General features: G+C 64.7%; 51 protein-coding genes and 1 pseudogene (2 of these 52 cut by a window edge). 28 read left to right on the plus strand and 24 right to left on the minus strand.

The genetic code is table 11. The features are described 5' to 3' along the window. The 4 genes and pseudogenes from ACVWWJ_RS19680 to xth form a co-directional block, all read right to left on the minus strand. On the minus strand, positions 1 to 1686 hold the 5' portion of the coding sequence (locus tag ACVWWJ_RS19680; protein ID WP_456969170.1) for a sensor histidine kinase. It extends 1356 nt beyond the left edge of the window; only the first 1686 of its 3042 coding nucleotides appear in the window; its start codon is at positions 1684 to 1686; the stop codon falls past the left edge of the window. A 40-nt stretch (positions 1687 to 1726) separates the two neighbouring features. Further along, positions 1727 to 2584 carry an alpha/beta fold hydrolase gene (locus tag ACVWWJ_RS19685; RefSeq protein WP_159891680.1) on the minus strand — a complete coding sequence of 286 codons (858 nt, stop codon included), beginning with the start codon at positions 2582 to 2584 and terminating at the stop codon, positions 1727 to 1729. Next, positions 2581 to 4755 (minus strand): ATP-binding response regulator, encoded by a 2175-nt coding sequence (locus tag ACVWWJ_RS19690; RefSeq protein WP_456969171.1) that lies wholly within the window; start codon positions 4753 to 4755, stop codon positions 2581 to 2583. The genes ACVWWJ_RS19685 and ACVWWJ_RS19690 overlap by 4 nt, the downstream gene beginning before the upstream one ends. Before the next feature lie 133 nt (positions 4756 to 4888). Then, a pseudogene (xth, locus tag ACVWWJ_RS19695) lies at positions 4889 to 5719 on the minus strand (exodeoxyribonuclease III); the annotation flags it as partial. Positions 5720 to 6798: 1079 nt separating this feature from the next. Between xth and ACVWWJ_RS19700 the strand changes: the two are divergent. Continuing rightward, positions 6799 to 7896, plus strand: coding sequence for a TonB-dependent receptor plug domain-containing protein (locus ACVWWJ_RS19700; protein ID WP_456969172.1), 1098 nt, complete (start codon positions 6799 to 6801; stop codon positions 7894 to 7896). Between the two features lie 91 nt (positions 7897 to 7987). Continuing rightward, a complete protein-coding gene (locus tag ACVWWJ_RS19705) occupies positions 7988 to 9844 on the plus strand; it encodes a hypothetical protein (RefSeq protein WP_456969173.1) in 1857 nt (618 codons plus the stop codon). 220 nt (positions 9845 to 10064) lie between these two features. Here ACVWWJ_RS19705 and ACVWWJ_RS19710 read toward each other — a convergent pair whose 3' ends face one another. Continuing rightward, positions 10065 to 10457 (minus strand): hypothetical protein, encoded by a 393-nt coding sequence (locus ACVWWJ_RS19710; RefSeq protein ID WP_159891686.1) that lies wholly within the window; start codon positions 10455 to 10457, stop codon positions 10065 to 10067. A 186-nt stretch (positions 10458 to 10643) separates the two neighbouring features. Between ACVWWJ_RS19710 and ACVWWJ_RS19715 the strand changes: the two genes are divergently transcribed. Then, positions 10644 to 11420, plus strand: a complete 777-nt coding sequence (locus tag ACVWWJ_RS19715; protein ID WP_159891688.1) for a ferredoxin--NADP reductase — start codon at positions 10644 to 10646, stop codon at positions 11418 to 11420. 17 nt (positions 11421 to 11437) lie between these two features. Here the strand turns inward: ACVWWJ_RS19715 and ACVWWJ_RS19720 are convergent, their stop codons facing one another. Beyond that, positions 11438 to 12088 carry an RIO1 family regulatory kinase/ATPase domain-containing protein gene (locus ACVWWJ_RS19720; protein ID WP_456969743.1) on the minus strand — a complete coding sequence of 217 codons (651 nt, stop codon included), beginning with the start codon at positions 12086 to 12088 and terminating at the stop codon, positions 11438 to 11440. 95 nt (positions 12089 to 12183) lie between these two features. Between ACVWWJ_RS19720 and ACVWWJ_RS19725 the strand changes: the two genes are divergently transcribed. The 3 genes from ACVWWJ_RS19725 (at position 12184) to ACVWWJ_RS19735 (ending at position 15281) form a co-directional block, all read left to right on the plus strand. Continuing rightward, positions 12184 to 12954, plus strand: coding sequence for a DUF3298 domain-containing protein (locus ACVWWJ_RS19725; protein ID WP_456969174.1), 771 nt, complete (start codon positions 12184 to 12186; stop codon positions 12952 to 12954). Continuing rightward, positions 12954 to 13436 (plus strand): DUF456 domain-containing protein, encoded by a 483-nt coding sequence (locus ACVWWJ_RS19730; protein ID WP_159891692.1) that lies wholly within the window; start codon positions 12954 to 12956, stop codon positions 13434 to 13436. Before ACVWWJ_RS19725 ends, ACVWWJ_RS19730 begins: the two co-directional genes overlap by 1 nt. Before the next feature lie 72 nt (positions 13437 to 13508). Next, complete coding sequence (locus tag ACVWWJ_RS19735; RefSeq protein WP_456969175.1) at positions 13509 to 15281, plus strand: DUF885 domain-containing protein; 1773 nt, start codon at positions 13509 to 13511, stop codon at positions 15279 to 15281. A gap of 217 nt (positions 15282 to 15498) precedes the next feature. Here the strand turns inward: ACVWWJ_RS19735 and trhA are convergent, their stop codons facing one another. Then, a complete protein-coding gene (gene trhA / locus ACVWWJ_RS19740) occupies positions 15499 to 16170 on the minus strand; it encodes a PAQR family membrane homeostasis protein TrhA (RefSeq protein WP_159891696.1) in 672 nt (223 codons plus the stop codon). Positions 16171 to 16290: 120 nt separating this feature from the next. Between trhA and ACVWWJ_RS19745 the strand changes: the two genes are divergently transcribed. Together ACVWWJ_RS19745 and ACVWWJ_RS19750 are read left to right on the plus strand one after the other, a co-directional pair. Continuing rightward, positions 16291 to 17118 carry a universal stress protein gene (locus ACVWWJ_RS19745; protein ID WP_159891698.1) on the plus strand — a complete coding sequence of 276 codons (828 nt, stop codon included), beginning with the start codon at positions 16291 to 16293 and terminating at the stop codon, positions 17116 to 17118. 629 nt (positions 17119 to 17747) lie between these two features. Further along, entirely contained in the window at positions 17748 to 18413 is a 666-nt protein-coding gene (locus tag ACVWWJ_RS19750) for a TonB family protein (RefSeq protein WP_456969176.1), read from the plus strand. 42 nt (positions 18414 to 18455) lie between these two features. Here the strand turns inward: ACVWWJ_RS19750 and ACVWWJ_RS19755 are convergent, their stop codons facing one another. Continuing rightward, a complete protein-coding gene (locus ACVWWJ_RS19755; RefSeq protein WP_159891700.1) occupies positions 18456 to 18749 on the minus strand; it encodes a hypothetical protein in 294 nt (97 codons plus the stop codon). 166 nt (positions 18750 to 18915) lie between these two features. On the opposite strand from ACVWWJ_RS19755, the gene ACVWWJ_RS19760 reads away from it, so the two are divergent. Together ACVWWJ_RS19760 and ACVWWJ_RS19765 are read left to right on the plus strand one after the other, a co-directional pair. Next, a complete protein-coding gene (locus ACVWWJ_RS19760; protein WP_159891702.1) occupies positions 18916 to 19494 on the plus strand; it encodes a cysteine dioxygenase in 579 nt (192 codons plus the stop codon). A gap of 47 nt (positions 19495 to 19541) precedes the next feature. Continuing rightward, positions 19542 to 20936 carry an FAD/NAD(P)-binding protein gene (locus ACVWWJ_RS19765; protein ID WP_456969177.1) on the plus strand — a complete coding sequence of 465 codons (1395 nt, stop codon included), beginning with the start codon at positions 19542 to 19544 and terminating at the stop codon, positions 20934 to 20936. Positions 20937 to 20961: 25 nt separating this feature from the next. Here the strand turns inward: ACVWWJ_RS19765 and ACVWWJ_RS19770 are convergent, their stop codons facing one another. Next, positions 20962 to 21978 (minus strand): zinc-binding alcohol dehydrogenase family protein, encoded by a 1017-nt coding sequence (locus ACVWWJ_RS19770; protein ID WP_456969178.1) that lies wholly within the window; start codon positions 21976 to 21978, stop codon positions 20962 to 20964. A gap of 17 nt (positions 21979 to 21995) precedes the next feature. Next, on the minus strand, positions 21996 to 23183 hold the full coding sequence (locus ACVWWJ_RS19775) for an MFS transporter (RefSeq protein ID WP_456969179.1): 1188 nt from the start codon (positions 23181 to 23183) through the stop codon (positions 21996 to 21998). Between the two features lie 128 nt (positions 23184 to 23311). On the opposite strand from ACVWWJ_RS19775, the gene cls reads away from it, so the two are divergent. Beyond that, the gene (gene cls, locus ACVWWJ_RS19780; protein WP_456969180.1) at positions 23312 to 24721 is read left to right on the plus strand and encodes a cardiolipin synthase; all 1410 of its coding nucleotides are present in this window, start codon (positions 23312 to 23314) and stop codon (positions 24719 to 24721) included. Positions 24722 to 24772: 51 nt separating this feature from the next. Further along, complete coding sequence (locus tag ACVWWJ_RS19785) at positions 24773 to 25540, plus strand: carboxylesterase family protein (protein ID WP_456969181.1); 768 nt, start codon at positions 24773 to 24775, stop codon at positions 25538 to 25540. Between the two features lie 190 nt (positions 25541 to 25730). On the opposite strand, the gene ACVWWJ_RS19790 is transcribed toward ACVWWJ_RS19785, so the two are convergent. The 5 genes from ACVWWJ_RS19790 to ACVWWJ_RS19810 form a co-directional block, all read right to left on the minus strand. Next, positions 25731 to 26126 (minus strand): hypothetical protein, encoded by a 396-nt coding sequence (locus tag ACVWWJ_RS19790; RefSeq protein WP_159891714.1) that lies wholly within the window; start codon positions 26124 to 26126, stop codon positions 25731 to 25733. 30 nt (positions 26127 to 26156) lie between these two features. Then, entirely contained in the window at positions 26157 to 27344 is a 1188-nt protein-coding gene (locus ACVWWJ_RS19795) for an MFS transporter (RefSeq protein WP_456969182.1), read from the minus strand. A gap of 106 nt (positions 27345 to 27450) precedes the next feature. Continuing rightward, positions 27451 to 28470, minus strand: a complete 1020-nt coding sequence (locus ACVWWJ_RS19800) for a Gfo/Idh/MocA family oxidoreductase (protein ID WP_159891718.1) — start codon at positions 28468 to 28470, stop codon at positions 27451 to 27453. Positions 28471 to 28485: 15 nt separating this feature from the next. Beyond that, complete coding sequence (gene iolG, locus ACVWWJ_RS19805) at positions 28486 to 29478, minus strand: inositol 2-dehydrogenase (protein ID WP_456969183.1); 993 nt, start codon at positions 29476 to 29478, stop codon at positions 28486 to 28488. Continuing rightward, positions 29471 to 30337 (minus strand): MurR/RpiR family transcriptional regulator, encoded by an 867-nt coding sequence (locus ACVWWJ_RS19810; protein WP_159891721.1) that lies wholly within the window; start codon positions 30335 to 30337, stop codon positions 29471 to 29473. Before ACVWWJ_RS19810 ends, iolG begins: the two co-directional genes overlap by 8 nt. 199 nt (positions 30338 to 30536) lie before the next feature. Here ACVWWJ_RS19810 and ACVWWJ_RS19815 point away from each other — a divergent pair, with 199 nt between their 5' ends. From ACVWWJ_RS19815 to ACVWWJ_RS19860, 10 genes are all read left to right on the plus strand, one after another. Continuing rightward, positions 30537 to 31580: a sugar ABC transporter substrate-binding protein gene (locus tag ACVWWJ_RS19815; protein WP_159891723.1), complete on the plus strand. Its 1044-nt coding sequence runs from the start codon at positions 30537 to 30539 to the stop codon at positions 31578 to 31580. A gap of 22 nt (positions 31581 to 31602) precedes the next feature. Further along, positions 31603 to 32736, plus strand: coding sequence for an ABC transporter permease (locus ACVWWJ_RS19820; RefSeq protein WP_456969184.1), 1134 nt, complete (start codon positions 31603 to 31605; stop codon positions 32734 to 32736). Positions 32737 to 32746: 10 nt separating this feature from the next. Continuing rightward, on the plus strand, positions 32747 to 33538 hold the full coding sequence (locus ACVWWJ_RS19825) for an ATP-binding cassette domain-containing protein (RefSeq protein WP_159891727.1): 792 nt from the start codon (positions 32747 to 32749) through the stop codon (positions 33536 to 33538). Positions 33539 to 33551: 13 nt separating this feature from the next. Next, positions 33552 to 33950 carry a PfkB family carbohydrate kinase gene (locus tag ACVWWJ_RS19830; protein WP_456969185.1) on the plus strand — a complete coding sequence of 133 codons (399 nt, stop codon included), beginning with the start codon at positions 33552 to 33554 and terminating at the stop codon, positions 33948 to 33950. Beyond that, a complete protein-coding gene (locus ACVWWJ_RS19835; RefSeq protein ID WP_456969744.1) occupies positions 33859 to 35523 on the plus strand; it encodes a bifunctional 5-dehydro-2-deoxygluconokinase/5-dehydro-2-deoxyphosphogluconate aldolase in 1665 nt (554 codons plus the stop codon). Before ACVWWJ_RS19830 ends, ACVWWJ_RS19835 begins: the two co-directional genes overlap by 92 nt. Continuing rightward, positions 35520 to 37403 carry a 3D-(3,5/4)-trihydroxycyclohexane-1,2-dione acylhydrolase (decyclizing) gene (gene iolD, locus ACVWWJ_RS19840; RefSeq protein WP_456969187.1) on the plus strand — a complete coding sequence of 628 codons (1884 nt, stop codon included), beginning with the start codon at positions 35520 to 35522 and terminating at the stop codon, positions 37401 to 37403. Before ACVWWJ_RS19835 ends, iolD begins: the two co-directional genes overlap by 4 nt. Further along, positions 37400 to 38308, plus strand: a complete 909-nt coding sequence (gene iolE, locus ACVWWJ_RS19845; protein ID WP_456969188.1) for a myo-inosose-2 dehydratase — start codon at positions 37400 to 37402, stop codon at positions 38306 to 38308. The genes iolD and iolE overlap by 4 nt, the downstream gene beginning before the upstream one ends. Then, positions 38305 to 39102 carry a 5-deoxy-glucuronate isomerase gene (iolB, locus tag ACVWWJ_RS19850; protein ID WP_159891735.1) on the plus strand — a complete coding sequence of 266 codons (798 nt, stop codon included), beginning with the start codon at positions 38305 to 38307 and terminating at the stop codon, positions 39100 to 39102. The genes iolE and iolB overlap by 4 nt, the downstream gene beginning before the upstream one ends. Before the next feature lie 23 nt (positions 39103 to 39125). After that, the gene (locus ACVWWJ_RS19855; protein WP_159891737.1) at positions 39126 to 40649 is read left to right on the plus strand and encodes a CoA-acylating methylmalonate-semialdehyde dehydrogenase; all 1524 of its coding nucleotides are present in this window, start codon (positions 39126 to 39128) and stop codon (positions 40647 to 40649) included. Between the two features lie 116 nt (positions 40650 to 40765). After that, the gene (locus ACVWWJ_RS19860) at positions 40766 to 42100 is read left to right on the plus strand and encodes a carbohydrate porin (protein ID WP_159891739.1); all 1335 of its coding nucleotides are present in this window, start codon (positions 40766 to 40768) and stop codon (positions 42098 to 42100) included. 191 nt (positions 42101 to 42291) lie between these two features. Here the strand turns inward: ACVWWJ_RS19860 and ACVWWJ_RS19865 are convergent, their stop codons facing one another. Then, on the minus strand, positions 42292 to 42489 hold the full coding sequence (locus tag ACVWWJ_RS19865) for a CPXCG motif-containing cysteine-rich protein (RefSeq protein WP_456969189.1): 198 nt from the start codon (positions 42487 to 42489) through the stop codon (positions 42292 to 42294). Positions 42490 to 42585: 96 nt separating this feature from the next. On the opposite strand from ACVWWJ_RS19865, the gene ACVWWJ_RS19870 reads away from it, so the two are divergent. The 4 genes from ACVWWJ_RS19870 (at position 42586) to msrB (ending at position 45504) form a co-directional block, all read left to right on the plus strand. Next, positions 42586 to 43290, plus strand: a complete 705-nt coding sequence (locus ACVWWJ_RS19870) for an HAD family hydrolase (RefSeq protein ID WP_456969190.1) — start codon at positions 42586 to 42588, stop codon at positions 43288 to 43290. 244 nt (positions 43291 to 43534) lie between these two features. Further along, on the plus strand, positions 43535 to 44482 hold the full coding sequence (locus tag ACVWWJ_RS19875) for a YihY/virulence factor BrkB family protein (protein WP_456969191.1): 948 nt from the start codon (positions 43535 to 43537) through the stop codon (positions 44480 to 44482). Continuing rightward, entirely contained in the window at positions 44479 to 44826 is a 348-nt protein-coding gene (locus ACVWWJ_RS19880) for a glycine zipper 2TM domain-containing protein (RefSeq protein ID WP_159891747.1), read from the plus strand. The genes ACVWWJ_RS19875 and ACVWWJ_RS19880 overlap by 4 nt, the downstream gene beginning before the upstream one ends. An 81-nt stretch (positions 44827 to 44907) precedes the next feature. Beyond that, positions 44908 to 45504 (plus strand): peptide-methionine (R)-S-oxide reductase MsrB, encoded by a 597-nt coding sequence (msrB, locus tag ACVWWJ_RS19885; RefSeq protein WP_456969192.1) that lies wholly within the window; start codon positions 44908 to 44910, stop codon positions 45502 to 45504. Between the two features lie 122 nt (positions 45505 to 45626). Here the strand turns inward: msrB and ACVWWJ_RS19890 are convergent, their stop codons facing one another. Next, entirely contained in the window at positions 45627 to 47966 is a 2340-nt protein-coding gene (locus ACVWWJ_RS19890) for a DPP IV N-terminal domain-containing protein (protein WP_456969193.1), read from the minus strand. A 305-nt stretch (positions 47967 to 48271) separates the two neighbouring features. Continuing rightward, positions 48272 to 49087 carry an SDR family NAD(P)-dependent oxidoreductase gene (locus tag ACVWWJ_RS19895; RefSeq protein ID WP_456969194.1) on the minus strand — a complete coding sequence of 272 codons (816 nt, stop codon included), beginning with the start codon at positions 49085 to 49087 and terminating at the stop codon, positions 48272 to 48274. A 172-nt stretch (positions 49088 to 49259) separates the two neighbouring features. On the opposite strand from ACVWWJ_RS19895, the gene ACVWWJ_RS19900 reads away from it, so the two are divergent. Further along, a complete protein-coding gene (locus ACVWWJ_RS19900) occupies positions 49260 to 49718 on the plus strand; it encodes a PA2169 family four-helix-bundle protein (protein ID WP_159891753.1) in 459 nt (152 codons plus the stop codon). A gap of 126 nt (positions 49719 to 49844) precedes the next feature. On the opposite strand, the gene ACVWWJ_RS19905 is transcribed toward ACVWWJ_RS19900, so the two are convergent. The 5 genes from ACVWWJ_RS19905 to ACVWWJ_RS19925 all read right to left on the minus strand — a co-directional run bounded on the left by ACVWWJ_RS19905 (position 49845) and on the right by ACVWWJ_RS19925 (position 54388). After that, positions 49845 to 50372: a hypothetical protein gene (locus ACVWWJ_RS19905; RefSeq protein ID WP_456969195.1), complete on the minus strand. Its 528-nt coding sequence runs from the start codon at positions 50370 to 50372 to the stop codon at positions 49845 to 49847. Positions 50373 to 50432: 60 nt separating this feature from the next. Next, positions 50433 to 51206 (minus strand): YdcF family protein, encoded by a 774-nt coding sequence (locus tag ACVWWJ_RS19910; RefSeq protein ID WP_456969196.1) that lies wholly within the window; start codon positions 51204 to 51206, stop codon positions 50433 to 50435. An 83-nt stretch (positions 51207 to 51289) separates the two neighbouring features. Next, entirely contained in the window at positions 51290 to 51703 is a 414-nt protein-coding gene (locus ACVWWJ_RS19915) for a response regulator transcription factor (RefSeq protein WP_456969197.1), read from the minus strand. 103 nt (positions 51704 to 51806) lie between these two features. Continuing rightward, positions 51807 to 52439 (minus strand): response regulator transcription factor, encoded by a 633-nt coding sequence (locus ACVWWJ_RS19920; protein ID WP_456969745.1) that lies wholly within the window; start codon positions 52437 to 52439, stop codon positions 51807 to 51809. Positions 52440 to 52444: 5 nt separating this feature from the next. Next, entirely contained in the window at positions 52445 to 54388 is a 1944-nt protein-coding gene (locus tag ACVWWJ_RS19925) for a PAS domain-containing sensor histidine kinase (RefSeq protein WP_456969198.1), read from the minus strand. A gap of 254 nt (positions 54389 to 54642) precedes the next feature. On the opposite strand from ACVWWJ_RS19925, the gene ACVWWJ_RS19930 reads away from it, so the two are divergent. Continuing rightward, positions 54643 to 55239: a helix-turn-helix transcriptional regulator gene (locus ACVWWJ_RS19930; protein WP_456969199.1), complete on the plus strand. Its 597-nt coding sequence runs from the start codon at positions 54643 to 54645 to the stop codon at positions 55237 to 55239. 21 nt (positions 55240 to 55260) lie between these two features. Here the strand turns inward: ACVWWJ_RS19930 and wrbA are convergent, their stop codons facing one another. Further along, positions 55261 to 55776, minus strand: the 3' portion of a protein-coding gene (wrbA, locus tag ACVWWJ_RS19935) for an NAD(P)H:quinone oxidoreductase (RefSeq protein ID WP_456969200.1). Its footprint extends 84 nt past the window's final position; the window shows 516 of its 600 coding nt (coding positions 85-600); its start codon lies off the right edge, out of view; it ends in the stop codon at positions 55261 to 55263.

Consider the following 55776-nt stretch of genomic DNA (forward strand, 5'->3'; position numbering starts at 1 on the left):
ACGCCTGTCGCGCACCAGGCCCGACACGCCGCGCAGAGGCTCTCCAAGCGTAGACACCGTATGCGCTTTCCGGCCGACGACCACGGCAATTCCGAGTTCGCCGCCGAGCCACATCGCGTCGCGATCCTCCAGGAGCGCCGTGACGTTACCGACAGCGAGGCCGTCCGCTGTCCCCAGCATGGTGTCGTGACCGGCCTCGCGAATGACGATCGTGTTGCGTGCGAAAGCCATCCACAGTCGCTTCCGCGCATCCATCAGAAGAACCAGGGGCGCCGGGTCGTTCGCAATCGACGGCAGCGGGTCGTAAATCCACTTGCCTTCGCTGTAGTGGTAGATACCCGGCCGGTTGATCGACAGCCATGCACCGCCCTTGCCGTCGCCGAGAATGGCCTGCACGCCGGTGTAATCCTCGGCGGGCAACGGAGAGAAAGGCTGTGCTGCACCGTCGTGCAGGCGCCACAGCCCGTGCGGCCCTCCCAGCCAGGTGCCTTCGCTGTCGCGGGACGCTGCCGTGACGGCTTCGGGAAACTCACCCGGCATGACGCTGCTCGCGTCCACATGCGTCAAGGGGCGATTCTTTGTGCCCACCCACACGCCGTGGCCCTGGGCGGCAACCAGCGCGAAATCGGTAGCGCCCGGCGACAGCGGCGCCGGCAACAGGCGACTGACGCGGAAGCGATCGAGGCCACGACTGCCGCCGACCCAGATATTGCCCTCGCGATCCTGGATCACCGCACTGAGGTAGTCCGAGCTCAGTCCGTCGCGCTCGACGAAACGCTGCGCGGCTGTGCCGGAGGCGTCGATCCGCTCGCGCGGCAGGTCGCGCACGCGCGGCACGCGGCGGATACCGTCGCCAAGCGTAGGCATCCACAACGCGCCATCGCGATCGAACAGCAGGCCGGCGGACGAAAGATTCAGGCTCGGGCCGCGATCCTCTGGCGTTTCTCCGTCCGCCCACGCAGGCCGTACGCCGCCGTCGGCTTCGGCAACCCAGATCGTGCCATCCGGCGCCTGAGCGATGCGGTTGACGCGACCGACGGCTCGCGTGGCGACTTCGAAACGCTTGCCATCCCTGGGTAACCACGCGAGGGCCTGATCGGTGGCCACCCACAGGCGGCCTTCCCGGTCGACCAGAAGGTTACGGGCGCGGTTGCCGGGCAGGCCCATCGATGCACCGACCAGCGACCAGCGCTGGCCATCCAGACGTGCCAGGCCATTGAAGGTCGCCGCCCAGATATGGCCGTCCGGTGTACCGCCGATCGCGTAGATGGTGGCGGTAGGCAAACCCGACGACGCGGCATAATGAGTGGCGCGATCGCCTTCGACAAAGCTCGCCACGCCGTAGCGAAAGCCAACCCACAGGCCTCCGGTGGACGGTGCATAGAGCGATGCGACGCTCGAGGCGAGGAAGTCGCCGCCCTCGCGCGGCCGGAAGCGCTCGAACGTCACGCCATCGAAGCGATACAAACCAGTCTGCGTGCCAAGCCAGAGATAGCCGTCACGGGTCTGCGCGAGTGCCGTGACCTGTCCGGGTGCGCCTTCGCGAACGGTCCACGCCGTGTGATAAAACTGGTCGATCGCGCGATCACGGCTGTCCGTCGCACGAGCGAAAGGCACGACGACGAGCCAGCCAAGTGCCAGCAGTATCCACGCAGCGATTCCGCGACTCGAGCGCACCTCGTTCACCCCCACACCCGTCGAGCCGACACGATACCCCGCGCCGCCTTCAGCGCGTAAGGCCGGCGTCGCGCAGGAAGGCGAGTGAGTCGGCGAGCACCCGGTCAGCGGCCGGCGAACGCTCCGGCGACGCAAGAACGTGTGCCGCATGGTCATAGGCCACCAGCCGCCGTCGCGAGGCCACCGTACCCAACCAGCCGAAGGCGTGACGCATGGCACTGACCGAGGTCAGTGTGTCGCGATCGCCCTCACCGCCATCCCACATGCCGAAGAAGACTGGACAGACGACGTCCTGGAGGATCTCCGGCCGCATGCGTTCGATGAAAAGGCGCGCGATGGCACGATAGGCATCGGTGTGCACCATCGACGACCAGTAACGCCGCTGGAAGGCCGAGCGCTCGCCCGGCGGCGCCACGGCGCCCTGTAGCATCACCGCGGCACGCAACTGGGCAGGGTCGTGGACGCGAATCCCGGGCGACCATGCCACCACGCCTGCGACGACATCGGGCCGATTCGCCGCGAGGTCGAGCGCCAGCGAAGCCCCCATGGAGGTCCCGACCAGAAGCACGCGCTCACCCAGCAGAAGGCCGGTGTCGAGCGCACGGCGTGCTTCCTCGCGCCAGCGCTCGGGCGAAGCGCCCGCCATGGCGTCCGGCGCATCGCTGCCGTGGTCGCTGAGGCGGTTGAGGAACAGATGCGCGCCAGCCGCGTCCGCTATCTCGCGATGCGCCGGGGCACCTTCGGCCTGGCTGGCAGTGAATCCGTGCAGGTAGACCACGGACACGGGCAGCCGTCGATGCGGCGCCTCGCCATGGAAGACGATGCGCGCCTGGTTATCCGGCTTGATCGCCGTGGCCCTGCGCTCGTCCTGCTCGATGTTGCGTGCGAGTTCGTCGAGCGCCGTCACGCGCCCGCGTCCGCAGCGGTGCGCGCATTCTGCCGGTGGGCTTCGACAAATCGCCGTACGGAACGACCCAGTGCATCCAGCTCGACCACGACGGCGCGCATGTCGCCGCCTGCATCGATCAACACCGACAGGTCATCGCAGACGCGCGATGCACCCGGCACACCGAGATTGCCCAGCACATTGCGCAAGGCATGGACGCACTCGGCCGCCGTGGCGATGTCGCGCGAGAGCACCGCATTGCGCAAGGTGTCCAGGTGCCCCTCCGCGGCGCGCGAGCACAGGTCGATGAAGTCCCTGTACTCCTCGGCACTGGTGAGCGCCCGCATCTCATCGAGCGGCGTCGCAGCCGCACGCCGGTCCGCAAGCTCGGTAAGCATTGGCTGTTGCCAGCCACGCGCGGCCTCGTCCATGCGTCGCTCCGCGGCGATGGATTCGATCACGTCGAGCAGGCGCTGCGCGGCGATGGGTTTGGTCAGGTAGGCACGTGCGCCAGCCTTGAAGGCGATGCGCACCGCGTCGTGGCTGGAGTCCGCGCTGAGCATGACGATGGGCGGCACGCTCTCCGTACGACGGATCACGTCGATGCGGCCGAGAACGTCCCATCCCGAGCTGCCCGGCATATGCAGGTCCATGAAGATCAGGTCGAAGCCATCCGTCGCCAGACGGGCGAGCGCTTCGTCACCGTTCGCGCTGAAAACCGCCTGGTGCCCCGCACGTTCGAGGATGCGCCCGACGATCTCGCGATTCGCCGCGTTGTCGTCCACCACCAGGCAGCGTTGCGACTCGACCCGCGAGCGGTGTTCGTCGAGCAAGGCCACCAGCGGCATATCCGCCGTGCTGCGCGCACCGACTGCCGCGCGCGGCAGCGGAAACCGCCAGGTGAATACCGCGCCGCCCAGCGGGTTATCGGTCACGTCCAGACCGCCCTGCATCTGCTCGGACACGTTACGCACGATGTACAAGCCCAGGCCGACGCCTTCCTGCCGGCGGCTTTCCCCCGCGCTGAGCTGGTGAAACGGGTCGAAAATGCGTTGCTTGTCGGCGTCGGCAATGCCGATACCCGTGTCCGAAACACTGCAGGTAATCGTGGGATCGCGCCCGCCGACACCCTCGTGGAGTTCCACGTGCACATTCACCGAGCCGCCGGGCGGTGTGAACTTCAGCGCGTTGGACGCCAGGTTCGAGAGCACCTGCTCGATCCGGCCGGGGTCCCCATTGAAGACACCTTCCACCGAGGCGTCACGCGCCAGGCTGAAGGCGATGCGTTTTTCCGCCGCAAAGGGACGGCACACCGCACCGACCGTTGCCAGCACCTCGTCGAAGGCAAAGGCCTGATGACGCAGCGTGAAGCTACCGCCGGCAAACGAGGCGACGTCAAGCACCGCATTGACCCGATGCAGGAGCGCATTGGCATTGGTCGCCAGCAAGGCGACGAGTCCGCGCTGGTCTTCGCTCATCACCGAGGTGTCGATCAGCGAGGCCGAGTGGATCACCGTACTCAACGGCGTCCGCATCTCGTGGCTCATCATGGAGATGAAGCGATGCTGCGCCTCGCGCGAGGCAATCGCCTCGGCGGATACCTCGCGCAGAGCGTCCATCATCCGGTACAGCGTCATCGGCAGGACGATCACCAGGGCCAGCGCATAGAGCGCGTAGGCGGGTCGTCCGATCCAGTAACCATCCGGCGCGCTGACCAGCAGGATCGCCACCGACGCGACCACACCGGCGGCGAAGGCCCGGCGGCTGTAACGCACGCCGACCGCGACCGACAGGAAGGGCAGCACGGCGGTCACCGTGATGACCAGCATGAAGGCGGCCTTGAGCAGCAGCGCGACCATGACGAAGTTAGCCACGCTGCCGATCACGTCGACGGTGGTGCTCTGGCCTTCGTTCCGGGCGCGGATAAAGAGCATCCACAGCGTACTCACCGCGAACAGGCCAAGCGCGACGGGAAAAACGCGATGAGCCTCGACAGCCATGGTCGGGGGACCGTGCAGCCAGGCCGCGGTCCAGATCACCACGAAGCCGAGGATGACCGTGCGCATGAGCGACACGCGGTATTCGCGGAAGCTGGCCACGATCCGGTCGATACGGGGATTGCGCAGCCGCTCGGCAACCTCGCTCAGCATTACCGGTTCGGGGCGATTAACGCTGCCGCCATCGATCTTCATTACCGCCCGGTCCGCCCCCTCCCCTGATAGCTGCCTAGTCTAGGACCTGTACGGGTGGTGGCAAGTGCGAACGGCGCAATCCACGGGCCGTAAACGATTTCATCGGCATTTTGCCCGAACTCGGCCCGCCTCAGGCCCTGGACGAACGTGGCTTCGCGACCTTCTTCGCCGCCGCGGCGCGCTTCCGGGGCGCCTTGCCCAGTTCGACCCAGGTCGGCGCGTGATCGCTCGCCTTGGGCAGATCGCGCACCCAGCGATCCACATTGGCGTCCTTCAGCCGTGCCGCCAGGTCCTTCGACAGCAGGAGGTGATCGATCCGCAGGCCCCGGTCGCGCGGCCAGTGCTGGCGAAAATAGTCCCAGAACGTATAGATGCGCTCGTCGGGGTGGATCGCCCGCAGGGCGTCGGTCCAGCCCTGGTCCACCAGGCGCGCGTAAGCTTCCCGGCTCTCTGGCTGCAGGAGGGCGTCGCGGCGCCAACCCTTGGGGTCGTAGATGTCCTCGTCGGTGGGCACGACGTTGTAATCCCCGGCCAGCACCACCGGGTGACCACTTTTCATCAGCGCCGCGGCGTGGCGCAGGAAACGCTCGAACCAGGCCAGCTTGTAGTCGAACTTGGGCCCCGGCTGGGGATTGCCGTTGGGCAGGTACAGGCAACCCACAAGCACGCCATGGGCGGCGGCCTCGAGGTAACGGCTCTGCGTGTCCTTCGTGTCCCCGGGGAGGCCACGCCGGCTTTCGACCGGATCGACACCCCTGGCCAGGATTGCTACCCCGTTCCATGAGGACTGGCCACACCAGAGGGCACCGTAGCCGGCGTCGTTGATGGCGTCGACAGGGAACGCGGCATCCGTGGCCTTGAGTTCCTGGAGGCAGGCGATGTCCGGGCTCTCCCGTTCGAGCCAGGCCAGCACGTGGTCCAACCGCGAGCGGATGCCGTTGACATTGAAGGTGGCGATCTTCATGCCACCAATGTCAGGCAGCCCCGGTCGACGCCCGGTGAACCCATAGGCACCCGTAGGAGCCGAGGGCGGGCCCAGACATAGCGGCGCAGAGCCTTCGGTGCCCACCCTCGCTGCTCAGACACCCCTTCGCGTTTCGTACCGGAAGGCCGCTACCGCGGCCCGTGTTCTTATTTGGCCTACGGCCGCTCCACTTGGCGGGAACTCGCCTCGAGGGTGGGCACCGAAGACTCTTCCGAACCCTGAGGTTCGTGGGGGTCGAGCCGACGAAGCAACGCCGCTACGGCTGCCAGGTCATCGCCATCGTCAAGCGGTCAACTGTCTCGCCAGTCGCGATCGTTCGCGCGAGGCGGCGCAGCGGCGAGGAAGTCGCTCAGCGCGCCGGAATGTACGTACCAGCACGACGGCCGTGACGACCGGTTTCGGCAGCGACACCGCTCAACGGCTCTCCTTCCCACTGACCGTATCGTCGTGAGAGACCTGGTCCACCCTCGAGGCGAGTTCCGCACAAGTGGAGCGGCCGTAGGCCAATAAGAACATGGCCGCGGAGCGGCTTTCCCTTTCGAACGCGGAGGACTGTCTGAGCAGCGAGGGTGGGCACCAAGGTCTCCTCGCGAGACGACCAAGTGTGCGGCTCCCACATGGCCGAGAAAAAGCTCGCCCATGCTGGCACGACATTTGCCACGATCCAAGGATGTGGAGGTTTTGTGAAGCCTGAGGACAAGCCACACGTTTCTTTTGGATGTTTTTTGTGACCACCGAAAACGTGCATGACGGCAATGGCAGTCATGTCCATTAAATACAAAATACTACCCAAATACCCATAGTTACACCCGTTCATGCTGCGCCGCATCAACGAATTACGACGACCGGATAGCCATCTAAACGGCCGTTCGAACCTCTGGACATCTACAGGCGCCTCCTGTAAACCGTCATACCAGTTCATTTGGATCGAGACAAATGAACCTATTTGCGATGGAGCGCGGGAGGGGGTCTTCGGGGCTCCGTTTCACAGCGATGGCGGGGGCTGTCGCTGCGGACCCGTGCTGCCGTCATTTCGGGGCATACATTTCGGGGACGACATGAAAAACCAGTTTCTCACTCGCAGGAGCGCACTCGCACTGGCAGTCTGTACATGCCTGGGCGGCGTTTCGAGCGTCTACGCGCAGTCCACCACGGGCGCCATCAACGGCACCGTGCCGGTCGCGGGCAATGAAACCGTGGTCATCGAGAACACCAACGGCTTCCGCCGCGAAGTTCAGGTCGACGCACGCGGCAAGTACGCCGCCAACCAGCTTCCGCTGGGCACCTACTCGGTCAGCCTGCAGCGCGACGGTGCCACCGTCGATTCGCGCAAGGACGTGAGCCTGCGCGTCGGCGCGAGCACCGACGTGTCGTTCAACGGCACCCCGGCACCTGCCGGCAACGCTGCCGATGCGACGTCGCTCGCTGGCGTGACCGTCACCGGTACCGCCCTGCCCACCATCGATGTGACCTCCACCGACTCGCGCACCGTCATCACCTCCGAGCAGCTCGCCAAGCTGCCGTTGGGTCGTAGTGCCGAGGCCATCGCGTCGCTGGCGCCCGGTGTCGTCAATAACGGCGGCAACTTCAGGAGCGACAACGGTAACTCGGTCGTCAGCTTCGGCGGTGCCGCTGCCAACGAAAACGCTTACTACATCAATGGTTTCAACACGACCGATCCGCTCAACGCGCTCGGTGGCCTGCAGCTGCCGTACGGTGCGATCGACCAGCAGGAAGCTCTGTCGGGTGGCTACAGCGCCATGTACGGCCGCTCCGATGGCGGCGTGATCAGCCAGGTCGGCAAGCGCGGCAGCAACGAATGGCACTTTGGCGCACAGGTAATCTGGGAGCCGGAATGGGCACGCGCCTCGGGCCCGAACCTGCGCTACGCCAACGTCCCGGCGTCTGCCCCGGCAGGCGACCTTTACCAGCCGAAGAGCCAGAACACGCAGTGGACCACGACCACCAGCGTTTACGGCGGCGGCCCGCTGGTCAAGGACAAGCTGTTCTTCTTCGTCGCAGCTGAGTTCGAGAAGCAGAACAACAACACCGTCACACGAAGTCGGCAACACCACCCCTGCGTCGAACAATGTCTACAAGGACCCGCGCTGGTACACCAAGCTCGACTGGAACATCACCGACAACAACATCCTTGAATTCACGGACGTCGGTGATAAGCGCGAGGGTTCGGGCACGCGCTACACGTACGACTACGCGAACCTGACGCGCAGCTCGACCATCGGCCCGGTGGACAACACCAAGACCGGCGGTACCCTGTGGCTGGGTAAGTACACCGGCTACATCACCGACAACCTCACCGTGAGCGCCAGCTACGGCAAGATGTCGAACAAGAACTACGACCAGCCGGGTGGTGAATACGATCCGACCCTCTCGCGCGTCGATAGCTCGACCATGCAGAATCCGGCGCTGAACGGTGGAAGGCCCATCCAGAACAGCCAGGTCGCCGACATCAGCTCGCCCGGTCGTGGCAACAAGACGAATAACCTCCGCTTCGATGTCGCTTACAAGGCGGGCGATCACACGATCTCGGTCGGTATCGACAATGTGAAGTCGCAGATCCTGGAGTTCGGCACGAACAGCCCGGGTCCTGGCTATACCTGGACCTACGGCCAGTCGAAAGACCCGAACGTCGCGATCGACAACACGCCGGGGCAGAACTTCGTGCCGGCGCCGGGCCTGTTTCCGAATGGCCAGGGCGGCTATTGGGTGAACAAGGCCGTCGTCGCCAACTCGGTGAACGTGCGCTCTGACCAGAAAGCGCAGTACATCGAAGACAAGTGGCAGGTCAGCGATCGCGTCCTGCTCTCGCTCGGCCTGCGCAACGACCAGTTCACCGACTACAACCAGAGCGGCCAGTCCTTCATCAAGCAGACCTCGCCGCAGTGGGCCCCGCGCCTGAGTGCGGTGTGGGACGTCAACGGTGACGGCAGCTTCAAGGTCTACGGCAATGCCGGCCGCTACTACCTTGGCCTGCCGCTGAGCCCGGCCACCGGCGCAGCCGCTGGCTACACGGCGACCCAGCAGTACTACACGTATTCCGGGATCGACCCGGTAACCGGTGCGCCAACCGGCCTCACGCAGTTCAGCGGGGTCGTCTCGGGCAACAACTCGTACGGCATTCCGCCTGACCCGCGCACCGTTGCCGGCAAGGGGCTGAAGGCCGAGAACCAGGACGAGTACATCCTGGGCTTCGACAAGCTCCTGTCCGCCAACTGGACCTACGGCGCCAAGCTGACCGTGCGCAAGCTCAACTCGGTCATCGATGACTTCTGCGATATCGGTCTCGTGACCGACAAGGCTGCTGCACTCGGCTACACCGTCGGCTCGACCAACAGCTGCTACCTGGTCAATGGCGGCCAGGCCAACACCTTCACGATTCTCGACAACGCGGGCAATGCGCAGGAAGTGCCGCTCAGCCGCGAAGAGATGGGCATGCCCAAGCCGAAGCGCCGCTACTACTCCGCCGAGCTTTACATGACGCACGAGTTCGACGGCGTGTGGTACGGCAAGTTCGACTACGTGTTCTCGCGCTCGTACGGCGATACCGAAGGTCAGTCGCGCACCGATACGCGCCAGTCCGGCGCCGCCGGCAGCGTGGACTGGGACAACCAGTACGTCATGGCCAACTCGAACGGCGTGCTCGGCAACGATCACCCGCACGTGTTCAAGGCCTACGGTTACTGGCAGTTCGCACCGGAATGGCAGGCCTCGGGTAACGTCACGGCCGCCAGCGGTGCACCGCAGAACTGCCTGGGTTACTACGGCGACGGCGTGACCAATCCGGATCCGGCCCACTACGGCAGCTCGTACCACTCCTGCGACGGCCATCCGTCACCCCCGGGTGCGGCGGGTCGCCTGCCGTGGACGTTCCAGCTGGATCTCGGCATCACGTACCGTCCGGAATGGGCTGAGTCGAGGCTGGCCTTCGCCGCGAATGTCTTCAACGTCCTGAACCAGCAGCGCCCGACGTTCCGCTACCCGACCGAGTTCTCCTCGCCGGGCACGCCGAATCCGATCTACGGCGTTGGGCTTTACACGCAGGATCCCCGCTACGCGCGCCTGTCCGTTTCGTACGACTTCTAAGAACGCGTAAACCTCTTATCCCTGTGTAACTCTTGCGCCCCCTTCGGACTCCGGCTCCTCCCCAGCCGGTTTCCGAAGCCGGGCGCTCTTTTTTTTTGAAGTAATGTAGGAGCCGCTTCAGCGGCGAAAAACCAACGAAGCGGCGAGGCCAGACTCTCCATCGCCGCTGAAGCGGCTCCCACACATGGGCTGTCGCTGCTGAAGCGGCTCCCACAGACCGCTAGCGGACCTCGCCGGAGGCGGCGACCACCATTTCTATATAGCCGAGAATCTCAGCGATGCTGAGCTCGAAGACACCGGCGTCGCCGTTGTCGTAGGCCTGACGCCAGACGGCGTAGCCGTTCTCCCAGGCCTGGTCCTGGTCGGATGCCGATGTCAGTTCGCGCAGGCTCTTGTCCAGCGTCGTCCGCAGCACCGCGGCGTGGTGCATGGCGGGCTGGGCGCCGCCGGGTACCCGGTGATTGCGCAGCTTCACGCCCAGGATCGAGACGTGAAACACCTCGCCATCCTCGGCTTCGACGCCCATCTTGCGGATGACGACGCGCGAGTCGTCCTCACCGGCACGGTGGTCGTAAGTCCAGACCTGACCCTCGGCGTAGTCGGGCTTCGGCATCGGTGGCACCTTGTTCCAGCGGGGGTTGCATCTTAGAGGTTTGGGGCCCCCGGGGGTTATCGACTATCCTAGGCGCCACGACGCGCGAGGCAGCGCGGCTCCCCGGGCCGCTTCCCCAGCTGATCCCCCGGCTTCCACGCACGGCGCGGAAGCTCCGTCACTACGCATTTGAGGCTCGAACACACCATGGTGGCATTGGCGACCGAGCACGTCATCGACGTGCACCACTGGAACGACACGCTTTTCAGCTTCCGCACCACGCGGGATCCGGGTTTCCGCTTCGAGAGCGGACATTTCGTGATGATCGGCCTGGAAGTGGAAGGCCGGCCGCTGATGCGGGCGTATTCGATCGCCAGTGCCCATTATGAAGAACACCTGGAGTTCTTCAGCATCAAGGTGCAGGACGGCCCGCTGACCTCGCGCCTGCAGCACCTGAAGCCCGGCGACCCCATCATCGTCAGCCGCAAGCCCACCGGCACGCTGGTGCTGAACGACCTCAAGCCGGGCAAGCGGTTGTACCTGCTTGGCACGGGCACCGGCCTGGCGCCGTTCCTGTCGATCATCCGCGACCCGGAAACCTACGAGCGTTTCGACACGATCGTGCTGGCTCATGGCGTTCGCCACGTGAACGACCTGGCCTACTCGGAATACATCGAGAAGGAACTGCCCGAGCACGAGTACCTCGGCCCGCTGGTGCGCGAGAAGCTTCGTTACTACCCCACGGTGACTCGCGAAGACTTCCGCAATCGCGGCCGCATTACCGATGCGATTGCCGATGGCGAGATGGCTCGCACGCTGGGACTGCCGCAGATCAATCCTGCCGAAGACCGGGTGATGCTGTGTGGCAGTCCGTCCATGCTGGACGATATCTGCGTGTTGCTCGATGGCGAAGGGTTTCAGGCATCGCCGCGGACGCGTGAGCCGGGGGATTATGTGATCGAGCGGGCGTTCGTCGAGAAGTGATCCCTGTGGGAGCCGCTTCAGCGGCGGATTCTGCCCTGGCCCTCGTTGTCCCAGTAGCCGAAGATGCGGCGCGCGATGAGCTTGTAGAGGCGCTTGCCGGTGGCGCGCCAGAGTCGGGAATGTGGCGCAGGCGCGGACAGGATCGCCCGCTGACGCGCGGATAGACGTTCGGGCGCATACGTGCGCTTGTGCTTTAGCAGGTGGCGCAGGTCTTCACGCGCCAACAGGCGGAACAGCCTGCCACGGGGTCCACGTGTCCAGGCAATCTGGAAATCCACCAGGCCGGGCGAACCGTCTTCACGCACCAGCCAGTTGGGTTCCTTGGCAAGATCGTTATGCACGATGCCGCGCCGGTGCAGCCGGGCGAGCAGACGCAAGGCATCGCGGTAGTAGGCGGGATCCAGCGGCTTGCCCACCTGCATGGGCTCGCCCGCCATATAGCTGCGCTCGAGCACACGACCATTCCATGCAAGCAGACGCGGCACGCCGTCGATGCCCTCCAGGCGGGCCAGCGCGCGTGCCTCGCGTGCGGCGGCACGCCGCGCGAAAGCGCGTGCCCACCAGCGCGCCGCGGCGATATCGCGACGGATCAGCAGCACGCCGTGGCGCTCCACACGCTCGATGCGGCCGAGTTCGTCGGCTTTGAGTAGGGTGACGATTTCCGTCATCGTGTCGTGCACGCGTTTCCTTCGATTCGTTGACGCTACCTGCGCTGCGGGACGGCTACGCTAAGATGCGAGCCTTGCAGGGAGGAAATGCCGACATGCTGGTGCGACACATCCTGTCGCTGGTCTTTGCCACGGCCGGCCTTGCAGCCTGCCGCGGCGGAACGGACCGGACGAACGGCGGAGACTCGCCGCCGCCCGCACGGGCGAGCGTCGACAAGGATACCGAATCCGGCCAGCAGGGCCTGTATACGATGGAATTGTCGCTGCCCGACCTGCCGTCGAGGGTCGAACCGCTGCGCGCGACCATCGACCGCTACGTGGACCGCCAGAAACGTGCCTTCATGGACAGTCTCGATGCGCCCGGCGCGCGTGCACGCGCCCGCGAGCTGCCCTGGGACCTGAACCTCGACATCGCTGTCGCCTCGCGGACCGACCGCTTCATCAACGTGCAGGTCGATGGCTCCGCCTTCACCGGCGCGGCGCATCCGGCAGCCATCGTGGACAGCTTCACCTACGATGTCGAAAGCCGTCGTGTCATCGGTATCCGTGAGCTTTTCGTCGACCCCCACGCCGCCGAGAAGGCCTTTGCCGCCGAGGCGCGCCGCCAGCTGCTCACCGCCCTGGATGACCAGGACGAACCGCTGGCCTCCGACAGCGAGCAGATCGATGCCGGCACGGAGCCGGGCAGAGACCATTTCAGGGTCTTCAGCCTGCTCACCGGACCGGACAACAAGGTGCACGGCCTGACCTTCATCTTCCCGCCCTACCAGGTGGCCTCGTATGCCGCTGGCCCGCAGGCCGTGGACGTGCCCAGCGATGCCTTCCTTGCGTACCTGAAGCCAGAGTACCGCGGGGCGTTTCGCTGATGGACCTGTTCCTGTACCTGCTCGCCGCCGCCCTGATCGTCGGCGGACTGGCGGGTGCGATCCTCCCGGTGCTGCCGGGTGTCCCGATGATCTTCGGCGGCATCTGGCTGGCGGCCGCCGTGGACGAGTATCGCCACCTGGGCTGGGGCTGGCTGGTGGCGATCGGCATCGTCGCCGCCCTGGGTGTCGCGGTGGACTTCATTTCCGGGTCGCTGGGGGCGAAGAAGATCGGTGCCAGCCCCCGGGCGCTCTGGGGCGCCGGTATCGGCACGACCATCGGTATGTTCTTCGGCCTTCCCGGCCTGCTCATCGGTCCCTTCGCCGGTGCCGTGGCCGGCGAGCTCTGGTCGGGCAAGAGCATCCTGCGCTCGGCCCATGTCGGGGTCAGCACCTGGTTCGGGATGCTGCTGGGCATCGTCGCCAAGGTAGTGCTTTCGTTCCTGATGATCGGCATGGCCGGCGTCGCCCTGCTCTTCAGCTGACGGGCCAATCGGCACATTGGCGGAGGCCCGGTGCAGCGGCTAGTCTCGAAGGATCATCACGGGGAGATACCCATGTTTCGACGACTGACCCTCGCCGCCGCGGTCACCTTGGCCATCGGCGTAGTCCACGCACAGGACACCAAGCCAGCCGACTGGATCGCGCGCAGCAACGCCGACGCCCAGGCCCTGCTCGACATCACGGCCCGTTTCAGCCCGGAATCGGCGACCGATATCGGCGTGAAGGGCTACGACGAGAAAACCGCCGACCTGGGTGCCGATGTCGACAAGCGCCAGCGTGAGGCGCTCGTGGCCGCCCGTGCGAAGTACGCGCAACGACTGGCCGAGGAGAAGGATCCCAACGTCCACCAGGACCTGCAGATCCTGATCAAGCAGATCGACGGCAACATCAAGGGTATCGACCTCAACGACAAATACCTGCTGCCCTGGTATGACGCCGGGCAGATCGTTTTCAGTGGCGAGTTCTCGCTGCTCAACGAACAGAGCACCCCCGAACAGAACCAGGCCGCCCTGGGCCGCCTGAAGTGCTACGTCGGGATGACCGCGGGCTGCACGCCGCTGGTCGACAACGCACGCGCCCGGACCAACGAGAAGCTTGGCGACAAAGCACTGCTCGGCCCGGTAAAAGCCGACGTCGAACAGAAGCTCGGCAACACGCAACGCTACGTCGATGGCATCCGCAAGCTTTTCGTCGAGAAGAAAGTCGCCGGCAGCGACGAAGCCATGGCGAAGCTCGACAAGCAACTGAAGGACTACAACGCCTGGGTGAAGACCACGGTGTTGCCGCGCTCGCGCACGGACTTCCGCCTTCCCGAGCCACTCTACGCGTACAACCTCGAGCAGGTCGGCCTCGACATCGCGCCGCGTGACCTGATCGGCCGCGCCGAACTCGAATTCGCCGAGACGACGTATGCACTGCAGGCGCTCGCGCCGGTGGTCGCCAAAGCCGAAGGCCTGCCGGAAGGCGATTACCGCGATGTGCTCAAGGCACTGAAAAAGAAACAGCTCGCCAAGGAAAAGGTCGAGCCGACCTATCACGCGGTGTTGCTCAAGATCGAAGACACGATCCGCAAGCAGCGCATTGTCGAATTGCCGAAGCGCCAGATGGCGATGCGCCTCGCGTCCGAGGCGGAGAACGCGCGCACACCGGCGCCCCACATGGATCCCCCGCCCTTCGTCGGCAACACGGGCCAGCGCGGCACCTTCGTGCTCACCACCGGCAATCCGCCGACGAGCGGCGAAAAGACCCAGTCGTACGACGACTTCACGTTCGAGGCCGCGGCGTGGACGTTGACCGCACACGAGGGCCGGCCGGGGCATGAGCTGCAGTTCGCCGCGATGGTCGAGCAGGGTGTGTCGCTCACGCGCAGCCTGTTCGCTTTCAACAGCGTGAACGTGGAAGGCTGGGCACTCTATTCCGAAATGGAAATGATGCCGTACGAGCCGCCGGCAGGTCAGTTCATCGCACTGCAGTTCCGCTTGCTGCGTGCCGCGCGCGCTTTCCTCGATCCGATGCTCAACCTTGGCCTGATCGATCGCGAGCGAGCGCACGAGATCCTCGTCAACGACGTCGGCCTGTCCGAACCGATGGCCCGGCAGGAACTGGACCGCTACACCCTCAACAGCCCGGGCCAGGCCACGGCCTATTTCTACGGCTACACGCGCATCCTGCAGCTACGCGCGGAAACACAGACCCGACTGGGCAAGAAGTTCGACCGCAAGGCCTTCAACGATTTCCTGATCGCCCAGGGCCTGCTCCCGCCCGACCTGCTCGCCGAAGCGGTACGCACCCGCTTCATTCCCGAACAGGAAAAGAAAAAGGGCTAGGACGACAAGCCTGGGCTACCAGACTTTTTGCTGGGCTACCAAGCTTTCTGTGGGAGCCGCTTCAGCGGCGATGCTCTGCTGCTCCATGTGGGAGCCGATTCATCGGCGATGCTCTGCTGCTCCATGTGGGAGCCGCTTCAGCGGCGATAGGCCTTGCGGCTTCACCGCTCCGTTGGCTTTTCGCCGATGAATCGGCTCCCACATTTCTTTATTGGCCTCAGCGGACGGGTGCGTCCGGGATGACATAAAGCAGCACCGCCAGGAAATGCAGCACGCTGCCGGCAAGCACGAACACATGCCAGATCGCATGGTGATACGGCAGCTTGCGCGCCATGTAAAACGGAACACCCACCATGTAAGCCAGGCCGCCGCCAAAGAGCAGTATCAGGCCACCGGTTTCCACGTGCTCACGCAGTGGTTCGATCGCGATCACGGCCACCCAGCCCATCAGCACGTACATCAGCACGGCAGCCTTGCGATAACGCTTCAGGATGCCGAGTTCAGCCAGGCTGCCGATGATCGCCAGGCTCCAGATGGTGGTGAAAAGACCCCATCCCCACGCTCCCGGCAGTGCCAGCAGGGTGAATGGCGTGTAGGTGCCGGCGATAAGAAAGAAGATCGCAATGTGATCGAGCGTGCGAAGCACGCGCTTGGCCATCACGCCGGGAATCGAGTGGTAAAGCGTCGACGCCGTGTAAAGCAGGATCAGCGTGCTGCCGAACACCGAACTGGCAACCACGGCCCGTGGACCGCCGTACATCGCCGAGAAGGCGACGAGGATGGCCAGCCCCGCGATGCTCAGTACCAGGCCGATGCCGTGAATGACACTGCTGGCGACTTCCTCAGCGAAGGGATAACTGGGCTGGGCGATTTCGGTGGCCATGGACATTCCGGTAAAGCAAAGAAACGAGGGTAACCGATGCCACCGGTTGTTGCGAAACACTCGCAATTGAGCCAAAGCACCGGACACGGTCATTGACCTTGCGCGCCCGGCGTTGTTCCATGGGCCATGACACTCGAACTGCTCGTGCACATCGGTCGTCTCCCCCCGCAAGGCGCGGGCCTTCGTGCCGCGCTGGCCATCGCGACGCGCATCGGCGCAAGGCTCGATGCCATGCACGTGGTCGACCTGCCTGCCGCAGCCTTCACGGTGCCGGAAGCGGTGCCCATGCAACTGGACGCCGTGCGCCAGCGCGCGACGGATGCCAAGGCGGTGGGCTCGGACTGGACGCAGCTTCTCGAATCCAAAGGGCTCAAGGGCAGCTGGCGCGTGGGTAACGGCGACACCGTCACCCTGCTCTGCCACGCTTCGGCCGGCTACGACATGCTGGTGATGGAACGTTCGTCGACCATGCGTGGCGATGCGCCGGTCGGTTTCGGCGTCGTCTCGCGCACGGTCTTCGGCGCCAGCCGCGGTGTTCTGGTGGTACCCGAGGCAGCCCCGGTGGAGACCCTCGGTGAACACGTACTGGTGGCCTGGAGCGGCAGCCGCGAGTCGGCACTGGCGGTACGTTCTTCCCTTCCCCTGCTGCGCAAGGCCGCTCGCGTCACCGTCATCGATGGCAGCCGCGACGAAGACCTCGACACCTGCGCCCTGCCAGACACCGATATCTGTGGCTGGCTCGACACCCATGGCGTCAAGGCCGAGGTACGCCGGCTGGACGCAGCGGCGCAGTCGTCACCGGGGCCCGCGTTGCTGGAGCTTGCGCATCAGGAGAACGCCGACCTGATCGTCATGGGCGCCTGGGGACGGTCACGGTTGTCGGAGATGGTGTTGGGTGGAACGACACGGTTCCTGTTCATGCAGTCGGATGTGCCAATGCTGGTGGCGCACTGAGGCGGGCCCGGACGTCACGGCGCAGAACCTTCGGTGCCTGGACGTAGCGGCGCAGAGCCTTCGGTGCCCACCCTCGCTGCTCAGACACCCCTCCGCGTTCGAAAAGGAAGGCCGCTCCGCGGCTCATGTATCCATCTGGCCTACGGCCGCTCCACTTGTCGGGAACTCGCCTCGAGGGTGGGCACCGAAGACTCTCCCCAGCCCTGAGGTTCGTGAGGTCGAGCTGACGAAGCAACGCCGCTTCGGCTGCTGGCTCTCCCTCCAGCTGACCGTATCGTCGTGAGAGACCTTGGTGTCCACCCTCGATGCGAGTTCCGGACAAGTGGAGCGGCCGTAGGCCAATAAGAACATGGCCGCGGAGCGGCTTTCCTTTTCGAACGCGGAGGACTGTCTGAGCAGCGAGGGTGGGCGCCAAGGTCTCTGCGCGAGACGACCAAGTGTGCGGCTCACACGGGCCATCGCCGCTGAAGCGGCTCCCACATGGTGTTTTCGAGACGTCTGGACGGCTCTTGCAAGTTCCTTCGAACCCTGCCTACTCTGCAACCGGACCTGAACACGATCCCCGCCGGTCCCCACCGGCCGTGTTCCCGACCATGCCTTACCTTCCCCCACGTTGCAGGAGGTGGCTCATGTCGTTCGCTCGTCCGCAGTCCCTGGCCGGGATTCACCCGGATACCGTCCGCATCGTCGCCATGAGTGCGGCCATTGCGCTTAACGCCGCCGCGCTCATCGCCGTCATGCGACCCATGGTCGCTCACATGGTCGACGCACCGCCGTCGCGCCAACCGTTCGTCATCCAGTTCCTCGAACCGCCGCCGCCGGTCAAGCCGCCACCGCCGATCGAGCTGCAACGCATCGTGCCAAAGACGCCGCCGGTAACGGTGACGCAGAAGCATGTCGCGGCACCACCGGTGATCGCGCCACCGGTTGCCACCGACGAGGGGTCGGCGCCGATGGTTCCGCCGGCACCGGTAACAGACACGATCGCCCCGCCATCGGTGCAGGCCGCGCCGGTCGAAGCCACGCTGGCCTACGTTGCGGCACCCGCGCCGAAATACCCGGCCCAGGCCATTCGCGGCCACATGCAGGGCACGGTGACATTGCGGGTGCTCGTGGACGAGACCGGCAAGCCACTGGACGTCGTCATCGAGTCCAGCAGCGGGCACGACCTGCTCGACCGTGCGGCGCGTGACCAGGTGCTGGCGAAGTGGCGCTTCCAGCCAGCGCAGGTGAATGGGCAGAAGGTCCAGGCCTGGGCGCGGATCCCGGTGAACTTCGACTTGAGAAGTATCTAAGGCCGACCCGAGGACGCCCCGGCAAGCGCCGGGGCCTCCCGATCAGCGATGGGTGGCCGGCATCACGACCACGTCCGGGCGGCGCGACGACCGCGCGATGGCCCAGACGATGAAGGCCAGGAAGGCCACCGGCAGCAGCACGGGCAGCAGGGCAAGGGCGACGACAGGCGCCATTACCAGCATCACCACGCCGCCGACGATGGCGCCGACGATGCTGCCAACGATGCTGAAAACACCGCCAATGATGCCGAACACCAGCTTCAGCACTGCGCCGAGCAGCGCGAAGACCAGCCAGAAACCCGCGGCAAGGACGACGAGCGAGGTGAGGACGATCATGGCTTTACTCTCCGTGGGACGACAGCCGCCAGGGGGCGGTTCCGACAGTTCGATGCGGCCTGCGCCAGAAAAGTTTAAAGCCGATCGCAACCTTCCGGGTTACGAGGGTTTAACGGGTCCCATGCTCCACTTCCCGCCAGTTGATTCATGTGGACGGCCTCGGGCCATGGGCAAGCGTTCTTCCATCCTCAAAACCTTGCGGGACATCGCGCTCGATCATTCGGACGTGGAGCACCCTGACCTCGCCTCGATGGGGCGGGAGATTGGTCGTGTGCTGCATGGCCATAGCGCGGACATCATTGAAGCACTTGGGCCATTGCGCGAGCGGCGCCGCGGCTTTGAACGCTGGATGGTCGCCGAGCGTGCACGCCCCGGCGTCAGCATCCTGATCCTGGCGTGGCCGCCTGGCTATGCCACGCCCGTGCACGATCACGGCGGGCTCTGGGGTCTGGAAGCCATGATTGCCGGCGCGCTGGAGGTGGAGTCTTTCGACAAGGACGACAGCGACCATTCCCTGCGCAGCACTGGCCGTACCTGGCTCGGCCCGGGCGACGCGACGTGGTTCGAAGCCGCGGAAGCTCACGCCCATCGCTGTCGCAATTTGTCGCGCCACGACACGGCGCTCACGCTTCACGTGTACGGTGGCGATCTGGCACAGTACCTCGCGTACGAGCAGCCCGGTCCTTCGGGACACTGGATCGCACGACCGAGGCAATCGATTATTGCGGGACGCCTGACGGCCTGACGGTCTAACGGCCCTCCACCCCTAACCCAAGGGCGAAGGACCAAAGCATGTTTCATAAAGTCGCCATCATCGGCGGTGGCGCGGCAGCGGCGACGCTGGTGAGCGAATTGCTGGAGCGTCGTACGCCCCGGCCGTTGCACCTGAACTGGTACGCCGGCGCCGCGGGCGCCGGGCGCGGCGTTGCGTACGGCACGCCCTCCGAACGCCATCTTCTCAACGTGCGTGCCGCCTCCATGGGCATGTTCGTCAGCAAGCCCGGCGGCTTCCTCGAGTACGCGCAGGCGCTGGACCCGGCCGTGAAGGGCTCAGACTTCCTGCCGCGAAAGCTGTACGGCGATTTCCTGCAATCGCGCGTTGAACAGGCGGTCAAGAACGCCGGGTCCTTCGGCCACGACGTGAACGTCATCCCCTTCATGGCCGAATCCCTGGTGCCTTCGAACGAAGGCATCACGATTGGTTACGGCGATGAAGTGGCGACCGCGGAAGCGGCCGTGCTGGCGATCGGCTCACTGCCGCCTCGTCCCCTGCCGGGTGTCGAAGACGCTGCCATCGCCAGTGGCCGGTATGTCACCGATCCCTGGCCGTACCTCGTCTCTGCGCCTGCCGACGAACGTCCGCTGCGCGTGCTGGTGATCGGCCTGGGCCTTACGGCGGTCGATGTGGTGCTCGAGCTGTCCACGCGCTGGCCCAACGCCAGCTTCACTGCGCTCTCGCGTCACGGCAAGCTGCCGGAGCCCCACCTCGCCTCTGCGTCCGCTCCCGGCACCAACGACGGGGACCTCGTCGAGACCATGCGCGACGATCCGAACATCCGTGCGTGGATGCACAGCCTGCGCGACGCCGCGGCACAAGCCGACGACTGGAGAACGCTGGTCGACGGCCTGCGTCCGCATACACAATCGCTCTGGGCCGAGCTGCCGCAGGCCGAACGCGCGCGTTTCCTGCGTCACGTTCGCTGGGCGTGGGAACGCGCGCGCCACCGCATGCCGCCGCAGGTCGCCGCCTCCATCGCCGCGCTCGAGAAAGCCGGCCGCCTGACGCGTGGTCGTGGACGCATGCGTGGCGTGTCGCTATCGGTCGAGGGAGCGCTGGACGTGCGACGCGCCCTTCCGGGTGGCGGCGACGCCGTCGAGTCCTACGATATCGTGATCCAGACCGTTGGCCTCAACACCGACACGTTGCGCACCGAGCATCGCCTGGTCCGCCAACTTGTCATCGACGGCCTGGTGAAACCCGATCCGCTCGGCCTGGGCTTTGCCGCCCTGGCGGACGGCCATCTGCTCGACGGCAACGGCCGGCCACGGTCGAACCTGTTTGCGATCGGCAGCCTGCTTCGCGGCGCGCTGTGGGAATCCACCGCGATTCCGGAAATCCGCAAACAGGCACAGAGCGTCGCCAACATGCTCATGGCCGAAAGCGCCGAGCGAGCGCACGCGCGCTAACCCGGCGCCAGAGACGGGTCGCCTCTCAGGCAAACCCTGCGAGGACGACCTTGCCGATCGTCTTTCCACTCTCGAGCATGGTGTGCGCCTTGCGCAGGTTGGCTGCGTTTATGCCGCCGACGTTCTCGCGCATGGTGGTGCGGAGAACGCCCGCGTCCACGAGGTTGGCCGCTTCGTCGAGAATGCGACCCTGCTCGCCCATGTCATCGGTGTGGAACAGCGAGCGCGTGTACATCAGCTCCCAGTGCAGCGAGAGGCTTTTGCGCTTCATCAGGCGGATGTCGATCGGCTCGGCGGGATCGTCAATCAGGCCGAACTTGCCGTGCGGTTTGAGCAGCTCGACCAGCGCGGGGAAATGATCTTCCGTGCGCGTCAGGCCCAGCACGTAATCCACGCCATCGGGGGACACCGCACGCACTTCATCGACCAGCGACTTCGAGTGGTCGACCACATGGTGCGCGCCCATCGCTTCCACCCACTCACGGGTTTCCGGACGCGACGCGGTGCCGATCACGGTGATGCCCGTCAGCTTGCGCGCCAGCTGCACGGCAATCGAGCCCACGCCACCGGCGGCACCGACCACCAGCAACGTCGCCGGACGCCCCTGCGTGCCGTGCGGAATACCCATCCGCTCGAACATCAGCTCCCACGCCGTCACGGTCGTCAGCGGCAGCGCGGCGGCCTCGGCCATGCTCAAGGTGGAGGGCTTGCGTCCGACAAGGCGCTCGTCGACCACGTGGAACTCACTGTTGGCACCGGGCCGATCCAGCGCTCCGGCGTACCACACGGCGTCACCCACCTTGAAGCGACGGACTTCGGGGCCGACGGCGACCACCGTACCCGCGACGTCCCAGCCGAGCACCTTGTCGACACCTTCCGGATCGGTGTTCTTGCGAATCTTGGTATCGACCGGATTCACCGAGATCGCCTCGACCTGGACCAGCAGGTCGCGGCCGTGCGCTTCAGGCTTGGGCAGTTCGATGTCGAGCAGGCTGTTTGAATCGGCGATGGGAAGCGGTTTGCGGTAGGCGATAGCTTTCATTCGAGCTCTCCTGGAAGTCAGGCGCCTTCGGCCACCGCATGCACGGGGCGGCGGCGTTCGAGCGCAACACTGGCCATCGTAGCAAGGAGGCCCGCCACCGTGACCGCGGCACCGGTCAGGCTCACCGTCGGCATCGAATAGCCGGCGGCCAGAACGGCGCCGCCAAGCCATGCACCGCCGGCGTTGCCGAGGTTGAAGGCGGCGATGTTCAGCGTGGACGCCAGGTTCGGTGCGTCACCTGCGACATGCACCACACGCGACTGCAGCGGGGCGATCGTGGCGAAAGCGGCGATGCCCCACAGGAACACGGTGACGATGGAGGCGACCGTCGAGTGCATCGTCCAGGCAAAGGCGACCAGCAAGGCGGTCAGCACGACCAGGATGCCCATCAGCGACGGCATCAGCTTCCAGTCCGCCAGGCGGCCACCGAGCATGTTGCCGATGGTGGTGCCCAGGCCGAACAGGACGAGAACGGCGCCGGTCCAGTGCGGGCTGACATGCGACTGCTCCTGCAAGATCGGCGCGATATAGGTAAACACGGTGAACACGCCACCAAAGCCCAGTACGGTCATACCCAGCGCGATCAGGGCCTGCGGTTCGCGCAGCACACGCAGTTCGCGACGCATGTCCGGTGCCTTCAGGTCGGGCAGCGTGGGAACGAAGCGATACACGCCCAGCGCGGCGATCACACCCAGCGCCGTCACAGCCCAGAACGTTGAGCGCCAGCCCGCCCACTGACCAAGGAAGGTGCCGAAGGGCACGCCCAGCACATTGGCCAGCGTCAGGCCGGCGAACATCAGGGCGATGGCGCGGGCACGCTGGTTGGCCGGCACGAGATGGGCAGCTACGACGGCACCGATACCGAAGAAGGAACCGTGACAGAAGGCCGCCACCACGCGCGCCACCATCAGCACGTCGTAATTGGGCGCGATGGCACACAAGGCGTTGCCCAGGATGAACAGGCCCATCAGCAGCAAGAGCGCGTGCTTGCGCTCCATCTTCGCGGTGAAGGCTGCAAGCAGGGGCGCACCGACGGCTACGCCCAGGGCGTAGCCGGACACGAGCATGCCCGCGGAGGGGATGCTTACCTTGAGGTCGGAGGCGACTTCCGGCAGCAGGCCCATGATCACGAACTCGGTCGTACCGATCGCGAACGCGGCTACTGCCAGTGCCAGCAAGGGCAGGCGGGACGGAGAGGTGTTCATGGGTTAGGCTCGTTGGAAAGCGATAACGTGGATTGTCCGCCCCAGGCCCCTATGTACATACTCCCGCACGCGACAAAGACTCTTGCCGCAGGATTGAAGATCGGGGTGGGTAGCCCATGATCGGGTCAATGATCGCCATCGCCGCGCTGGCCCTCCACGTGGCCGGCATCTTCGCCGCCATGCACGCGGTCATGCATACGCGTACGGCCCAGGGCGCCTTCGCCTGGGTGCTCGGTCTGGTCTTCCTGCCGTATGTGACCCTGGTCCCGTACTTCTTCCTGGGCGCCAGCCACTTCGGCGGCTATGTGGATCTGCACCGGCAGCGCCAGGCCCGGTTCTTCCTGCTCCACGAAGAGACCCCGCATCCGGCTCACCCCGGATTGCTCCCGGTCACCACCCCCGTCAACGACGAACGCTACGAAGCCATCGGCAACATGCTGAAGACGGCGATGCATGGCGGCAACGGCCTGTCGCTGCATATCGACGGCGAGGATGCGTTCAAGGCGATGTTCGCGGCGATCGCACGCGCCGAGCATTACGTGCTCGTGCAGTTCTTCATCATCCACGACGACGTGCTTGGCCGGCGCCTGCGCGATGCGCTGGTCGAGCGGGCGGCAGCTGGCGTCGAAGTCTGCCTTTTGTATGACGGCATCGGCAGCCACGACCTCCCCGCCAGCTATGTCGAATCGCTGCGCCGTGGTGGCGTCACCGCGCACCGGTTCGCCACGCGGCGCTGGCGCAACCGATTCCAGCTCAACTTCCGGAACCACCGGAAGGTGCTCGTGGTTGACGGCATACGCGGCTTCGTCGGCGGCCTCAATGCCGGCGACGAATACCTTGGTTCGATGCCACCCCTGTCGCCATGGCGCGACACACATATGGAAATCGAAGGCCCTGCCGTGGCAGACCTGCAACGCGTTTTCGCCGAGGACTGGTACTGGGTCACCGGTGAACGCCCGCCCTCGTCGCCACCGCCGGAGCGCTGTGGTCGCGCGAATACGATGATCGTCGCCACCGGCCCCGCAGACCGCCAGGAAAGCTGTTCGCTGTTCTTCACCCAGGCGATCCACGCGGCGAAGCAGCGTGTCTGGATCACCACGCCTTACTTCGTTCCCGACCAGGCCGTGTTCGGCGCCTTGCGCCTGGCCGTGTTCCGCGGCGTGGACGTACGCATCCTCATTCCCTGCCGCCCGGACCACCGCACGGTGTTCATGGCCTCCACGCTGTACGCGCACGAAGCCACGATGGCCGGCATCCGCATGTTCCGTTACCAGCCTGGCTTCATCCACCAGAAAGTGATGCTGGTGGACGACGACACCGCCGTGGTCGGCAGCATGAACATGGACAACCGCAGTTTCCGGCTTAACTTCGAAATCACCGCGTTGAACGTGGACACGACGTTCGCCGGCGAGGTGGAAACCATGCTGATCCACGACTTCGCGCAGTCCGAAGAGGTCAACGAAAACGACTACAAGCGCCTCGCCTACCTGCAACGCGTCGCGCTACATGTAGCGCGCCTCTTCGACCCGGTGTTGTGATGCTCCCACAATAGCCAAACATCGAACCGCAACCAGATCAGGACACCTGACATGCTTCGCACCCTCGCCTTCCTCACCGCCATGGCCACGGCCGGCGCCGCGTCCGCCGCACCAGCGCAGTTCGTCGAGCGCAGCGTCGACCTCTACGGCAAGACCTACCGCTACCAGGTGTTCGTCCCCGCAGATGTGGAAGGCAAGCATCCTGCCGTCGTCATGTTTCTTCACGGCAGCGGCGAGCGCGGCGATGACAACCAGGCGCAGCTGTCGCAGGGTTTGCCGCCATGGCTGAAACAGCACACCGACTTCCCCGCCGTCGTGGTCATCCCGCAGGCGCCGAACGACACCGAGTGGACGGACAAGGCCGACGCGGACATGGCGCTGGCCGCGCTCGAGAAAAGCGTGAAGGAATTCCACGGCGACCGTAAGCGCCTCTACCTCACCGGCTTGTCCATGGGCGGTTTCGGCTCGTGGCAGATCGCTGCCGACCATACGGGGATGTTCGCCGCCGCCGCCATCATCTGCGGCGGTGTCGAGCCGCTACCGGGCGATGGTCGCAACCTCTATGTCCACGGCGTACCGAAAGGCAGCGACGCCTACGACTGGGTGGCGAAGAAGATCGGCAAGCTCCCGGTGTGGATATTCCACGGCGGCGACGACAATGTGGTGCCGACCGAACAGTCGCGCCGTATGAACGCAGCGCTGCTCGCGCGCAAAGCGGAAGTGAAGTACACCGAGTTCCCAGGCGTGAATCACGGCTCGTGGGAGAAGGCGTATGCGACGCCGGATTTGTGGGAGTGGATGTTCAGCCACAAAACCTGAAGCGGCGTTACTTGTGGGAGCCGGCGTTACTTGTGGGAGCCGGCTTTACTTGTGGGAGCCGGCTTTACTTGTGGGAGCCGGCTTTACTTGTGGGAGCCGATTCATCGGCGATCCCGCGGCAGCGGGCCAGGTTGCCGCAAGCACCCAATCGCCGCTGAAGCGGCTCCCACACAAAGCCAAAGCCAATGCGTTATTGCGAACGCATGCCCGCCAGCAGGCGCTTCATCCCACCCGAGAACATCGCCCAACCAAGGCAGGCGCCGATCAACGCGCCGACGATATCGAAGAACACGCGCAGGCCGATGGCGTCAGGATCGTGCACCGCGGCCAGCTTCAGCTGCAGCAGCGTCAGCGACTGCAACGGCGCCATGGTGAAGTAGAGCAGGTCCCACATGTCCTGGCCGCCACCGATGGCGACCGAGATGACGAAGGCGATGGAGATCTCCTTGCCATCGCTCCAGCCGTTGCTCTTGCCGACGAAGGCATGGAGCAGAAGGTAGACAACGATCCCGACCAGCAGCGCGATGCCACCCGATTCGAGGGCACCGAGAACGCCAAAGTCCATCCAGCTGCGATCGTACGGCATGAAGAAAACTCGTCAGGGATCAGACCGGCATTATGCCCGTGCGTCGGCCCTTTGATCGCGCGGCGGCGCATCGCGGCCGAAACGCAGGTACAGCGACACCGAGAGGATCGCCGCGGCGAGCGAGGTAAAGCCGGCGGCCAGGAAGATTGCCGGGTAGTCGTACAAGCCTGCGATCCAGCCGCCTACCGGGCCGGTCAGGCCGAGCGCGACGTCCAGGAAGACCGAATACGCGCCGAGTGCCGCGCCACGGTTATGTGTACTGACCCGGCTGACCGCTTCCACGCCCAGTGCGGGAAACACGAGGGCAAAGCCCGACCCGGTCAACGCGGCGCCAGCAAGAGCAGCGTGCGGCGTCGTCCCCAGCCAGAGCAGGATCAGGCCCAGGCATTCGACCACCAGCGAGACGATGGCCACGCGATAGCCGCCGAACCGGTCGATCGCATTACCGAAGATCAGGCGAATGCCGATGAAGCAGCCACCGAACACCGAGAGCGAGAGTGCCGCATCCGACCAGTCACGGCTGGCGTAGTACAGGGCCACGAAGGTCGACAACGAACCGAAGCCGATCGAGCCCAACGCCAGGCCAATGCCGTACGGCATGACACGCGTGAGCACGCTCTTGAACGGCAGGCGTTCGCCATGGCTGGGCGCGACCCGCGCCTTCATCAATGCCAAAGGCAGCGCAACGAGGCCGAGCACGAAGGTGAGGATGCCCAGCGAAATGAATCCGTGGTCCCGCGCCAGCATCACGCCCAGCGGCGCGCCGACCGCGATGCCGCCGTAGGTAGCGATGCCGTTCCAGGAGATCACCCGCGCCGTGTGCTCACCGCCGATGCCGCCAATGCCCCAGGTGATCGAGCCGGTGCTGACCCAGCTTTCGGCGAAACCCAGGCCGAGACGGCTGAGCAGGATGAGGGTGAGCGACAGGCCCGGCATTTTCGGGACGATGGCACCGAGGGCCAGGAACAGACCGGAAATCGCCAGCACCACGAGGCCGGCGACCACCGTCCGCTTTGGCCCCATGGCGTCCGCCATGCGCCCGGCGTGAGGCCGGCTGAGCAGGGTCGCAAGATACTGCGCACTCACGGCAAGCCCTGCGACGATCGTGGAATAGCCCAGATCCAGGTGTGCGAACCCCGGTAGCACGGCCAGCGGAATGCCGATGCAGAGGTAACAGACGAAGGAGAAGACGACCGAGGAAAGGATGCGCGCGGTCACGGCGAAGCGCCGGCCGCGGGTGGGAACTAGGGGAGGTAAGGACATGGCCGTGGGATTATACCGTGGGCTTGCTGCGGTGCGTCATTCGCGGTTTATGAAGGGATTTTCATGAGTCCAACAAAACCGGCTGCCCGCTCTGCAACGATTCCCGCAACGCAATCGCAATCCGCGTCGCCTCCACCGCGTCGTCCATCGTCAGCTCGAATGGCGTGTCATCCAGCACCGCATCCACGAAGTGCTTCGCCTGGGTCACGAACGCCGGGGCGAATCGCTCGTAAAACGACGGAAGGACGGTATTGCGCACGCCATTGGCATCGGCAATCTCCACGCGATCGACACGCGGATTGCGGCCAACGCTGACGCGCCCCGCCGTACCCGTGATGTCGGTGTGCGTGTCATGCCCGTGTGCCTGCGTGCGCGAGGCATAGAACATCGCCATGCGGCCGCCTTCGAACTCGACGATGGCAATACCGTTGTCCACATCGCCCAGGGCTTCGAGCGGCGGATACATCGCCACCGTGCCCGCCGAATAGACCTTCTTCGCCTTCGGCCTGCCGAGCAGCCAGCGCGCAAGATCCACATCGTGCACGCTGCAGTCGAGGAAGATGCCACCGCTGGTCGGTGCGAACTTGAGGAATGCACCACTGGGATCAGCAAGGTCCGTGGTCTGCGAATACACCAGGAACGGGCGGCCGATACCACCCGCCTCGATGTGCTGGAACGCATGCCGGTAGCTTTCGTCAAAGCGACGGACGAAACCGACCATCGCGCGCTTGCCGGCCTTCGCCGCATGCGCAGCGGCATGGCGGCAGTCTTCCAGTTCAAGCGACAACGGCTTCTCACAGAACACATGCTTGCCTGCATCGAGCGCGGCTTCAATCTGCGCCGCATGCAACGAGGTCGGCGTCACCAGAAAGATCGCATCCAGCGAGGGATCCGCCAGCATCTCCTCGTACGAGGTGTAGATGGTGGACACGCCGAGCGTGTCGCGCGCCCAGGCGCGCTCACTCTCGACGGGGCTGCACACGGCAGCCAGTTCCGCCCGCGGTATCGCGCGGGCGAGATTTTCAGCGTAACGCTGGCCGAGCCGGCCGAGGCCGGCCAGGCCGATGCGTAGGGAAGTCATGGATGATGCTCCGGGTCAGATGTTCACGGCCACGGCCTGGCCTTCACGCCAGGAGCGGGCGGCAGCCTCGGCCAGTTCGAGCGCCTTGATGCCATCGGCGATGGTGGTGCGCACGGGAGTGCCCGCGACCAATGCATCGAAGAAATGGGCAATTTCCGCGGCATACGCTTCGCGATAACGCTCGAGGAAGAAATGTTCCGGGAGATCGTGGGCGATGTTCTTCGACGTATGCGACACGACCTGGGTAGGCGCGACATTGCCTGCCTGGAGCATGCCCTTGCTGCCGAGCACTTCGAAGCGCTGGTCGTAGCCGTAGGCCGCGCGGCGCGAGGTATTGATCTGGCAGAGCTTGCCGCTCTTCGTGCGGATGGTCACCGCGGTCGTATCGATATCACCCGCGGCTTCGATCGCCGGATCGGTGAGGCAGCTACCGGTGGCATGCACGCTGACGGCTTCGTCGTCGAGGATCCAACGGAAGATGTCGAAGTCGTGGATCAGCATGTCCTTGAAGATGCCGCCCGAGCTCTTGATGTAACTGACCGGCGGCGCGCCGGGGTCGCGGCTGGTGACGATCAGGATTTCCGGCATGCCGACCTCACCTTCCACCAGGCGCTTCTTCAAGGCGGAGAAGGTGGGATCGAAGCGGCGCTGGAACGCGATCATGCAGACCACGCCGGCTTTCTCCACGGCGGCCTGGCAGGAACGGGCGCGCTCCACGTCCAGGTCCACCGGCTTCTCGCAGAAAATCGCCTTGCCCGCGGCGGCGGCGCGATGGATCAGGTCGGCGTGGGTGTCGGTGCTCGAGCCGATGACGACGGCGCCAACGGCCGGATCGTTCAGGGCCTCGTCGACCGTGGCGACCTTCGCGCCATGCTTGTCCGCAAGTTCCTGCGCCGAGGGCGCGTGCACATCAACCACGTAACGCAGGTGCGCTTCCGGGTGGCGGGCGACATTGCCTGCGTGAATCTTGCCGATGCGACCGGCACCAAAAACGGCAACTTCAATCATCGTATTCTCCTCGGGGAAGGGTTTCTTCAACTGTGAGTTCGAGCCGGTAGGCCAGCGCGACGAACAGCGCCTGGCACAGGCACATGGTGCTGGTGAGACCGCGGAACGCGAACGCGCTCCCCTCCTTCACCTTGAGCAAAACATCCGAATGGCGGGCTAGCGGGCCGAGATCGCTCTCGGTGATGGCAAGCACACTAGCCTTGTGTTGTTGCGCGACGCGCATCGCGTACAAGGTTTCTTTCCCGAAGGGCGGAAAACTGATCGCGATCAGCGCATCGCCTTTGCCCATGCTGCGCAATTGCTCGCGAAACATGCCACCCAGGCCGTTGATCAGGTGGACGCGCTTCTGCGTGTGCTGCAGCGCATAGGCGATGTAAGTGGCGATCGCGAAGGAACGACGCACACCCATCACGTAAATATTTTCGGCCGTGGCGAGCATGTCGACGGCTTTCTGAAAGCGCGTCTCGTCCAGCTCGTCGGCCAGTTCGTCCAGGCCGGCCCGGCTGGCATCGATGAAGCGCGAGGCGATCTCCACCGCCGGCATGGCCGACGCCCTGTTCTTGATCACACTGCGAATGCGCTGCTGGTAGCTGCGCGACGGCGAGGTCTGCGCAGTGAAGGCATCGCGGAACAGCGACTGCATCTCGGTGAACCCGGAATAGCCAAAGCGCTGGGCGAAGCGGACCACCGCCGACGCATGCACCCCGCAGCCTTCGGCAATCTCACCGACGCGCTGGACCATGATCGAACTCCGATGTTCCTCAAGGTACCGGGCCACCCCCTGCAACTGGCGCGGGAGGGCCTCGAACTCTTCGGCGATGCGCTGCATGAGGGCATCGGCTTCGCTGCGTTTGGCCATCACGAGCTCCATTGGGGACCGGGCGCATTGAAGCACGCGATGGAATGAATTTTCCATTTATTTTTTTGCTGCAATGCAAATTGCAACCGTGGAATGGCAGGTCCATGCTCGGTCCGCTTTCGGCAAAAAACGGCGTTAAACCGCCGCGTCGCGTTCGACACCCGTCCGGCCGGTAGAACCGGTCTCCTGTGGAGGCACTATGCGATCCAAACTGATTCACGCCACTCTGGCTGCAGCCCTTGCCCTCGGCCTCGGCCTCGCTGCCCCCGCCTCCCAGGCGGCCCCGGGCGACCGTTATGTCCTGGTTACCCATGCCGCAGACTCCGACTCCTGGTGGAACACCATCAAGAACTCGATCAAGCAGGCCGGTGAAGACTTCGGGGTCGATGTCGACTACCGCGGTTCCGGCAATGGCGACCTGAGCGAAATGGCCCGCCAGCTGGAATCGGCCGCCGCCCGCAACTACCAGGGTGTCGCCTTCGATATCGCCAGCTTCGCGGTGCTCAAGGCTCCGGCCGCCAAGGTGTCGGCCAAGGGCATTCCCATCGTCACGATCAACTCGGGCACGCCGGACGAGAGCAAGAAGCTCGGGGCGATCATGCACGTCGGCCAGGGCGAGTACGACGCAGGCAAGGCCGCGGGTGACCGCGCCAAGGCCGCCGGCGTCACCAGCTTCGTCTGCGTGAACCACTACGCCACCAACAATGCCTCGTTCGAGCGCTGCCAGGGCTTCGCCGATGCGATCGGTGTGAAGGACTGGCGCAAGACCTCCATGATCGATACCGGCATGGATCCGACCGTCGTCGCCAGCAAGGTCAGCGCGTACCTGCGCAGCAACCCGAAGACCCAGGCGATCCTGGCCCTCGGCCCGAATGCTGCCGAACCGACCATCAAGGTCGTCAACGACATGCATCTGGTCGGAAAGATCAACTTTGGCACCTTCGATCTGTCGCCCGCGATCATCGCCGGCATCAAGTCCGGAACCATCCAGTACGCGATCGACCAGCAGCCGTACCTGCAGGGCTACATGGGCGTCGCCGCGCTGGTGATCGCGCATGACCAGAAAACCAACGACCCGGCGAAGATCATCGCCACGCTGAAGGCCAACCCGAAGTTCCAGGCCCGCCTGAAGCAGTACGACCTGCATCCGGTCTACACCGCCACGGGCGTGAGCTCGGGTCCCGCGTTCGTCACCAAGGACAACGTGGCGACGGTCGAGAAATACGCCGGCACGTACCGCTAAGCGACAGGAAGGACCAAGAGCCATGAGTGCCATCAACCAGAGCGTTACCAACATGACTGAAACGAAACCCACGGACGAACGCGTACGCAAGCTGTCACCGTGGCGCATCCTGCTCGACCGGCCCGAACTCGGGTCCATCGCGGGCACGGTGCTCGTCTTCGCCTTCTTCGGCATCTTCGCCGGCGGCTCGGGCATGTTCGCGCTCGATGGCATCATCAACTGGGCCCAGGTGGCCGGCTACCTCGGCATCATCGCCGTGGGCGCCTGCCTCCTCATGATTGCCGGCGAATTCGATCTGTCGATGGGTTCGATGATCGGATTCGCCGGTGTCATGGTCGCCATTCCCCCCATGTACCTCGGCTGGCCCCTGTGGGCCGCGGTGATCTTCGCCTTCGTCGGCTCCATGGCGCTGGGCGCACTCAATGGCTACCTGGTGGTACGCACCAAGCTGCCGTCGTTCATCGTGACATTGGCCTTCATGTTCATCCTGCGCGGCCTGACGCTGGTGCTCTCGACCAGCTTCGCCAACAGCACCATCGTCAGCGGCATCGGCGACAAGTTCACCGACGACCCCGTTATCTCCGCCTTGTTCCAGGGCACCACCTTCCATTGGCTGTTCAATGGCCTGGCCAGCATGGACCTGATCACCAAGCTACCCAGCGGCGATCCCGTCGTCGGCGGCCTGCCCAAGGTGCTGGTGTGGTGGATCGTCATGGCGCTCGCTGCCGGCTTCGTCCTTGCCCGTACGCGTTTCGGTAACTGGATCTACACCGTCGGTGGTGACTCCAACGCTGCGAAGAACGTCGGTGTGCCGGTGCGCCGCGTGAAGATCTCCCTGTTCGTCCTCACCGCTTTCTGCGCCTGCCTGTTCGGCGTGCTGCAGGTGGCCGATGTCGGCTCCGCCGCGGCCGATCGCGGCCTGCAGAAAGAGTTCGAAGCGATCATCGCCGTGGTCATCGGCGGCACCCTGCTCACGGGTGGCTTCGGCTCGGTCATCGGTGCCTGCTTCGGTGCACTGATCTTCGGTGTCGTGCAGATCGGCATTTCGTATACCAATATCGATTCCGACTGGTACCGCGTCTTCCTCGGCGGCATGTTGCTGCTCGCGGTGCTGTTCAACCACTACATCCGCAGCCGTGCTGCGGCGACGAAGTAGGAGCGCCACCATGGCCGACGATTACATCCTCGAACTCGACGACGTCAGCAAGTTCTTCGGTACCGTCATTGCGCTGCAGGGTGTCACCCTGCGCCTCAAGCGCGGCGAAGTGCATTGCCTCCTCGGCGACAACGGCGCGGGCAAGTCCACCCTGATCAAGACCCTGGCCGGCGTACACCAGCCGAGCTCGGGCTCCTACCGCGTGGACGGGCAGGAAGTCCGCTTCAACTCGCCGCGCGAAGCCCTCGACCGCGGTATCGCCACGGTCTACCAGGATCTCGCACTGGTTCCCCTGATGAGCGTGGCGCGCAATTTCTTCGCCGGTCGCGAACCGCGGAAGATGCTGTTCGGTGTCATTCCCGTCATCGACATGAACTACGCCAACGAGACCGCGCGCGACAAGCTGAGCGAAATGGGCATCCGCGTGCGTGATGCCAGCCAGCCGGTGGGCACGATGTCCGGCGGCGAGCGCCAGTGCCTCGCGATCGCCCGCGCCATTCACTTCGGCGCCAAGGTGCTTATCCTCGACGAGCCCACGGCCGCGCTCGGCGTGAAGCAGTCGTGCAACGTGCTGAAGCTGATCCACCAGGCGCGCGAACGCGGCATCTCGGTGATCTTCATCACCCATAACGTGCACCACGCCTACCCGATCGCCGACAGCTTCACGCTGCTCAACCGCGGCCAGTCCATGGGCACCTTCTCCAAGAAGGACATCACCAAGGAAGCCGTGCTCGACATGATGGCCGGCGGCACGGAGATCCAGAGCCTGGTCGACGAACTGGAAGGCCGCAACGCGGCCTGATCACGGAACCCTTATGCGAAGCCCCCTGCCCCGTTCCTCCTCCCGCCCCATCGACGTTGCCTGCCTCGGCCGGCTCGCGGTGGATCTCTACGCCCAGCAGATCGGCGCCCGTCTTGAAGACGTGACCAGCTTCGCCAAGTACCTCGGCGGCTCCTCGGCCAACGTCGCCTTCGGCACAGCGCGGCTGGGCATGCATTCGGCCATGCTCGCCCGCGTCGGCGACGATCATATGGGTCGCTTCCTTACCGAGACGCTCGCCCGCCGAAGGCAGCGACGTCAGCCAGATTCGTATCGACCACGAACGCCTGACCGCGCTGGCCATCCTCGGCATCAAGGATCGCGAGACCTTCCCGCTGCTTTTCTACCGGGAAAACTGCGCCGACATGGCGCTGACCGCCGACGACATCGATGAAGCCTTCATCGCTACCTGTCGCGCGCTCGCCATCACCGGCACGCACTTCTCCGAGCCGGGCGTGCATGCGGCCAGCTCGCGTGCGATCGAACTGGCGCGCAAGCACGATGTCCGCACCGTGCTCGACATCGACTACCGCCCCGTGCTCTGGGGCTTGACCGGCCGCGGTGAAGGCGAGCAGCGCTTCGTCGCCGCCGACCACGTCACCCGTCACCTGCAGGCGATTCTTCCCGGCTTCGACCTCATCGTCGGCACCGAGGAAGAGTTCCATATCGCCGGCGGCAGCGAAGACCTCATGGCCGCCCTGCGTGCCGTCCGCGGCATCACGGCGGCGACGCTGGTGGTCAAGCGCGGCGCGATCGGATGCAGCGTTATCGAAGGAATCATTCCTTCGAATATCGACGAGGCGCCGACGTATCGTGGCAGCCGCGTCGAAGTCCTCAATGTGCTCGGTGCCGGCGATGCCTTCCTCTCCGGTTTCCTCACGGGTTGGCTGAGCGGCGAAACCGTCGAACGCTCCTGTGCCTTCGCCAACGCCTGCGGCGCCATCGTCGTCTCGCGCCACGGCTGCGCACCCGCCATGCCCAGCCGCGCCGAACTGGATGCCTTCCTCGCCCGCGAAGGTGGTATTCCGCGCCCGGACCTGGACAAGGAGCTCTCCCACCTGCATCGCACCTCGGTGCCGCGCAAGCACTGGGACGATCTCTACGTGTTCGCCTTCGACCACCGCACGCCGTTCTTCGAACTCAGCCGCGATGTCGGCGGCGACGAGGCGAAGATTCCGCGACTCAAGGAACTGCTCGTGGAGGCCGTGGCCGCCACCGAGCGTGCCGGCCAGCTGCATGGCCATATCGGCCTGCTCGCCGACGACCGCTACGGCCAGGATGCACTTAACTCGGCCAGTGGCCGGGGTTGGTGGATCGGCCGGCCGGTCGAAGTGCCCGGCTCCAATCCGCTGGAATTCGAGCGTGGCCGTTCCATCGGTACGCAGCTGGTGAGCTGGCCGAAGGAGCACGTCATCAAGTGCCTGGTCGCTTTCGACCCGAATGCAGAGCCCATGCATCGCGTGGAGCAGGAAACGCAGTTGCTGGCCCTGTATGACGCCGCGAAAGTCAGCGGCCACGAGTTGCTGCTGGAGGTGATTCCGCCCGGCTGCAAGGATGGCGCGCATCGCGACGAGCTGGTGCTCCGCTCGATGAAGCGCATCTACAACCTCGGCATCCGTCCGGACTGGTGGAAACTCTGCCCGCCGCGCCGCGAGGCCTGGGGCGCGATCGACGCCCTGATCCACGAACGTGATCCGTACTGCCGTGGCGTGCTCCTGCTCGGCCTGAACGCGCCGGTGGAAACGCTTGCAGCCGGGTTTGCCGATGCCGCCGACAGCAAGACCGTCCGCGGCTTTGCGGTCGGCCGCACGCTGTTCATCGAGCCGGCCTCGGCGTGGCTCGCCGGCAGCATCGACGACGCCACCCTCGTCGCCCAGGCCCGCGCGGCGTTCGAGCGGATGATCGCCCTATGGCGTGACGGACGGCGCACGCCGGACCAGCGCGTGAAGGAAGGCGCCGCCGCATGAGTGCGACCATCCGCCTAACCACTGCCCAGGCACTGATCCGCTACCTGGCCGCCCTGCGCGGCCGCGATGCGGATTCCGACGAATCGGCGCCGTTGTTCGGCGGCGTTTTCGCCATCTTCGGCCACGGCAACGTTGCCGGCATCGGCGAAGCGCTGTACGAAGCCCGGGACCGACTGCCGACCTACCGCGCCCACAATGAACAGGCCATGGCGCACGCCGCCATCGCTTATGCGAAGACGAACATGCGTCGTCGCATGATGGCCGTGACGACCTCCATCGGTCCCGGTGCCACCAACCTCGTCACCGCTGCGGCGCTCGCCCATGTGAACCGCTTGCCGGTATTGCTGCTTCCGGGGGACATCTTCGTGTCCCGCGCGCCGGACCCGGTCCTGCAACAGCTCGAGGACTTCTCTGACGGCACCGTCTCGGTCAACGACACGCTGCGGCCAGTCTCGCGTTACTTCGACCGCATCGTTCGGCCGGAACAGCTTCTCGTCGCCCTGCCGCGTGCGATCCGCGCATTGACCGATTCCGCGCTCTGCGGTCCGGTGACCCTTGCCCTCCCCCAGGACGTGCAGGCCGAAGCCTGGGATTTCCCGATCTCGTTCTTCGAGCCGCGGGAAATCGTGTTCCGCGCGCCGCAGCCGACGGACGACGAGTTGATGTACGCACTCGACGCCATCGAGGCGTCGGAGCGCCCGGTGATCATCGCCGGCGGTGGTGTCCTCTACGCTAAGGCATCGCTTGCCTTGCTCGACTTCGCCGACAAGCACGGCGTACCGGTATGCGAAACGCAGGCCGGCAAGGGCGCCCTGCCCTGGAATCATCCGCTGCACCTCGGGCCGGCGGGTGTGTCCGGTTCATCCTCGGCGAATGCCCTGCTCCGCGACGCCGACCTTATCATCGCGGTCGGCACGCGCCTGCAGGATTTCACCACGGGGTCGAATGCGCTGTTCGCCCACGTGCCGATTCTCTCGGTGAATGTGAACGCCTTCGACGCATTGAAGGGTGAAGGTCTCGAAGTGATCGGCGACGCTCGCCAGGTCCTCGACGACCTCAGCTTCGGTCTCGAAGACTGGGCCGCCCCCGACGCATGGACCAGCCGCGCGCGCGACGCCGCCAGTGAGTGGGTGCACGTCGTATCGCGTATCACCGAACAGCGCAGCGCACCTCCCGGGCGCCTGCCCTACGACGGCGAAGTGATCGGTGCCGTACAGCGTTCCTCGTCGCAGTCCACGATCAACGACATCGTGCTCTGCGCCGCCGGCACCCTCCCTGCCGAACTCGAGAAGCTGTGGCGCACGGAGACCCCGGGCGGCTACCACATGGAATACGGCTACTCGTGCATGGGTTACGAGATCGCAGGCGGCCTCGGCGCCAAGATGGCGGCGCCCGAGCGCGAAGTCATCGTCATGGTTGGCGACGGCAGCTACCTGATGATGAACTCCGAGATCGCCACCTCAGTGATGCTGGATGCCAAGCTCATCATCGTGCTGCTCGACAACCGCGGTTACGGCTGCATCAATCGCCTGCAGCAGGCCACCGGCAGCGCACCGTTCAACAACATGTTCGACGACTGCGTGCAGGGCCGGCATGGCATGCCGATGATCGACTTCGCCGCCCACGCCCGCTCGCTGGGTGCGATCGCCGAGCACGTTGCCGACATCGCCGGGCTCGAAGCCGCCATGGAGCGGGCCCGCGACGCCGACCGCACCTATCTCATCAGCATCGATACCGACCACACGCGCACGACCGAAGAAGGCGGCGTATGGTGGGAAGTGGCGGTGCCGGAAGTTTCCACGCGGGAAGCCGTGCGCGACGCGCGCGCGGGCTATGAATCCGCCACCGTGGGCCGCAAGGCCAGGAACACGCCAGCATGAAGAACGATCCCATCCGCATCGGCATCAATCCGATCTCCTGGAGCAACGAGGACCTTCCGTCGCTCGGTGGCGAGACACCGCTCTCGACCGCGCTTAGCGAAGGCAAGGCCATCGGTTACGAGGGCTTCGAGCTCGGCAACAAATTCCCGAAGGACCCTGCCGCCCTGCGCGAGCTGATGGCGGGCTATGGCCTCGACGTGGTCTCCGGCTGGTACAGCGGCCGCGTCGCCGCGCGTTCGGCGAAGGAAGAGATCGTCGCCGTGGAAGACCATTTGCACAAGCTCGCGGAGAACGGCTGCAAGGTCATGGTCTACGGCGAAGTCGCCGACGCGATCCAGGGCGAGCCGCATCCGCTCTATAAACGTCCGCGCTTCCGCACGGCAGACGCCTGGAAGCGCTACGGTGACAACCTCACCGAGTTCGCGAAGTTCACGTTGTCGCGCGGCGTACGCCTGGCCTACCACCACCACATGGGTGCGTATGTCGAATCGCCGGACGATGTCGACCAGCTCATGGCACACACCGGCGAGGATGTCGGCCTGCTGTTCGACAGCGGTCATACGTATTTCGGTGGTGGCGACCCGCTGACCGTGCTGAACAAGCACATCGACCGGATCTGCCACGTCCATTGCAAGGATGTACGTCCCGGCGTGGTGCGCATGGCGCGCAACCGTCACTGGACCTTCCTCGAATCCGTGCTCAATGGCGCCTTCACCGTGCCTGGCGATGGATGCATCGATTTCGCCGGCATCATCGACCGGCTGAAGAGCCACGGCTACAAGGGCTGGCTGGTCGTCGAAGCCGAACAGGATCCTTCGGTCGCGCCCAGCTTCGAATTCGCCGAGAAGGGCTACAACACGCTGCGCTCGCTGCTCGACGGCGTGCCGGTGCGGGAGGTCGCATGAGCCTGCTGGTCAAGGCCGCCGCCAAGGGCGAGGCCATCGTTCGCGTCACGCCGGAATCCGCGCAGTGGAAGCACGTCGGTTTCGAGGCGCGTCGTCTCGCCGCGGGCGAGACCACCGAGATCACCCTGCCTTCGGATCGCGAGGGCTGCCTGGTGATACTCACCGGTACGGTGGATGTCGCCGTCGGTGGTCACGACTGGAAAGGCCTGGGTGGTCGCGAGAGCGTCTTCGAAGACCGTTCCACGCATGCCATCTATGCCCCACCCTCGTCTGTCTACAAAGTCACCGCGCAAACGGACGCCGAGCTCGCCATCGCCTCCGCGCCAGCCAGCGGCCGCCTCGACGTTCGCCTGATCGAACCCGGATCGATGAAGCGCTCCGTTCGCGGCACCGGAGCCAACACACGCTACGTGTGCGACGTGTTGCCGGAAAGCGAGCAGGCTGAATCGCTGCTCGTGGTCGAAGTCCTCACGCCCGCCGGCCACTCCTCCAGTTATCCGCCGCACAAACACGATACCGATGCACTGCCGGAAGAAAGCGTGCTCGAGGAAACCTATTACCACCGCATCGACCCGCCGCAGGGCTTCGCCTTCCAGCGCGTGTACACCGACGACCGCGACATCGATGAATCGATGGCCGTCGGCGACCACGATGTCGTCATGGTGCCGCGTGGTTATCACCCTGTCGTGATGCCCCACGGCTACCGCGGCTATTACCTCAATGTCATGGCCGGTCCCCGCCGCGAGTGGCATTTCCGCAACGATCCCGCCCACGAATGGATGATCGCGCGCTAGACGCCGATCGGAGTAACCACGTCATGTCCGCCCAGCCCTCCAGCAACACCCTCCCCCGCATCGGTCATTTCATCGGCGGCAAGCCGTACACCGGCACGCCATCCGGTTCGTCGCCCGTCTATGATCCGGCGCGCGGCGTCGTCGCCTCCGAAGTGGATCTCGCTTCCGTCGCCGACGTCGATCACGCCGTACGCGCGGCCCACGCCGCCTTCCCCGCCTGGTCGCAGCTGCCGCCGCTGAAGCGCGCGCGTGTGATGTTCAAGCTCAAGGAACTGATCGAGCGCGACATGGATCGCCTCTCGCGCATCATCGTGGCCGAGCACGGCAAGGTGCTATCCGACGCGAAGGGTGAAGTCGTGCGCGGCCTCGAAGTGGTCGAATACGCGTGCGGTATCCCCGAGCTGCTTAAAGGTGAGTACACCGAGCAGATCGCCAACGGCATCGATGCATGGACCATGCGCCAGGCCATCGGCGTCTGCGTGGGCATCACGCCGTTCAACTTCCCGGCCATGGTGCCCATGTGGATGTTCCCCATGGCCATCGCCTGCGGTAACACCTTCGTGCTGAAGCCGTCCGAACGCGATCCCTCGCTCGCCCTGGAGCTTGCCAAGCTCCTGAAGGAAGCTGGCCTGCCTGACGGCGTCTTCAACGTGGTCAATGGCGACAAGACCGCAGTCGACGCGCTGCTCGATCACGAACTCGTGCGCGCGGTGAGCTTCGTCGGCTCCACACCGATCGCCGAGTACATCTATGCGCGCGGCACCTCGCAGGGCAAGCGCGTGCAGGCGCTCGGCGGCGCGAAGAACCACATGGTGATCATGCCGGATGCCGATCTGGACAAGACCGCCGACGCGCTCATTGGTGCCGGCTATGGCGCCGCCGGTGAACGCTGCATGGCGATTTCCGTCGCCGTCGCCGTCGGTGAAGCCACGGCGGATGCCCTCGTCGCGAAGCTCGCGCCGCGCGTGAAGGCGCTGCGCATCGGCAACGGCCTGGACGAAACGGTGGAGATGGGTCCCGTCGTCACCGGGATCCACAAGGACCGCATCACCGGCTATATCGACGACGGTGTGACCTCGGGCGCCGAGCTGGTCGTCGACGGCCGCGGCTACCAGGTCGCCGGTTGCGAGCAGGGTTTCTTCGTCGGCGGCACGCTGTTCGATCGCGTCACTCCGGCCATGCGCATTTATAAGGAAGAGATTTTCGGACCGGTGCTTTGCGTTGTTCGCGTGCCCGATTTCGCCAGCGCATTGAAGCTGGTCGATGAACATGAATATGGTAATGGCACGGCCATCTTCACGCGCGATGGACAAATAGCGCGAGAATTTGCGCATCGCGTTCAGGTTGGAATGATTGGTGTGAACGTGCCTATTCCCGTGCCAATGGCCTTCCATAGTTTTGGTGGTTGGAAAAAGAGCCTCATGGGCGACCACCACGCACACGGCCCTGAATCCGTGCGTTTTTACACAAAACAGAAGGCCGTTACACAGCGTTGGCTGAACCACGATGAAAGCGCTGGCGCTGAATTCGCAATGCCCACACATTAGTACGACAAAAACACTAGAATGCGGCGGTTGATCGCACGGGGAGTATTGTGCGTTGCAACTTAAATAATCAAAAGCCAAGTACGAAAAAGCTTAATTTTTCTTCAGGGAGAAGGGTAATGCTCAATAAGTTTTCCAAGCGCCCCCTCGCCGGTCTGATGCTCGCCTGCCTCGGCCTCGGCGCTACCGCCGCTCACGCAGACGACACGATGAAGTCTGACTTCAGCGACATGTCGACCAGCAAGTACCTCTTCGGCGACTGGGGCGGCACGCGCTCGCGTCTTGCCGATGAAGGCGTCACGTTCGATCTGGGCTACGGCTCTGAGCTCGCGCACAACTACTCCGGTGGTGACCGCGAGATCACTCGCTACACCGACCAGTGGAAGCTCGGCGCCTCGTTCGATCTGCAGAAGCTCTGGGGTTGGCAGGGTGCGAAGTTCACCGTGGTCGTCACCGACCGTAACGGTCGCAATCTCGGCGCCGACGCGAACATCGGCAACAACCAGCTCATTCAGGAAGTCTACGGCCGCGGCCAGACCTGGCATCTGACGATCTTCGCTCTCGAGCAGAAGTTCTTCGACGATCGCCTGACCCTGAAGCTCGGTCGTCTGCCGGTTGGCGAAGACGTGAACCAGTTCTCTTGCGACTTCCAGAACCTGACGTTCTGCGGTGCCCAGCCGGGTAACATCGTGGGCGACTACTGGATCAACTGGCCGACCAGCCAGTGGGCCGCGGTCGTGAAGTATGCGACGACGGAAAATACCTGGGTGCAGATCGCTGGCTACCAGGTCAACCCCAAGTACGCCGACGACTCGTACGCCGTCCACAACGGTCTGAAGCCCGGCTTCCCGAGCGGCACGACCGGCGCGCTGATTCCGCTGGAGTTCGGCTGGAAGCCGACCGTCAACGGTCTGCCGGGTTCGTACCGTGCAGGCGTCTGGTACAACACGTCGAAGGGTAACGATCTTTACCTCGACGTGAACCACGAGCCGATCGCTCTCACCGGCAACACCGCCCTGCAGCACGACGGTCGCAAGGGTGCGTGGATCACGTTCTCGCAGCAGGTCACGGGTACGGCTGGCGGCGAAGGCGCGACGGTGTTCGTGAATGTCACGTCCGCCGATCACGCTACCTCGGCCACGAACAACCAGTTCGCGCTCGGCATGGAGTACAAGGGCATCTTCGGTCGCCCGAACGACTTCATCGGCGCCGCATTCGGTGGTTCGTACGCCAGCGGTTACGCTGCGAAGAACCAGCGCCTGATCAACGAGATCACAGGCTCGAACACCATCATCAACCGTGGCTACGAGCGCGTGTCTGAAGTGTTCTACAGCTGGTCGCCGATTCCCTCGATCGCGATCCGCCCGAACCTCCAGTACATCCAGGATCCGGGTGGCAGCAGCGACCGCAACAACGCGTTCGTTCTCGGCCTGAAGACCAGCGTCGCGTTCTAAAGAAGAAAAGCTCAGGCTTGTATTGAGAGAGGCTCGGGGAAACCCGGGCCTCTTTTTTTTTTCGGTTGTCCGGATGAATCCGGACCATGTTTTCCATTCGCCGCTGAAGCGGCTCCCACACGAAGCAGGCCGCTTTCTGCAAGGCTGCTGGCTTTGTGTGGGAGCCGCTTCAGCGGCGATGCTCTACCCGATCACCCGTCATTCTCAGCCGACCCCGTCAAATCAAAACTCTCATCACCCTCGTCGACCACCAGGCGCATCACTATCGGCCGGCAACACACCTGGCAATCCTCGATGTACGTCTGGCTACCGCCTGAGGTATCGACGGCGACCTCGATGGTTTCGCCGCAGTAGGGGCAGGCGATGTCGGTGAATTCGTAGCCGGGCATGGTGTTCTCTCGTTGTCTGGTAGAAGCATCGCCGATGAATCGGCGATAGGTACTCGCGCTATCCTACGCCACTGCCAAAACCCGGATCTTGCACCCATGATCGACCTGGTCGGTTTCGACGGCGACGACACGCTCTGGCATAGCCAGGAGTTCTACGATCGTGCACAGGATACGTTCGAGGCCATCCTCGGTCGCTATATCGATCTCGAACGCGACGGCCTTCGCGAAGCACTGCTCAACACCGAGCGAGGAAACATCAAGCTGTTCGGCTACGGCGCGAAGGGCATGACACTGTCGATGATCGAATCGGCTATCGAACTCACCGAAGGCCGGGTAGAAGCGCAGGACATCCACCGCATCGTGCGTCTGGGCAAGGACGTGCTTGCGCACCCGGTTGAACTGCTGCCGGGCATCCGCGAAGCGGTCGAAGCCGTCGCCCGCGACCATCGTGTGGTCCTGATCACCAAGGGCGACCTCTTCCATCAGGAATACAAGGTCGCCCGCTGCGGCCTCGCCGACGTCTTCCATCGCATCGAAATCGTCTCCGAGAAGGATCCGGCTGCTTATGCGCGCCTGTTCCGCGAGTTCGACGTCACGCCGGATCGCTTCGCCATGGTCGGCAACTCGCTGCGCTCGGACATCGCGCCCGTGGTCGAACTGGGTGGGTGGGGCGTGTACATGCCGTACCACAGCACCTGGTCCTACGAGACCGACACAGATTTCGCCGTGAACGAGCGGGTGATCGAGGTGAAGGGCGCTGAGGGGATCGTTAACGCCATTGCGCGCATGCAAAGCGCCTGAATATTCCGAGCAGAAACCACCTCCAGGGACTGAGCAGCCCTCCAGAGACTGAGCAGCCCTTGTGGGACTGAGCAGCCCTTTTGGGAGCCGATTCATCGGCGATCCCGCGGCAGCGGGCCAGATTTCGGCTAGCACCCAATCGCCGATGAATCGGCTCCCACAGAGGCGGACATCGGCGCCATCCACGCGCTCTTCGCGCATCGCCCGCGAAGCTGGGCCCGCTGGCGAATAAGGGAGATCACACGTGGATTCACGGCTCAAACTGGGCATGACCGTTGTCCGGACCACGGCCAAGGGCTTCAGCGACGACGAACTGATGACCCGGGCCGCCGCCCTGGCCTTCTATTCGGCGCTGTCCTTCGCGCCCCTGCTGGTGCTCCTTCTGTGGGTTGTCGCCTCACTACGCCCCGAATGGCAGGCCCAGCTGATTGACAGCCTCAACGGCCTCGTCGGCGAGCGGGCCTCCGAGGCCGTACGCCTGGTGATCGAGAACGCCAAGCAGAAGCCCAGCGTCGGCAGCATGGCCGGCATCATCGGCCTGGGCGTGACCCTTATCGGTGCCTCGGCTGTCTTCGCCCAGCTCCAGGGCGCCCTCAATCGTGTCTGGAGCCTGCAGCCCCGCCCAGGCAAGGCCAGCCACGCAATTCTGGGCTGGCTGCGCGCGCGGCTGCACGCCTTGGGCCTGCTTCTCTCGCTGGCCTTCCTCCTGGTCATCTCGTTTTCGGCCAGCGCGATGATCGCCGTCTTCGTCCGCGGCGGCACGACGGGCTGGAACGTGCTGGAGATGGTGATTTCGTTCGGTGTGTTCGTGCTGATTTTTGGCGCCATCTATAAGGTCCTGCCGGACGCGGTCATTGAATGGCGCGACGCCATCATCGGCGCCAGCCTCACCGCCCTGCTCTTCGTCATCGGCAAGTACGCCATCGGCATCTACCTTGAGCGCAGCAACGTCGGCGGCCCATACGGCCCGGCTGGCGGCGTGGTGGTGCTTCTGGTCTGGGTCTACTACTCGGCCCTGATCCTGCTGCTCGGGGCGGAGCTGACCGAGGCCGTGGCGGAGGCTCGTGGCACGCCAATTAAACCGCGGCCATACGCCATGTCGACCAAATCGACCGAAAGGCCGCCAGTTGACCCACCCGTCACGGGAGCGGCGGTATCCCTGAAGGCCACCGAAAAGGAGGACCTGCCATGAAGACCCATCTGCTCGCCGCTGCGGCGTTCGTACTTGCCACCGGCGTCGCCGTGTCTGCTCCCACGGCCCAGGCCCAGGAGCACCGCAGCCAGCACCAGGTGTGCCGTGACGTGGAGACCAAGCAGATCAACTCCAGCGATGACCACCGCGTGGCCGGTACGGCCATCGGCGCCGTCGCCGGCGGCCTCCTTGGCAACCAGGTCGGCCACGGCAAGGGCAAGACGGTAGCAACCGTCGGCGGCGCCGTTGCCGGCGGCGTCGTGGGCAACCAGGTCCAGAAGGCGCACCAGAACAACAATGCCACTTACGAGACCCATCGCGAGTGCCACTGGGTCAACGACTGAGCCGGCTGTAAGGCTTCGGCCGGAACCCCGGTCTTTGTGGAAGGGCGCGATCTCGCGCCCTTCCCTGTTTACGGAGGCTCCATGCGCAGCAACGATCCCGACCGCCGCCGCTTCCTGGGTGTCTTCGCCGCGACCGCGGTCGCGTCGATCTCCCTGCCCTTCATCCTCCGCGGCATGCGCCCCGCCATGGCCGCCGACGCGCCGCGCCCGGCAAAGACGGGCAACGTCACGCTGGATGAGTTCGGCGCCAACAAGAAGCTGATCGACACCCGTTCCCTGCCTCGCGTCGTCATGACCGAGGAGCAGTGGAAGGAGAAGTTGAGCTCGAAGTCCTACTACGTTACCCGCGAGGCCGGCACCGAAGCTCCCGGCAGCGGCGGCATGGTTTACGAGACCCGCGACAATGGACTGTACCGCTGCATCTGTTGCGATACGGCGCTGTATGACTCGGCGACGAAGTTCGAGTCCGGCACGGGCTGGCCGAGTTTCTACCAGCCGATCTCGAAGCGGAACCTCGCATCAGCGACGGATCGCAGCCTGATCGAGGAACGCACCGAGGTGAAGTGTGCGCGCTGCGACGCCCACCTTGGCCACGTGTTCGACGATGGTCCGGACCCGACCGGGTTGCGCTACTGCATGAATGCCGTGGCGATGCGGTTTGTGCCTTTTGCGGCGTAGTCGCTAGCGCCCATCGCCGCTGAAGCGGCTCCCACACAAAGGCTTCCACACAAAGCTGTGCAAACAAAAAAAGGCCCCGCTTCACAGCGGGGCCTTCGTCATTCACCAACGAGCAAACCCAATCAACCGCCAGGCGGCGTCATCGGCGTGAGCTGGTATTCCTTCGGCGGCGTGCCGCCGGCGAGGTAACGCACGAAGTAATCCCAGCGGCGACGCGTCATGTACGTCGTCGCGGCACCGTAGCCGTGGTGGGCATTCGGGATCATCACCAGGTCGAAGTCCTTGTTCGCCTTGATCAGCGCGTCGACGACGAGCAGCGACTCGTACGGCGGCACGTTATCGTCGAAGGTGCCGTGGGCGATCATCAGGTGGCCCTTCAGGCCGGCGGCCCACTTCTGGTTGGCCTGGTCGTCGTAGTTGGACTTGCCGTCCTTGTCGGTGACCAGCAGGCCCTGCCACTTCTCGGCCCAGTCGTCTTCGTAGTTACGGTTATCGTGGTTGCCCGACTCGGAGATGCCTACCTTGAAGGTGTCCGCATAGCGGAACATCGCGGTGGCCGTGGCGTTGCCGCCGCCGGAGTGACCCCAGATACCGACCTTGTCCGCGTCGAGCCAGCTGTACTTCTTCGTCAGCTCCTTCACGGCTGCCACCTGGTCGGGCAGCGTGTTGTCGCCGATGTTTTCGAAGTACGCGTCGTGGAAGGCCTTCGAGCGAAGCGGCGTGCCCATGCCGTCGACGGCGATCACCACGAAGCCGAGCTCTGCCAGCGACTGGTTGTCGCCGTGCGATGCCACGAAGCTGCGCGAACGTACCGAACCGACCTGCGGGCCCGGATAGATGTAGACGACGAGCGGGTACTTCTTCGACGGGTCGAACCTGGTCGGCTTGAACATCTGGCCGTAGAGGTCCGTCTTGCCGTCACGCGCCTTCACCGTGAACGCGGTGGGCGGAATCCAGCCCGTTGCCTTCAGCCGCGAGATATCGCCATGGGCGATTTCTTTCACCGTCGCACCGGTATCGGCGCGGCGGACCACGGCGACCGGCGGCGTATCGATGGTCGAGTAGGCATCGAAGAAATACGTGCCGTCCTTCGACATCGAGACCGAATGGTCCATCTTTTCCGGGGTGAGCAGGGTCAGGCCCTTGCCGTCGAAACCCACCTTGTAGAACGACTGGTAATACGGATCGACGCCCTTCTCACGGCCCACGCCACGGAACCAGATCGTTTTGGTCTTCGCGTCGATGTGCAGCACCTGGGTGACGTTCCAGTCACCGGAGGTGATGGCGTGCTCGAGCTTGCCGGTCTTCAGGCTGTACATGTAGAGGTGGCCCCAGTTGCTCCGCTCGGAGAACCAGATCACCTCGTCGGTCTCGGGCACGTACTGCCAGTTGACCATTTCGTTGCCGCTTTCGAAGTAGGTCTTCGCTTTCTCGCCGAAGACCTCGCGCACGTCACCCGTCTCGGGATTCGCCACGCGGAACCATTCCTGCTTGTGGTCACGCGAGGTGGAGACGAAGGCGATGGTCTTGCCGTCGGCGGCCCAATGCACGTCGTCCCACAGACCCGGGCTGCACGACACGTCGTCGCAGATCGTCGAGCGATGCTGATCGGCCGGCATCTTGAAACGCACGGTCTTCTTCGTCGGCACGTCGATCACGACGCGCTCGATCATGGTGACGTCTTTGTCGCCCGGCAGCGGGTACTTCCAGGTATCGACCTTGGGGTGCCCGACGTTGGTGCTGACCAGGGTCATCTCACCCGTCTTGCGCTGGTCCTGCTGGAAGGTCGCGAACTTCGACGAGTCCGGCGACCACACGCCGATGGCTTCGTCGGTGTGCTTCCAGCCGGCGTTGTCGGTGGCGTAGCCGTAGTCCTTGACGCCATTGGTGGTCAGCTGCGTTTCCGCGCCGCTGGCCACGTCGCGCACCCAGAGATTCCAGTCGCGCACGAAGGCTTCGGACTTGCCGTCCGGCGAGGCCAGACCCGGCTCTTCGCCGTAGGCCTTGCCTTGGGCATCTTTCTTCACGGCAGCCAGGTCGCACTTGTCGGCGGCCTTGTCGCAGAGGTAGTGCTTGCCGTGCGAGGTGATGTCGAGGGTGCCATCCGGACGCACCGTGAACGCGGTCACCGGCAGCTTGGTCGCGTCGACCTTCTTGCCCGTGGAAGCCGACAGCGCCGCCGCGACCTTGTCGCGATCGAAAGCGCGCGTCGCCTGGCCGGTCGAGGCGTCGACCGTAATGAACTGGTCGCCTTCCTTGTCGTGGTCGCGATACCAGAAATGGCCATCGTCGACCCACGTGACGCGGGAGACCGAATGGTCGACCAGCGGCGCCGTGTTCGTGGCGAGGAACGAATCCGCGCGGCGGTAATCGTCTGTGGTGACGGTCTGCGCCGAGGCGGAGGCCCCGATCAGGCCCAGAAGGACGGCGCCGGAAAGCGCCGCATTACGTTTGATCGACATCAATGGTCCCCGTGACGGCAACGCGGCGCGGAAAGCGCCGCAAACCGGACGAGGCTAGCCCCCGGCGCGGCTGGCGGCCTATGCCAGAGGTCACGGGTGGGGTCGTCGCGAAGGCGGCTCGCGGCACCACCTCATTGTGGGAGCTCCTGCGGCAGCCCTTGTGGGAGCCGCTTCAGCGGCGATTGGGTGCTTGCGAAAAGCTGGCCCGCTGCCGCGGGATCGCCGCTGAAGCGGCTCCCACAGGAACATCCACTGGAACATCCACTGGCATCCATAGGAACACCCACAGGAACGCCCACCGCCGGTCAGCCGGATTGCGGGCCTGAGCGGTACCTTTTGCCCTGCCTTTCGATCATTTTCAGGGCCAGGGTGTCAGGCAGCAGCTTGAACATGGCTTTGATCGCCTGGTTTACGGCGCCATTGACGTAGACCGCCTTGCCGGCTTCCACGGCGTCCATGCCCTGCCGCGCCACAGTAGGTGCGTCCATCCACATGAAGCGGGGCATCTTCGACACCAGATCCCGGGATCCGGTGACGTCGTGGAATTCCGAATAGGTGAAGCCCGGGCAGACCGCCGTGGTGTGGACGCCGGTGGCCTTGCCTTCCAGCGCCAGCGACTGCGAAAACTTGATCAGGTAGGCCTTGGACGCCGCATACAGCGTGTGTCCCGCTGAACCCGGCACGTGGCCTGCCAGGGAAGCGACATTGACGATGCGGCCGTAACCGCGGGCTTTCATGCCGGGAATGAGCCGGTAAGCGAGCTCGGTCGGCGCGGTCATCAGCACCTGGATGAAAGCGGCGTGCGTCTCCCACGGCTGCTCTTCGAGGTACCCGGTAACCCCGTAGCCCGCATTATTGATCAGCACGTCGATCGTCAGCCCCTGCGCTTCGAGCGCGCCGACCAGCGCTTCGACGCCGTCCGTTCGGGAAAGATCGAGTGGCGCGACGATGGCCTCGATGCCATGACGATCGCGCAGCTCCGTCGCGAGCGCTTCGAGACGGTCCGCGCGACGCGCTGTGAGGACGAGGTCATGGCCGCGGCGGGCCAGCTCCCGGGCGAAGGCTTCGCCGATGCCGGCGGAAGCACCTGTGACGAGTGCGCGACGACGATTCGATGCCATGAACGGTATTCCGTGTGTGTCGTGAAGAGCGAGTATGCACCGTAGGACCATGAACAGTGCCCCGCATGTGTTGATGCGCGCGACGCCTATTTCACGAATCCATGTACACCTGCGCAGCGAAGCTTGTCCTCCCCGAACGACTCATCGTGAGTCACCCAAGGAGCCACCACCCATGACCAGCACCGACCACGACATCAAGGTTCTCAACGGCCTCATCGAGACCACGATCGACAGCGCCGAAGGCTATGGCGAGGCGGCGAAAGACGCCGACAACACCCGTTATGCCGCGTCGTTCCAGAGCCGCGCTGCCGAGCGTCGCCAGGTTGCCCAGCGCCTGCAGCAGCAGGTCAGCTCGCTCGGCGGTACGCCGGAAGACGACGGCACCGTACTCGCCAAGGCACACCGCATGTTCGTTGAACTGCGCGCCAAGATGAGCTCGAAGGACGACACCGCCATCGTCGACGAAGTCGAGCGCGGCGAAGATCATATCAAGGCGAAGTACGAAGACGCCCTGAAGGATACTGACGTCACCGCTGGTACGCGTTCGCTGATCAACGAGGCTTATGTTTCGGTGAAGAGCGGCCACGACCAGATGCGCGATCTCAAGCACGCGCTGCACGGTACGAACTAAGTTCCTGGGCCCTCCAGCCCCTGGATTAAGTCGATAAAAAAAGGGCGGGACCGGAAGGGCTCGCCCTTTTCATTGTGGCGTATCGCCGGCATAGCCGGCTCCCACATTAACCGGCTCCTGCCTGGATCAATTACCGGTGGCGTCTTCGTTCATCAGGGCGTTGATCTGCGCCTTGTGGGCTTCATAGAAAGCCACGTTCTTCTGGTTGACCTTGGACTGGTCGACATAGGCAGCCATCTGCGGGTTGTTCTTGGCTTCCGACGCAATGGCGGCATTGGTCACGGCGAGGTTGGCCAGGAGGAACTCACGCGGCGTGAAACCGTACTTCTTGATCAGCGGTTCGATGCGTGGGTCTGCTGCGGTCACCTGTGCCGCGAGGTCGTCGAGCGAGTGGATCTTCGAGAAATCGGTCTTGGCGTCCTTCGGCTTGATGCCTTCTTTCTTCGCTTCCTGCGAGACCTTGACGATACGGCTGAACACGTCGTCGTTGAGGTTGTAGTTCTGGATGGCCTGCTTGTCCGCGGCGGGAATCTGCGAGGCCGGGTTGGCGGCTGGAGCGGACTGGTCGGCAGGCGCGGCCTGCTGGGCGAAGACGGCGCCCGGCGCGACGGCGGCGGTGGCGAGCAGTGCGGCAAGGATGTAACGAGACTTCACGGGCATCTCCTGGGGTTCGCTGTCCGTGTTGGACGGTGAGGCAGCATAAAGCGGCAATTGTTACGTATGTGTCTGCGTGGTCACGCTTTCTTCAGGAATCTTCGGCACGTTCCAGCCCATCGCGTTGTAAAAATGGTACCGGGCGATGCCGACATACTCGTGAATGGCGAAGTCTGCGTACGAAAGATTGTCCGAGCCCGGCAGCCAGTCGTAGCGGGCGGTCACGTAGTCGCCGCGCACGGGCTCACCTTGGATCGCGAAGTGCGAGAAGTACAGCACGGCACGCTTGAGGTGCACGGCGGATGAGACCAGCACGACCTTGTCCGCGCCATAGCTCATCAGCAGCGGCTTGCTGAATTGCGCATTCTGGAAGGTGTTCATGCTCTGCGCTTCGAGGATCAGGTCGGTATGCGGCACGCCGAGGCGATCCAGCGAAATGGCGTACACATCCGCTTCTGCCTTCTTGAGCTTCATCGCGTCACCACCGCTGACTTCCACCTTGCAGTCGGCGCCGGTGGCCTTGCATGAGCGATAGAGTTCGGCGGCCCGCAGGATGCGCCCGTTCGCATACAGACTCGGCTCGATCGCCCCCGCCCCGCTGCGCACGGTGCCCGCACCCAGCAGGATGATCACGTTGCGCTGGCCCCAACGCGAGACATCCGGCGCGAAGCCGGATTGCAGGTTGCCCAGCAGGGTACCGGTAAGCGGTCCGCACCCGGCGAAGAACAGCCAGGCAACGCCGAGCAGCAGCCACACAGATGCAGCGCGAGGCCGCCGGCGCCAGAGCAGTGCGATGGCAATGAGGAGCAGGACGAGGAACAGGATAAGTGTCATGCCGCCGAGCGTAACCGGATGTCCGTGACCGCTCTACCCCATCGCCGCCTCATGTGGGAGCCGCTTCAGCGGCGATAGCCAGGTTACCGCGACCCATCGCCGGCATAGCCGGTTCCCACACTGCTGCCCCCTGCAGACAACGCGCGCTCGAGGCAGGTGACCAGGGTATCGCCCTGGAACGGCTTGCCGAGGTAGCAGAAGGCCCCTGCCGCCATGACGCTGTCGCGGATGGCCTCATCGAGGAACCCGGAGACGAAAACGATGGGATACGTACGCCCGCGTTCGATCAGGCGACGCTGCAGGTCGGTTCCGTCGATGCCGGGCATGTGGACGTCGGTGACAAGGCAATCCACGCCTTCGTCGCCGCCGGGGCGGAGGAAATCTTCGGCAGACGCGAAGCCTCGCACTTCATGTCCCAGCGACCGCACGAGGCTGGCGGTTGCCAGACGCACCGCATCATCGTCGTCAACGATCGCCACAATCCTGTTCGCGGCCAAGCTGTCGTCCTCATCCAGCACCATCGTGCAGGGCGTACAGTGCGCCCCCCGTCCGGCAATGGGAATCATACGGAGGTGTGCGGTCTGCACACTCTTGGTGCGTTCACGAATGGGCGGCGAGGGCCTCGGCCTGGCGCACCAGCTCGGCCAGGGAGCGGGCTGCCATCTTGCGCATGACATTGCCGCGGTGGATCTTCACGGTGATCTCGGAAAGGCCGAGCAGTCCGCCCACCTGCTTGTTCATCAGGCCGGCGGTCACGTGGTGCATCACTTCCCGCTCGCGGGGGGTGAGCGAGGCATAGGCGACACGCAATGCGCCGATGGCGTCGGCATCGCGGCGGCCAGCGGCGTCGCGCTCGATTGCCATGCTCACCGCGTCCAGCATGTCCTGGTCGCGGAACGGCTTGGAAAGAAAGTCGAGCGCCCCCGCCTTCATCGCCCGCACCGACATGGGAATGTCACCGTGCCCGGTCATGAAGACGATCGGAAGATGGTGGTCCATGGCCGCCAGCTGGGTCTGGAAATCGAGGCCATTCACGCCGGGCAGCCGGACATCCAGCACCAGGCAGCCGGGCGCATTGGCATTCTCGCGGGCGAGGAAATCGGCGGCGCTGCCAAACACAGCCACGTTGAGGCCCACCGAGCGGAAGAGCGAATCCAGGGCTTCGCGAACGGCCGCGTCGTCGTCGACGATACAGACCACCGGCGCCTGCGCGGGTGTCAGGGGGGGAGGCATTCGGGTCATGCACCAGCCTCCTCGGCTACCGTCACCGGCAGCGTGAAATGGAAAGTCGCCCCGCCTTCCGGTCGGTTTGTCGCCCAGAGGCGTCCACCGTGAGATTCGACCGTGGAGCGGCAAATGGCAAGCCCCATGCCCATGCCGCCGCCACGCGTGGTGACGAACGCATCGAAAAGGTGCGCGGCGATGTCCTCGGGGATGCCGGTACCGCTATCTTCCACCTCGACCAGGATGCCCTCGTCGCCGTCCGCGCGTGCGCGCAGCACCAGGGCGCGCGGACCCTCCACGGACGACATCGCGCGGATCGCGTTGCCCATGAGGTTCAGCACCACCTGCTGCAGTTGCACGCGGTCGCCGCGGGGCGGCGGGGCATCGGAAGCGATGTCGACACTGAGCATGACGTGATGCTGGATGATCTCGTTGTCCAGGAGTAACGCGCATTCGGCAACCAGCGCGGCCAGGTCGAAGCGCACGTGTTGACGCGGCTCCTTGCTGGCCAGGCTGCGCACCCGGTGCACCACCTCACTGGCCCGGCGGGCATCGCGCACCACGCGTTCCATCGCATCACAGGCCTCGGACAGGTCCGGTGCAGGGCGACGAAGCCAGCGCAGGCTGGCCTCCCCGTGCGTGACGATGGCCGCCAGAGGCTGGTTCACTTCGTGGGCGATCGAGGCGCTCATCTCGCCCAGTGCCGTGACCCGGGCGGCCTGGGCCAGCTCCGATTGGACGGCCATCAGGGCGCGCTCGGCGCGCTTGCGGTCAGTGATGTCCACCACGCTGACCAGCACGCGATCGAAGCGTGTCGGCCCCAGAGGCATGTTCAGGGCGAACAGGACGGTCAGCCGCTCGCCCTTGAGATTGGAGATGTGAGTCTCCCCTTCTGCCACGCCGCCGCCTTGGGCGATCGTCAGGATCACGCGGCCGAAACTCGTATCCGTGGCGGGAAGGAAGCGGTCGAGCGGCCCGATCAGGTCGTCGCGGGAGCGAGCGCCGAGCATGCGCACGGTCGCGTCATTGACATCGGTAACCAGGGTCAGCGCACAACATTCGCGGACAAAAGCCGGGTTAGCCTGGAGGTAGGCGGCGAGATCCACCACGCCCTGCTCGCGCAGCGTGGCGATACGCGCCATGACCAGGGTCCAGTCTTCCTCCCAGAAAGAAAACCGGGCCTTCTCGAACATGCTGCGGTAACGACCCTCGCTTTCGCTGAGGGCGGCATCTGCCGCTCGGCGGGCGGTCACATCCGTGCCGGCCTCGAGGATCACCCGGGCCTTGCCGCGATCGTCGCGCAACAGCGCGCATCGGGCCGCAACGATCACGAGGCGGCCGTCGCGATGGCGCTGGGTGACTTCGCCTTCCCAGCGTCCCGTACTGAACAACGCCGCGTCCACGCAGGTGTGGTGGCCGGGAAGCGCGGTACCGAGCAGGTCGAGGGCGCGCTGGCCCATCGCCTCGCTCGCGGTCCAGCCGTAGAGCTGCTCGGCGCCGGTGTTCCACAGGACGATGACGTCGTCCATGTCGCGCACGTAGATCGAATCGTGGGTGAGCTCGATGAGCCGGGCCTGCCCGGCGATGGTCGCCATGCGGTCACGGGCACGCAGGGAGAGCACCGCCGTGATCGCGATCGCCGACAGGCTCACCAGACAGCGCAGCATGGCCGCATCGATCGCGGGCCAGCCGTGGCCCCGGACGAAAGACACGATGGTGAGCCCCATGCAGCCGAAGGCAGCGCCGCCAATGGCACGACGACTGCCGCTTGCCGCCACAAGCAGCACCACGACCAGGTAAACCACGGCCACGGCGCCTTGCAGCGGCGTAAAGGTGTCCACCAGGAACACGGCCAGCGCCAGCAGCGCACTCGCTGTCATCAACCAGCCGGCCACGGCGCGGCGCGGCCCGATGAGGGAGCCGCCGGCACTGGCTTGCAGGGGTCGGTAAGGTGGCATCGATGAGGCTCGGTCGGTTCGTCTTGTGCAGATTCGGCCTGAAGCGTGTCCGAATGACGTCACACCGTCTTGCACGCCGGTGATGGTTTTTGACCGTTACGGCACGACAGCTACAAGATATTCCAGCCCGACCCGGTTTAACCCTTTGGTATGGGCTTTACAGTCCCTTTGTAGAATTCAGTACACCCCCGCATCGCGACTAGGCTGCAACCGTGGGCAGACCGCCCACGCCCGCTGCCGTGGAGCTCACGCTGATGCGATACGAAACCCATACTTTCGCCGGGACCGGTGGCGCACACCCCGCTGAGGCCATGCATGCCCTTGCGCCCTTCGCCATCGATGCCCCCGAAGCCGAACAGGAACCGACCGTCACCCGTCTGCTCGAGCAGGCGCTGACCGCCGTCGAAACCGATCTCGCCACGACCCGCGCCTGCGTCGCCCGTGTCGCCGCCTTGCTCGATCGCGAAGATACCCACGCGGAAACCACGCCCTCGGCGCGCCGCCGCGTCGGTGCCGGCCTCGCCCCGTGGCAGGCACGCCGGGTCGCCAGCCATGTCGAGGAGAACCTTGGCTTCGCGATCACCATCGACCACCTGGCGACGATCGCCGGCCTGTCGAGCAGCTATTTCTGTCGCGCGTTCAAGGACACCTTCGGCGATCCGCCGCACGCTTACATCATGCGTCGCCGGGTCGAGCGCGCCCAGACCCTGATGCTGCAGACCCGTGAACCGCTGAGCCAGATTGCCCTGGCCTGCGGTCTCTCGGATCAGGCCCACCTGTGCAACCTGTTCCGCCGCCTGGTCGGACAGAGCCCGAGCCATTGGCGGCGGTCGCAGTGGCAGGAAGCGTAATAAACGGCCGAACCGCAATAACTAGCCGAACAGCTTCGTAGCGACCTCGGCAATGTGCTTGCCCTGGAAGCGTGCGCCGGCCAGTTCGTTTTCAGTCACCTGACGGGAACCGTCGCTCGCCGCGATGGTCGTAGCTCCGTATGGCGAACCACCCGTGACCTCGTCCAGCTTCATCTGGCCCTGGAAACTGTAAGGCAGGCCAACCGGAATCAGACCCAGATGAAACAGATTGGTAATGATCGAGAACAGGGTAGTTTCCTGACCACCGTGCTGCGTCGCCGTCGAGGCGAAGGCGCCGCCGATCTTGCCATTGAGCGCGCCACGCGCCCACAGCGGACCGGTCTGGTCGAGAAAGCTGGCCATCTGCGAGGTCATGCGGCCGTAACGGGTGCCGGTACCGATGATGATCGCGTCGTACGATTCCAACTCGTCGACGCGGGCAATCGGGGCAGCCTGGTCGAGTTTGTAGTGCGCGTTTTTGGCCACGTCGTCGGGAACCGTCTCCGGCACACGCTTGATATCCACATGCGCGCCCGC

The sequence above is a fragment of the Luteibacter sp. HA06 genome, assembly GCF_054061215.1.

What these genes read in the sequence shown, in the direction of transcription:
- ACVWWJ_RS19690 (WP_456969171.1), bottom strand. Translation starts at nt 4,755, where the DNA reads ATGAAGATCGATGGCGGCAGCGTTAATCGCCCCGAACCGGTAATGCTG.
- ACVWWJ_RS19700 (WP_456969172.1), top strand. Translation starts at nt 6,799, where the DNA reads ATGAAAAACCAGTTTCTCACTCGCAGGAGCGCACTCGCACTGGCAGTC.
- ACVWWJ_RS19710 (WP_159891686.1), bottom strand. Translation starts at nt 10,457, where the DNA reads ATGCCGAAGCCCGACTACGCCGAGGGTCAGGTCTGGACTTACGACCAC.
- ACVWWJ_RS19715 (WP_159891688.1), top strand. Translation starts at nt 10,644, where the DNA reads ATGGTGGCATTGGCGACCGAGCACGTCATCGACGTGCACCACTGGAAC.
- ACVWWJ_RS19720 (WP_456969743.1), bottom strand. Translation starts at nt 12,088, where the DNA reads ATGACGGAAATCGTCACCCTACTCAAAGCCGACGAACTCGGCCGCATC.
- ACVWWJ_RS19725 (WP_456969174.1), top strand. Translation starts at nt 12,184, where the DNA reads ATGCTGGTGCGACACATCCTGTCGCTGGTCTTTGCCACGGCCGGCCTT.
- ACVWWJ_RS19730 (WP_159891692.1), top strand. Translation starts at nt 12,954, where the DNA reads ATGGACCTGTTCCTGTACCTGCTCGCCGCCGCCCTGATCGTCGGCGGA.
- ACVWWJ_RS19735 (WP_456969175.1), top strand. Translation starts at nt 13,509, where the DNA reads ATGTTTCGACGACTGACCCTCGCCGCCGCGGTCACCTTGGCCATCGGC.
- trhA (WP_159891696.1), bottom strand. Translation starts at nt 16,170, where the DNA reads ATGTCCATGGCCACCGAAATCGCCCAGCCCAGTTATCCCTTCGCTGAG.
- ACVWWJ_RS19745 (WP_159891698.1), top strand. Translation starts at nt 16,291, where the DNA reads ATGACACTCGAACTGCTCGTGCACATCGGTCGTCTCCCCCCGCAAGGC.
- ACVWWJ_RS19750 (WP_456969176.1), top strand. Translation starts at nt 17,748, where the DNA reads ATGTCGTTCGCTCGTCCGCAGTCCCTGGCCGGGATTCACCCGGATACC.
- ACVWWJ_RS19755 (WP_159891700.1), bottom strand. Translation starts at nt 18,749, where the DNA reads ATGATCGTCCTCACCTCGCTCGTCGTCCTTGCCGCGGGTTTCTGGCTG.
- ACVWWJ_RS19760 (WP_159891702.1), top strand. Translation starts at nt 18,916, where the DNA reads ATGGGCAAGCGTTCTTCCATCCTCAAAACCTTGCGGGACATCGCGCTC.
- ACVWWJ_RS19765 (WP_456969177.1), top strand. Translation starts at nt 19,542, where the DNA reads ATGTTTCATAAAGTCGCCATCATCGGCGGTGGCGCGGCAGCGGCGACG.
- ACVWWJ_RS19770 (WP_456969178.1), bottom strand. Translation starts at nt 21,978, where the DNA reads ATGAAAGCTATCGCCTACCGCAAACCGCTTCCCATCGCCGATTCAAAC.
- ACVWWJ_RS19775 (WP_456969179.1), bottom strand. Translation starts at nt 23,183, where the DNA reads ATGAACACCTCTCCGTCCCGCCTGCCCTTGCTGGCACTGGCAGTAGCC.
- cls (WP_456969180.1), top strand. Translation starts at nt 23,312, where the DNA reads ATGATCGCCATCGCCGCGCTGGCCCTCCACGTGGCCGGCATCTTCGCC.
- ACVWWJ_RS19785 (WP_456969181.1), top strand. Translation starts at nt 24,773, where the DNA reads ATGCTTCGCACCCTCGCCTTCCTCACCGCCATGGCCACGGCCGGCGCC.
- ACVWWJ_RS19790 (WP_159891714.1), bottom strand. Translation starts at nt 26,126, where the DNA reads ATGCCGTACGATCGCAGCTGGATGGACTTTGGCGTTCTCGGTGCCCTC.
- ACVWWJ_RS19800 (WP_159891718.1), bottom strand. Translation starts at nt 28,470, where the DNA reads ATGACTTCCCTACGCATCGGCCTGGCCGGCCTCGGCCGGCTCGGCCAG.
- iolG (WP_456969183.1), bottom strand. Translation starts at nt 29,478, where the DNA reads ATGATTGAAGTTGCCGTTTTTGGTGCCGGTCGCATCGGCAAGATTCAC.
- ACVWWJ_RS19810 (WP_159891721.1), bottom strand. Translation starts at nt 30,337, where the DNA reads ATGGCCAAACGCAGCGAAGCCGATGCCCTCATGCAGCGCATCGCCGAA.
- ACVWWJ_RS19815 (WP_159891723.1), top strand. Translation starts at nt 30,537, where the DNA reads ATGCGATCCAAACTGATTCACGCCACTCTGGCTGCAGCCCTTGCCCTC.
- ACVWWJ_RS19820 (WP_456969184.1), top strand. Translation starts at nt 31,603, where the DNA reads ATGAGTGCCATCAACCAGAGCGTTACCAACATGACTGAAACGAAACCC.
- ACVWWJ_RS19825 (WP_159891727.1), top strand. Translation starts at nt 32,747, where the DNA reads ATGGCCGACGATTACATCCTCGAACTCGACGACGTCAGCAAGTTCTTC.
- ACVWWJ_RS19830 (WP_456969185.1), top strand. Translation starts at nt 33,552, where the DNA reads ATGCGAAGCCCCCTGCCCCGTTCCTCCTCCCGCCCCATCGACGTTGCC.
- iolD (WP_456969187.1), top strand. Translation starts at nt 35,520, where the DNA reads ATGAGTGCGACCATCCGCCTAACCACTGCCCAGGCACTGATCCGCTAC.
- iolE (WP_456969188.1), top strand. Translation starts at nt 37,400, where the DNA reads ATGAAGAACGATCCCATCCGCATCGGCATCAATCCGATCTCCTGGAGC.
- iolB (WP_159891735.1), top strand. Translation starts at nt 38,305, where the DNA reads ATGAGCCTGCTGGTCAAGGCCGCCGCCAAGGGCGAGGCCATCGTTCGC.
- ACVWWJ_RS19855 (WP_159891737.1), top strand. Translation starts at nt 39,126, where the DNA reads ATGTCCGCCCAGCCCTCCAGCAACACCCTCCCCCGCATCGGTCATTTC.
- ACVWWJ_RS19860 (WP_159891739.1), top strand. Translation starts at nt 40,766, where the DNA reads ATGCTCAATAAGTTTTCCAAGCGCCCCCTCGCCGGTCTGATGCTCGCC.
- ACVWWJ_RS19865 (WP_456969189.1), bottom strand. Translation starts at nt 42,489, where the DNA reads ATGCCCGGCTACGAATTCACCGACATCGCCTGCCCCTACTGCGGCGAA.
- ACVWWJ_RS19870 (WP_456969190.1), top strand. Translation starts at nt 42,586, where the DNA reads ATGATCGACCTGGTCGGTTTCGACGGCGACGACACGCTCTGGCATAGC.
- ACVWWJ_RS19880 (WP_159891747.1), top strand. Translation starts at nt 44,479, where the DNA reads ATGAAGACCCATCTGCTCGCCGCTGCGGCGTTCGTACTTGCCACCGGC.
- msrB (WP_456969192.1), top strand. Translation starts at nt 44,908, where the DNA reads ATGCGCAGCAACGATCCCGACCGCCGCCGCTTCCTGGGTGTCTTCGCC.
- ACVWWJ_RS19890 (WP_456969193.1), bottom strand. Translation starts at nt 47,966, where the DNA reads ATGTCGATCAAACGTAATGCGGCGCTTTCCGGCGCCGTCCTTCTGGGC.
- ACVWWJ_RS19895 (WP_456969194.1), bottom strand. Translation starts at nt 49,087, where the DNA reads ATGGCATCGAATCGTCGTCGCGCACTCGTCACAGGTGCTTCCGCCGGC.
- ACVWWJ_RS19900 (WP_159891753.1), top strand. Translation starts at nt 49,260, where the DNA reads ATGACCAGCACCGACCACGACATCAAGGTTCTCAACGGCCTCATCGAG.
- ACVWWJ_RS19910 (WP_456969196.1), bottom strand. Translation starts at nt 51,206, where the DNA reads ATGACACTTATCCTGTTCCTCGTCCTGCTCCTCATTGCCATCGCACTG.
- ACVWWJ_RS19920 (WP_456969745.1), bottom strand. Translation starts at nt 52,439, where the DNA reads ATGCCTCCCCCCCTGACACCCGCGCAGGCGCCGGTGGTCTGTATCGTC.
- ACVWWJ_RS19925 (WP_456969198.1), bottom strand. Translation starts at nt 54,388, where the DNA reads ATGCCACCTTACCGACCCCTGCAAGCCAGTGCCGGCGGCTCCCTCATC.
- ACVWWJ_RS19930 (WP_456969199.1), top strand. Translation starts at nt 54,643, where the DNA reads ATGCGATACGAAACCCATACTTTCGCCGGGACCGGTGGCGCACACCCC.